The organism is Shinella sp. (assembly GCF_035998705.1).
Classification (GTDB): domain Bacteria; phylum Pseudomonadota; class Alphaproteobacteria; order Rhizobiales; family Rhizobiaceae; genus Shinella.
On record NZ_DASYHH010000005.1, the window covers coordinates 1 to 56,521 of the forward strand.

A 56,521-nucleotide genomic window follows, 5' to 3' on the forward strand; every position below is an offset into this window, starting at 1 on the left:
CGAAAACCACCCGAACCAAATCAGGCTCAATTCTCACCAGCTCCGTCAGGAAACCCTAGAGCGAGTTCGTCGGCCGCCAGAAGCGCCGCCGCTCTCGTTCGATGAGCGGGTTATAAGCCCACCCACATGAACACGTCAACACCACAGAACAAGAAAAATCAAAAAAGTGATAAGGCGTTGAAAAGATAGGGAATTCTTGCTTGGTTAACGTCTCCACGGTCTTGGCGGCACCGAAACACCGGTAAAATCTTGTCCAGATGGTCAAAATGGCATGACAAAACCATGACGGACGTTCCGGCTCCTCGCGCGGGCTTTATGCACCTCTTCTCTCGGCACCGCCGGCGGGCTATTCAGGCGGGGAAACGAGACCGGAGAGACGCATGTCCGCCCTCTATATAGATGCCATTTTCGACGAAGGGGTTCTCTAGGAATGGCGTCGGTCATCGATACGCTGCCGCACCTCCCGGTCACCGAGGCGCTGCCAACGCTCGGCGCAGCCCTTGCCGCGGGGACACGCGCGGTGCTCTCCGCGCCGCCCGGCGCCGGCAAGACGACGCTGGTGCCGCTCTTCCTTCTTGGCGAGGCCTGGCGGGACGACGGGCGGATCATCCTGCTCGAACCGCGCCGGCTGGCGGCGCGCGCGGCGGCGGGCCGCATGGCCGCCCTTCTCGGCGAGCGGGTCGGCGATACCGTCGGTTATCGCATGCGGCTCGACAACCGCGTTTCCGCGAAGACCCGTATAGAGGTGGTGACCGAAGGCGTTTTCGCCCGCATGATCCTCGATGATCCGGAATTGCCCGGTATCGCCGCCGTGCTTTTCGACGAATTCCACGAGCGCTCGCTCGATGCGGATTTCGGTCTGGCGCTGGCGCTCGACGTGCAGGCGGCGCTGCGCGAGGACCTGCGCATCCTCGTCATGTCGGCGACGCTGGATGTTGAGCGCGTGTCGGCGCTGCTCGACCATCCGCCGGCGATCGTCAGCGAGGGGCGCGCGTTTTCGGTGGACGTGCGCTACCAGGACCGGCCGGCCGGCGAGCGCATAGAGGATAGCATGGCGCGCGCCATTATAGAGGCGCATCGCCAGGAGAGCGGGTCGATCCTCGCCTTCCTGCCGGGGCAGGCCGAGATCACCCGCACGGCGGAGCGGCTCGAAGGCCGGTTCGGGGCGGAGACGGTGGTGGTGCCGCTCTTCGGCAATCTGAGCCAGAAGGAACAGGACGCCGCGATCCAGCCCACGTCTGCCGGCATGCGAAAGATCGTGCTGGCAACGTCGATTGCCGAAACCTCGATCACCATCGACGGCGTGCGCATCGTCATCGACAGCGGCCTGCAGCGCCTGCCGGTGTTCGAGGCGGCGACCGGCATCACGCGGCTCGATACGGTGCGCGTGTCGCGCGCCTCCGCCGACCAGCGCGCCGGGCGCGCCGGGCGAACGGAACCGGGCATCGCGATCCGGCTGTGGCATGCCGGGCAGACAGCGGCGCTGCCGGCCTTTACGCCGCCGCAGATCCTGTCGAGCGACCTTTCCGGCTTCATGCTCGATCTCGCCCATTGGGGGGTGAGCGATCCCGCCGCCCTCCGCCTCGTCGACCAGCCCCCGGCGGCGGCGGTGGAAGAGGCGCGCAACCTGCTGCGCCTGCTCGGCGCGCTCGACGCGGCCGGCGCGCTGACGCCGGCCGGCAAACGCATCCGCGAGCTGGCGCTGCCGCCGCGGCTGGCCGCGATGATCCTGCATGCGGCTGAGGATGGCGAACAGGCCGCGGCCGCGCGGCTTGCCGTGCTGCTCACCGAACAGGGGCTTGGCGGTCCGGCCATCGACATCGAGGAGCGCTTGCGGCGTTTTTCCAACGAGCGGGGCGAACGGGCGGAGGCGGCGAGGCGGCTGGCGAGCCGCATGGCGGATGGTTTCGGCAAGGTCGCGGGGAGTGCGGCGAGCATGCCGGGCGCACTGCTGCTGCATGCCTTTCCGGACCGGGTCGCCCTGCAACGGGGCGGCCGGGGGCGGTTCGTCATGGCGAACGGGCGCGGCGCGGAATTGCCGGAGACCGAACGGCTTGCCGGCGCGCAGATGATCGTCGTGGCCGATCTCACCGGCCAGGCCGGGCGCCAGCGCATTCTTGCCGCGGCGGAAATCGACCGCGCCGAGGTGGAAGCCGGGCTTGCGGAGAAGATCGTGCGCGAGGACCAGTGCGTCTTCGATCGCGCCAGCCGGCAGGTGCGGGCGCGAAGAGTCGTTCGCCTCGGCGCGATGATTCTCGAAGAGGCGCCGCTTCCCCGGCCGAGCGGGCCGAAGGCGGCGCTGGCGCTCGCCGACGGTGTTCGCCAGCTCGGCCTTCAGGTCCTGCCGTTTTCCCGCGAGGCGGCGCAGTTGCGCGACCGGATCGGCTTTCTGCATCGCTCGATCGGCGACCCCTGGCCGGATACCAGCGACGACGCGCTACTCGCCGCGCTCGAAACCTGGTTCGTGCCGTTCCAGGAAACGGCGCGCGGCATCGACGACATTTCATCGGCGCGGCTCCAGGAGGGACTGATGGCGCTGGTGCCCTATGAAGTGCAGCGCGATCTCGCGCGGCTGGCGCCCACCCATTTCGAGGCGCCGACCGGTCAGCGCCACCCGATCCGCTATGATGGCGAGGAGCCGGTGCTCGCGATCCGCGTGCAGGAACTGTTCGGGCTGAAGCAGCATCCTTCCGTCGCGGGCGGGCGGCTGCCGCTGCTTCTCGAACTGCAATCGCCGGCGCACCGGCTGATCCAGACGACGCGCGACCTTCCCGGTTTCTGGATGGGCTCCTGGCGCGACGTGCGCGCGGACATGCGCGGGCGTTACCCCAGGCATCCCTGGCCGGAGGACCCGGCCGAGGCCATGCCGACGACGCGCGTCAAGCCGCGCGGCACGTGATAGAGCATTTCCAGCCGAAGCGGCATCGCTTCGGCGTCGGATAATGCGGCAGAACAAAACCTGGAGCATGTCCGGTGAACCGGAATTCACCGGACATGCTCCAGGAAGAGAGCGGAAAGGACGGCGGGATGGCATTCTATCAGGATATCGACTTCGAGGGCTCCGGCCGGCGCCTGCGCCTCGAGACGATCATCCGGCTGCGCTGGCTGGCTGTGGCCGGGCAGTCGATCACGGTCATCGTCGTCGGCCTGTGGCTGGAGTTTCCGCTGCCGCTGCTGCCGGCTTCCGTGCTGATCGCGCTTCTGGCGGCGGTGAACTTCTTCCTGGCGGTGCGCTTTCCGCCGGCGCACCGGCTGACGCCGCTTTCCGCCTTCCTGCTGCTCGCCTTCGACCTCTGCCAGCTGACCGCGCTGCTCTTCATCACCGGCGGGCTTGCCAATCCCTTTGCGCCGCTCGTCTGCGTGCCCGTCATCATCTCGTCCTCGCTCCAGCCGATCCGTTTCAGCCTGCCGCTCGGCCTGCTCTCGGTGTTCGGCATCACGGCGATGGCCTTTACGCCCTTTCCGCTGCCGTGGTTTCCGGGCACGGTGCTGGTCGTTCCACCGATCCTGACGGCCGGCCTGTGGTTCGCCATCGTCTCGACCACCGCCTTCGCCGCCTTCTATTCCTATCGTGTGTCGCGCGAGGCGGCGGAGCTTTCCGATGCGCTGGCGGCGACCGAGCTCATTCTCCAGCGCGAAAAACACCTCTCGCAGCTCGATGGTCTGGCGGCGGCGGCGGCGCATGAACTGGGCACGCCGCTCGCCACGATCAGCGTCGTGGCACGCGAGATGGAGCGCGAGCTCGGCACGGACGACCGGTTTCGCGAGGACGTGCAGCTGCTGCGCAGCCAGAGCGAGCGCTGCCGCGACATTCTCCGCCGGCTCACCACGCTCTCGGCCGAGGACGAGGCACATATGCGGGTGCTGCCGCTCTCCTCGCTTCTGGAAGAGGTGCTGGCGCCGCATCGCGAGTTCGGCATCCGGCTCAACCTGGTGGAAAACGGCGAGCGGGCGAGCGAGCCGGTCGGCAACCGCAACCCCGGTATCCTTTACGGCCTCGGCAACCTTCTCGAAAACGCTGTCGACCATGCGCGCGAGGAGGTGACCGTCACCGTCAGCCATACGGCGGAGCGGGTGACTATTGTCATCGAGGACGACGGCGACGGTTATGCGGCGGATATTCTCCAGCGCATCGGCGACCCCTATGTCACCAAGCGCCAGCGCGACGAGCGGGCGGGCGGGCTGGGCCTCGGCCTGTTCATCGCCAAGACGCTGCTCGAACGTTCCGGCGCCAAATTGACCTTCGGCAACCGCACCGGCGACCGGCCGGGGGCGCGGGTATCGGTCGATTGGCCGCGGGCGCGCATGGAGGCCAAGGGTGCAAAATGACTTTACCCGCCCCATCTTACGGGCGATAAGCTGATCCTGATCAAGAATGGACGAAAATCGGCCTCGGAAGACGAAAAATGGCAGAAAACAGCGATACACCCATCACGGCAACCGACGATATCGGGCCGGACCCTTCGCTTCTCGTCGTCGATGACGACGGCCCGTTCCTGCGTCGGCTCGCGCGCGCCTTGGAGGCGCGCGGCTTCACCGTCGACACCGCCGAATCGGTGGCTGAAGGTATCGCCAAGGCCAAGACGAACCCGCCGAAATATGCGGTCGTCGATCTGAGGCTCGGTGACGGCAGCGGCCTCGACGTGATCGCCGCCATCCGCCAGCGCCGCGACGACACGCGCATCATCATGCTGACCGGCTACGGCAATATCGCCACCGCCGTGAACGCGGTGAAGCTCGGCGCGGTCGACTATCTCGCCAAGCCGGCCGATGCGGACGACATCTTCGCCGCGCTGACGCAGCGCCCCGGCGAGCGGGTGGAACTGCCGGAAAACCCGATGTCGGCGGATCGCGTGCGCTGGGAGCATATCCAGCGCGTCTATGAAATGTGCGACCGCAACGTTTCGGAGACGGCGCGCCGCCTCAACATGCACCGCCGTACCCTCCAGCGCATCCTCGCAAAGCGCGCGCCGAAGTAACCCCTCAAGCGGGTTCGTCGCGCCGTCCCGAGACGATGGCGGACATGTCCGGCCCGTCGCGCCGGGCATCCATGGAAAATTCCGCCAGCAGCAGGCGGCCGGCGGCGACGCGGGCGAAGGCGAAGGTCACGGACTTTCGCGTCGGCGGCGGCAGGCGGTGTTCCGGCGCCTCGCGCAGCATATGCGCGCCGTAGCCGTCCGACAGGATCAGGCCGCAATCCTCCGGGAAGATGTCGAGCGGCACCTCCTTGTGGGTGGCGAAGAACAGCCGGTCGCAATGGCGCCGGTAATCCGGCCATTTGCGGTCCACCTTGAAATCCTCGATCGACGTCTTGATCTCGACGATCCAGATCTCGCCTTTGTCGGACAGGCTGATGAGATCGGCGCGCCGGCCGCTGGCAAGCGTCAGCTCGGGCAGCACCGCGTGGCGCATCTCCGTCAGCATGCGCTGCACGCCGCGGCGCACCATCATGGCGCGGTCGGACTGGCGGCCGTCGAGCAGCGGATTGTCATTGTGAATGGAGACGATCGTCATGGGAGTTCAACCTCGGCGAATCGCATTTTATCGCGAAATGGGGCCGACGGGTTCTGCGGCCGGAGAAAAAGTTAAGTCGGCTTCCCGATTCACCGTCCCGGGAAGACTTCGTTAACTGCGCCCGGCGGTTCCTGTGCGGCTTCGGGCCAGCGGGCGAGAAGACCATTGAACGGACCGCGCGGGCATGCTTGGCATGGCACGGATGTGGCGAAAGCGGCCGATAGACGGGCATTATTGTTGCAAAAAAACAATCACCCGTCTTTTTGCCTTGGCTGGAGCCCGCACCGAAGCGTGCAGACTTGCATTGACAGGTTTAATCGAAAATAAACCATAGTTGATAAAAGCTCCGCGCCTCGGAACTTCTTAATCCCTATTCAAGAGAATCACATGCGCTTCCGCAATGTCCTCCTTCTGTGCGGCCTCGCAGCAGCCGTCACGCTCGCCGGGTGCTCTTCCTCCTCCACGTCCCTTCCGGGCGAAAAGGTGGCAACCAATGCTATCTTTACCGCGGATTATGGCCCTGTTGAGGACAACGGCTATGCTCTGCCGGCGATTCCGATCGCGCGCGTCAATACCAAGTTCCACCGGCAGATCGTCGATTACGCGACGAAGGAAAAGCCCGGCACGATCATCGTCAACACGCCGAACCGCTTCCTGTATTACGTGCTGCCCGGCGGCAAGGCCGTGCGATACGGCATCGGCGTCGGCAAGTCGGGCTTTGCCTGGCAGGGCGAGGCCTACATCGCCTGGAAGCAGGAATGGCCGACCTGGCATCCGCCGCAGGAAATGGCCGACCGTCGCCCGGACGTCGCACGCTACGTCAAGGACGGCATGGGACCGGGTCTGAAGAACCCGCTCGGCGCGCGCGCACTCTATCTCTTCAACGCGAAGGGCCAGGACACGCTGTTCCGCCTGCACGGCACGCCGGAATGGGCGTCCATCGGCACGGCCGCTTCGTCCGGCTGCATTCGCCTGATGAACCAGGACATCATCGACCTCTACAAGCGCGTGCGTCCCGGCCAGGGTGCCCGCGTCGTCGTCCAGCAGTAAGCGGAAAAAATCCGCTTAAGGAAGAAGCCGCCGGAGCGATCCGGCGGCTTCTTTTTTTGTCACATCCATTTTATCAGGCGTTTGCAGCCTTGAGTTCGAGGCGGCGGCGGTGCAGGACCGGCTCGGTATAGCCGTTCGGCTGCTCGCGGCCCTTGAGCACGAGTTCCAGGGCGGCCTGGAAGGCGATCGAGCCGTCGAAATTGCCGGCCATCGGCTGGTACAGCGGGTCGCCTGCATTCTGCCCGTCGACGACCGCGGCCATGCGCTGCATGGTCTCGACGATCTGGGCTTGCGTCACCACGCCGTGGTGCAGCCAGTTCGCCATGTGCTGGGCGGAGATGCGCAGCGTCGCGCGGTCCTCCATCAGGCCGACATCGTTGATATCAGGCACCTTGGAGCAGCCGACGCCCTGGTCGACCCAGCGCACGACGTAACCGAGGATGCCCTGCGCATTGTTGTCGAGCTCGCGCTGGATTTCCTCCGGCGTCCAGTTCGGCCGCACGGCGACCGGCACCGACAGGATATCGGCGAGTTTTGCCCGCGGGCGCGACCGCAACATGGCCTGCACCTCGGCGACATTGACCTTGTGATAATGCGTGGCATGCAGCGTCGCCGCCGTCGGCGACGGCACCCAGGCGGTGTTGGCGCCGGCCTTCGGATGCGCGATCTTCTGTTCCAGCATGGCGGCCATCAGGTCCGGCATGGCCCACATGCCCTTGCCGATCTGCGCATGGCCGGACAGGCCGCATTCGAGCCCGATATCGACGTTCCAGTTCTCATAGGCACCGATCCAGGCGGCCTGCTTCATGTCGCCCTTGCGGATCATCGGACCCGCTTCCATCGAGGTGTGGATCTCGTCGCCGGTGCGGTCGAGGAAGCCGGTATTGATGAAAACCACACGCTCCTTGGCAGCGCGGATCGCCTCCTTGAGGTTGATCGTCGTGCGGCGCTCCTCGTCCATGATGCCCATCTTCATGGTGTTCGGCGCCATGCCGACGGCGGCCTCGACGCGGCCGAACAGTTTTGACGCGAAGGCGACCTCTTCCGGCCCGTGCATCTTCGGCTTGACGACATACATCGAGCCCTCGCGCGAATTCTTGCGGCGGCCGTTCGGGCCGATGTCGTGCAGCGCGATCAGCGCCGTCACCATCGCGTCCATGATGCCTTCCGGCACCTCGTTGCCGTCGCGGTCGCGGATCGCCGGATTGGTCATCAGGTGGCCGACATTGCGCACCAGCATCAGCGAGCGGCATTTTACCTCGAAGGGCGAGCCGTCCGGCGCGGTATAGGTGAAATCGTCGTAGAGCTTGCGCTCGATCGTCTTGTCGCCCTTCCGGACGTTTTCCGTCAGGTCGCCCTTCATCAGGCCGAGCCAGTTGCGATAGACGAGGACCTTGTCCTCGGCATCGACGGCGGCGACCGAATCCTCGCAGTCCATGATCGTCGTCAGCGCGGCCTCGATGTTGACGCCGGCAATGCCGGCCGGATCGGTCTTGCCGATCTCCCAGCCGCGGTTGACGAGGATCTCGATGCCGAGACCATTGTTCTTGAGAAGCACATGGCGCCAGTCCTCGTGCTCCGCATGGCCGGCATATTGTTCCGGCCGCTTCAGCGAGACGGCACGGTCGCCAGCCGTGAGATGCAGTTCCGCGCCGGCCTCGATGCCGGTAATATCGGCCCAGCGGGCGTCGGCGAGCGGTGCGGCCTCGTCGAGAAAAGCCTTGGCCCAGGCGATGACTTTTTCGCCGCGCTTCGGATTGTAGCCTTTGCCCTTTTCCGCGCCGTCCGTTTCGGGGATCACGTCCGTGCCGTAGAGCGCGTCATAGAGCGAACCCCAGCGCGCATTGGCGGCGTTCAGCGCATAGCGCGCATTCATGACGGGCACGACGAGCTGCGGGCCTGCGAGACTGGCGATTTCCGGATCGACGTTTTCCGTCGTCACCTGGAATTCGCCGCCCTCCGGCAGAAGGTAGCCGATCTCACGCAGGAACGCTTCATAGACCGCCATGTCCGACGGCGCGCCGTTTTCGCGATACCAGGCGTCGATCTTCTCCTGAAGCGCGTCGCGTTTGGCGAGCAGCGCGCGGTTTTCCGGCGCAAGGTCATGCACGATCGCGGAGAAGTCGGCAAAGAAGCGTTCTGCGTCCACGCCCGTGCCGGGAAGGGCCTCCGTGACGATGAAGTCGTGAAGGGCGCTGTCGATCGAAAGACCGGCTTTGTCGGTATAAGTCATCTGAAAAGGCTCCGAATGACGGGACGATGGGGGAGTATCCCGAATGCTGCCACTTTCCGGAGCTTTCATTCATAGTCAATTCGGCAATGACATAAAGAATTTATTCCCGAACGGATAAAATCATACATTTAGGCCGTTTCACGCCTCTTCGGCGATACGCGGCCGGCCGCTTGCCGTGGCGGTAAAACGCGCCTCGACGAGCTTGCGGCTGCCCTCGACCTCGGGCGCGTCGATCTCCTCGCCGAGCGTCACCACCGGCTCGTCCGCGCCGTTGGCCCGGGCGGCATGCAGCGCCGCCGTCATCGCCCGTTCCTTGGCAAGCGAAAAGGCGGCGGCCTCGTCGATGAGGCGCACGCTCTCGCCCGCACCATTGACGATGAAAATGCCCTCGTCCGGCATGGTCACGAAGACCGTGACGACGGTGCGCACCTGGCCAACGACGGCGCCCACGGCATTCGCCACGCCGGCATCGGCCGGAATGGAGGACTGCGCGCCGAGCATCTCGGCAATATCGGGATAATAGACCGGCGCGGAAGCGCCGAGGCCGACCAGCGGCCGGTCGAGCGCGATGCGGAATTTCACGATGCCCGGAGCACGATGCAGCGCACGATCGATCGAGATGGAATTGGCCGGATCGATCGCCGCCCCGTCATCGGCAAGGCAGGCGGAGAGAATGACATCCGCCGACTGGCGGGTGAGCCGGTCGACCAGCAGGCGCGCCAGCACTTCCGGGCTTTCGGCGATCGGCCGGCCGGTGCCGTCCTTGGTGCGCGCGGCAAGCTCCAGGCCGAGGCGGGCGGCCACCGCGTCCCATTGGCCCTGGCCGCCGAGCACATGCATGGCATCGGACGGCGTGATGCCGCAGAGATGCACGAGGCCGCGCGCGACCAGCCGGTCGAGCGTCGCCTTTTGCAGCGTGGTGACGAGCAGACCGTCGAGCGGCAGCGGCACCGCACCGATCTTTTCGTAAAGCGCCTGTTCCTGCGGCTGGAGGCCGCTCGCCAGCCGCTCCGGCACGCCGGTGCGCACGGCAAAACGCCCGTCATGGCGGCCCATATGCGGCGTCCGCAGCTGACGCTCCAGCACGGGAATGATCGCGTCGGGATGCAGTGCGGAGGCGAGGCTCAAGGGCAGGAAGCGGCGCGGGCCGAGATCGATCTTCGCCTTCAGGCCGCGATCATTGATGCGCACCTCCGAATCGCCGCCGAGCCCGAAGGTCCGCATGGCGACCGCCTCGACCATGGTGCGATAGCCGCCGACGACGGCGCCCTCCGCATCGAGCTTCGGCCGCCCCTTGTCGAGCACCGCCACATCCGTCGTCGTGCCGCCGATATCCGAGACGACGGCATCGTCCAGCCCCGTCAGGTGCCGCGCACCGACCAGGCTTGCCGCCGGACCGGAGAGGATCGTCTCGATCGGGCGCAGCCGCGCCTCGGCCGCCGAGATCAGCGCGCCGTCACCGCGCACCACCATCATCGGCACATGGATGCCGCGGCGTTCCAGATAATCCTCGCAAGCGCCGATCAGCCGGTCGATCATCGAGACGAGGCGGGCATTGAGCAGGGTCGTCAGCGCACGGCGCGGGCCGCCGAGCTTGGAGGAGAGTTCGTGGCTGCAGGTGACGGGCAGGTGCGACACGGTGCGGATGCGGTCGCGCACCCGCACTTCATGCGCCGGGTTGCGCACGGCGAAATAGCCGGCGACGGCGAAGGAGGAGACATTCTGCGACAGGACCGGCAACGCGTCGTCCAGCGCCGTCATGTCGAGCGGCGTCTCGTTGCCGTGCACATTGTGGCCGCCGGGCAGAAACAGCACCGGATCGTTGCCGAGCGCATCGGCAAGCCCGTCGCGCTTCAGGTCTTCCGGGCCGAAGCCGATCATCACCAGGCCAGCGCGGCCGCCCTGGCCTTCGACCAGCGCATTGGTGGCGAGCGTCGTGGACAGCGACACGAGGCCGATGGCGGAAACCGGGGCCTTCGCCTCGGCCAGCACCGCCTCCACCGCGCCGGAAATGCCGACCGACAGATCGTGACGCGTGGTGAGCGCCTTGGCGCGGGCGATGACGCCCCTTGTTTCGCTGTAGAGCACGGCATCGGTATAGGTGCCGCCGGTATCGATGCCGAGTAACAACTGGTCTGCCACGAGAATTCTTCCGGACTTCCTGACGAGCCTTTTCAAAGCCGGGCCTTTTCAAAGCGGCCTGGAATGGTGTTATTGCATGTCCGAACCAATTGCCACCATTCCACCGGCGACATGCGGTGAAAGAACGGGGAGCTTGCCAGTGATCGATTTCTCCACCCGAAAGCCGCTTGCCGTCGCACTTCTTCTCGGTGCGGCCCTTCTTGCCGGCGGCCTGCCGGCGCTGGCCCAGGAAGAGGACGAAGAGCAATACGAGGCGCAGATCCCGGCCGTTTCGATCTACAAGGCGATGCTGGATGCCAACAAGCAGACGGGCTGGGTGCAGTTCCGCAACTTCGCCGACCAGCAGCTGATCTATTTCACCGCCTTGCAGACCATGCATTGCCGGCTGTCGGAAATCCGCTATTCGATCAATTCCGAGACGCTCGACCAGCGCTTTCCGCTCGCCAAATGCGATCCGGAACTGCCTTTCAACCTGCCGTCGGACGACAGCCAGAACTGGCTCTATCTCGGCCTGAAGCCCGGCGAGGCGCAGACGATCGCCGTGCAGGCCGTCTGGGACGACGGCAGCGGCAGCGAGATCGTCGTCTACCAGCCCTGCAAGAACCCGGAGGCGACCTGCGCCTCGATCAAGACGATCAAGAAGGGGAAGAAGCGGGCCGACGAGCCGTCACCCGCAACGCCAGTCCGTTAGAAGGCTGCGTCGTCAGGCGCTGCACCGGCCAGGGCTTCGTGTCCTCCGTCATGTCGAAGCGGAAGCGGTGCATCAGCACGCCGAGCGCGATGATCGCCTCCTGCATGGCGAAGGTGGCGCCGATGCAGATGCGCGGGCCGGCGCCGAAGGGCAGGTACTGAAAACGGTGGATGCTGTCGCGGTTCTCCGGCAGGAAGCGTTCCGGCATGAAGGCGCGCGGCTTCTGCCAGAGCAGCGAATGGCGATGCAGCGTCCAGGGCATGACGAGGATGGTGACATCCTTGGGGATCTCGACCCGCTCGCCCTTCGGGCTCGTCCAGACGTCGTCGGAAATCGCCTCGCGGTTGATCGAGGGGGCCGGCGGATAGAGCCGCATCGCCTCCTCGAAGGCGGCGCGCGTCCAGGGCATCAGCTCCAGCCATTCCACCGGATCAGCGCCCGTCGCTATTACCTGGTCGATCTCCGCTTCCATGGCGTCACGCACATGCGGGCTGTTGGACACGCAATAGAGCGTCCAGGCAAGTGCGCGCGCCGTCGTCTCATGGCCGGCGCCGATGAAGGTGAGGATATTGTCCTCGATCTCCTCCATGCCGAGCCCATCCGGCCCCGCCGCACGCAAGAGCAGCGTAAGGAAATCGTTCGGCGCCCTGTCCGCATCGCTTTCCATGCGCTTCTGCCGCACCTCCATCGTATCGCGCACGATGCGGCGGAATTTGCCGAGCACCTTCGCGCCGCCGATCCGCGTGATCCGCGGCACCCAGGCGGGGGCGCGCAAGAGGTCCATCGGATCGACGCGGCCCATGGAGTGCAAGAGATCGTCCACGTCGTCGGCGAAATTGTTGGAGGAGGTGACGATCTCGCCGGAAAACAGCGTTTCGGAGAGGATGGCGAAGGCCAGCTCCGTCATGTCGTTGCCGATATCGAAGACCGTGCCGTCCGCGCCCTCGTAGTTTTCGGCATATTTCTCCGACTGCGCCAGCATCTGGCTGGCAAAACCCTTGGCGTGACGCGGCGTGAAGATCGGCGCGACCGCCTTGCGCGAACGACGCCACACGGCACCCTCGGCGGTCAGCAGGCCGTCGCGCAGGATCGGGCGCAGCACGAGCTGGCGCACCACGGCCATCTTGTAGTTCTGGGCATTGTCGACGAGCAGGTATTTGATGAGGCCGGGATCGTTGACGATCAGCGTCTTCTCGCCGAAGAAACTCGTCATGATCCAGGGCAGCGTATAGGAGGGCTCGCCCCAGAGTTCCAGCGGATTGCGGAACACGGTGCGTATGATCTCGAGCTTCGACGGCGGCACCGTGCGCGGAATGGGCGCCGGCGGTTCGAACGGCTCGGGACGCATGTCCATGATCTGCCTCCTTGGGCTCGGCTCGTGCACAGACTGGGCCGACAGGTAGGCGAAAGTTAGAGCAGCGAGCGCAGCTCCGCCAGTTTGTCGTTGATCAGCCAGCCGTAATAGTTCTCTTCCGGCCAGGTCGCCTCACCGCTCGCGCGGCGGGCGGCGAAGGTGGCGGCGCGGGCATCGGGGTTGCCGATATTGTAGAGCGTCGCCGTCAGGCCGGGGTTCTTCGAAATGTCGACGCCGGCGATCTTTTTATACGCATCGATCGAGCGGCGGATCGAGGCCGCCATATAGGCAAGCGAGATATCCGGATCCATGATCGCCTTGTAGACGCCAGCCGCATCCGCCTCGTCGAGCCGCTCGTAGCCGGAAATGCGCGCGACGTCGTCGGTCAGCGTCAGCGCCGTCAGTGGGTTGATCTGGCCGAGGCCAAAGGTCTGGCCGGCATAGAAGGGCTGGAAGAACACCGCGCTGAAGCGGTTGTTCGGGAAGGACGTGCCGCCGACCGTGCGGCCCTTGAAGCTCCGGTTCCACACCGTTTCGCGGCAGGTCCAGAGCGAATAGGAGCCTTTTTTATCGGCGCATTTCGAGAATTCGGGCCGATCGACAAAGTCCGCGACGGATTCGCCGTCATAGGCGAAGCGGAAAGAGCCGGTATAGGACGCCGCCTTCACATAATAGCTCTGCAGCCGGTCATAGGCGTCGACATTGTAGGTGTGCTCGCCGACGATGGCGCCGACCATGTGGATGGGATCGATGCCGTATTTGCCGGCCACCGACCTGATCTTGCCGGTCAGCTCCCCGTCATTGGCAAGAAGATCGCGCACCTTCTCGTATTTCGCGTCGAAGGAGGTCTTTCCCGCCTTGGTGCGGCGCACGGAGGCGCCCGGGATGTTCGGCTGCTCGGCATTGCGGTTGCCGGCCGGCACCACGTCGATCGCCAGCGCCACGGTCTGGCTCTGGACAAAAAGAGCGGCTGCTAGGGCAAGCACAGGGATGAGCTGTCGCACGGTTCCGGTTCCCGTCTGATCACATATCGGCGAATGGCGCGAGACCGATGCAACGCAATGATGTCGGAATGATGCCAAGGCGTGGCATTGACCTAGGCCGCGGCATCGTTGCTGTCGAGGCCCCTTCCCGTCAAAACTCCGGCACCGGTGGCGGCATCTGCCGCCACCGGTGCCGAAACGTCACAGAATGTAGCGCGAGAGGTCCGTATTGGCCGCCAGCGCACCGACATGTTTGCGCACATAGTCCGCGTCGATGACGAGGTTGTTGCCCGGCTTGTCCGGCGCCTCGAAGGAGATCTCGTCGAGCACCCGCTCCATCACCGTCTGGAGACGCCGCGCGCCGATATTCTCGACGCTGGAATTGAGCTGCACGGCGACGTCGGCCAGCGCATCGAGCGCGTCCTCGGTGAAATCCAGCGTGACGCCTTCCGTCTCCATCAGCGCCTTGTACTGGCGGATGAGGCTTGCCTCCGTCTCCGTCAGGATACGGCGGAAGTCCTCCTTCGTCAGCGCCTTGAGCTCGACGCGGATCGGCAGGCGGCCCTGCAGTTCCGGCAGCAGGTCCGAGGGCTTCGAGACATGGAAGGCGCCCGACGCGATGAAGAGGATATGGTCCGTCTTCACCGGCCCGTACTTCGTCGCAACCGTCGTGCCTTCGACGAGCGGCAGCAGGTCGCGCTGCACGCCTTCGCGGGACACACCGGCGCCCATGCCGCCGTCACGCGCGGCGATCTTGTCGATCTCGTCGATGAAGACGATGCCGTCGTTTTCGGCCGAGTGCACCGCCTCGCGCTGGATCTGCTCGTTGTCGAGCAGCTTGTCGGATTCGTCGTCGACCAGGATCTTGTAGCTATCCTTGACCGTCGTCTTGACCTTCTTGGTGCGGCCGCCCATCGCCTTGCCGAACATTTCGGACAGGTTCAAGACGCCGATATTGGCGCCCGGCATGCCGGGGATCTCGAAACCGCCGGGCATGCCGCCCGCGCTATCCGCGACGTCGACCTCGATTTCCTTGTCATCCAGCTCGTTGTTGCGCAGCTTCTTGCGGAAACTGTCGCGCGTCGCCGGCGAGGCGGTGGCGCCGACGAGGGCATCGAGCACCCGTTCCTCGGCATTCATATGGGCTTTTGCCGTCACCTCGGCGCGCTTCTTCTCGCGCACCAGGCCGATGCCGACCTCGACGAGGTCGCGCACGATCTGCTCGACATCGCGGCCGACATAGCCGACCTCGGTGAATTTGGTGGCCTCGACCTTGACGAAGGGCGCGCCGGCAAGCTTCGCCAGGCGCCTCGAAATCTCGGTCTTGCCGACGCCGGTCGGGCCGATCATCAGGATGTTCTTCGGCATCACCTCGTCGCGCAGGTCCGGCTCCAGCTGGTGGCGACGCCAGCGGTTGCGGAGCGCGATGGCCACGGCGCGCTTGGCGTCGTGCTGGCCGATGATGTAGCGGTCGAGTTCGGAGACGATCTCGCGGGGGGAAAAGTTGGTCATGATATCTCGTTCGCTTTCGGGTCGAATTGCATGATCAGCGCCTCGGCGCCGGTGCGGCCTTCCAGTTGCGGAACCGGCCGGAAACCGGCCTTGGCATAGGCACGAACCGCGCGCGCATTGGCGGGATCGGGGTCGATGATGATGGTCTCGTGGCCGAGCCCACGCAGATAGGCGACGAAGGCGGTGAGCGCCGCGGAGCCGATGCCCTGCGAGAGCTTGTCCGCATCGCCGATCGAAAGATCGACGCCGACAGCCTCGGGCGCGAGCTCCAGGAGCCAGGGATTGTCCTTCGTCCATTCCTCGTTCTGGTGGTGGCCGAGAAACCAGACTTGAATATAGCCGACCGGCTCCCCGTCGAGCGTGATGAGGAAGGGACGCGTCGTGTCCCTGCCCTCCACCATCTCGCGGATGAAGCCGATTTCCTCGTCGGGATCGCCCCACCATTCCCGCACATGCGGCTCATTCAGCCACGCGAGAAGCAGCGGGTAATGCTTCTCTCCCACGGGAGAAAAGCCGATCCGGGCGGGATCAAGCGGCATCCAGCGTCTCCACCACGACATTGTGGTTGGTATAGACGCAGATGTCGCCGGCAATCTGCATGGCGCGGCGCGCAATGTCTTCGGCCGACCTGTCCGTGTCCATCAGCGCGCGGGCGGCGGCATAGGCATAGTTGCCGCCGGAGCCGATCGCCATGGTGCCGTGCTCGGGCTCCAGCACGTCGCCGTTGCCGGTCAGCGCCAGCGTGACGGACTTGTCGGCAACCAGCATCATGGCTTCCAGCCGGCGCAGGTAGCGGTCGGTCCGCCAGTCCTTGGCAAGCTCGACGGCAGCGCGCATCAGCTGGTCGGGGTACTGTTCGAGCTTGGATTCGAGCCGTTCGAGCAGCGTGAAGGCGTCAGCGGTGGCGCCGGCAAATCCGGCGATCACATCGCCCTCGCCGAGCCTGCGGACCTTGCGCGCATTGCCCTTCATCACCGTCTGGCCAAGGCTCACCTGGCCGTCGCCCGCCATGACCACCTTGCAGTCCTTGCGGACGGTGATGATCGTCGTGGCGTGCATGGAAGCGTAAGGATTGTGTTCACTCATCGATAGACCTTTGGATGGACCTCAGAAGGCCCGGCATCCCGGGCGTGGCGCCGCCAGCGAGGCGGCCTCGTTGTCCTCTATGTAAGCGGCGTTTGCGCAATTGCAAACGGCAGGGCGTATGGGCGCCAGGTTCGAAAAAAGCCCTTGCTTTCTCCACGCGATGAGCAGGTTATGGGCTCCCATCAACTGGAGGATGAACGGCAATGGCAAAGGGTCAGGTCCGCAGCAACAAGGAAACCCGAAAACCCAAGAAGGACAAGGCCGCCCCAAAGGCCGCGCCGACGCTGGGTTCGCAGGTCAAGAACAGCGAAAGCGCGACAAAAAAGAAATGAATGGTGCCGGCGAAAGCCGGCTTCGTTCTTTCGGGGCCTCTATCGCCTGCCGGGCGACCGGCAGCGCGGTTCTGGTCTGCCTTCTGAAAACCTCAGCAGACTGGCGTTTTGTGAAGAGCCCTGTTAAGGAGCGGCGGTAAAATTACCGGAGACTGCAATGAGCCGCACCGCCAGCGTTTCGCGCAAGACGAACGAGACCTCCGTATCGGTCGCCGTCAATATCGACGGCACCGGCGCATCGACCATTTCGACCGGCGTCGGCTTCTTCGATCATATGCTGGACCAGCTCTCGCGCCATTCGCTGATCGACATGGAGATCAAGACCGAGGGCGACCTGCATGTCGACGATCACCACACGGTGGAAGACACCGGCATCGCCATCGGCCAGGCGATCGCGAAAGCACTCGGCGACCGTCGCGGCATCACCCGATATGCCTCGCTGGATCTCGCCATGGATGAGACGATGACGCGGGCCGCGGTGGATGTCTCCGGCCGCCCCTTCCTCGTCTGGAACGTCAATTTCTCCGCCCCGAAGATCGGCACCTTCGACACCGAGCTGGTGCGCGAATTCTTCAACGCGCTCGCCCAGCATGCCGGCATCACGCTGCATATCCAGAACATCTACGGCGCCAACAACCATCATATCTCGGAGACGTGCTTCAAAGCCGTCGCGCGCGTGCTGCGCACCGCGACCGAGATCGATCCCCGCCAGGCGGGCCGCGTTCCCTCGACGAAGGGTTCGCTGGCCTGATCCAGAGGCATAGCTGGAGGCCGTCGATGGCCGCGTTCCTCGTTCTGATACCGCCGGGCGCCAAGGCAGGCGACGAAAAAGCCCGTTTCCTGCGCGACCGATTTTCCTGGCTCGCCTTGCTGCTGCCGGTGTTCTGGCTGCTCTGGCAGCGCGCCTGGCTGGCGGCGGCCCTCGCCTTTGCCGCACAGTCGCTCGGCTCGGCGGTCATGGAACATCCGCACCTCGGCTTTGCCGGTCTCGGCATTTCGCTTGCCACCGGCGTTCTCGTCGCGCTCGAAGGCCCCTCCATGATCGTGGCCGGCCTGGAGCGGAAGGGCTGGACGCTCGACAGGGTGATTGCCGCCGACGACCTCGCGATGGCGGAAGAGATTTACTACATGGATAACCAGACCGGCGACGCCCCGGCGCGCGAAAGCGCCCGGACCGTGCTGCCGGCATCGGAAACCTCGACGCGCCGGCACGCTCCCATGCTCGGCCTCACCGGTTTCGGGGAAGGACGCTGACATGCGCGTTGCAATCATCGACTACGGATCGGGCAATCTGCGCTCGGCCACCAAGGCTTTCGAACGCGCGGCCCGCGAGGCCGGTATCGATGCCGAGATCGACCTGACGGACAAGGCGGAGCGCGTCGCCGGCGCCGACCGCATCGTGCTGCCCGGCGTGGGCGCCTATGCCGATTGCCGCCGCGGCCTCGATGCCGTGCCCGGCATGGTGGAGGCGCTGCGCGAGACGGTCGAGGCGAAGGCCCGTCCGTTCCTCGGCGTGTGCGTCGGCATGCAGCTGATGTCCTCGCGCGGCCTCGAAAAGACCACGACCGAGGGCCTCGGCTGGATCAAGGGCGACGTCGTGCTGATGACGCCGGACGATGCGGCCCTGAAAATCCCGCAGATCGGCTGGAACACGCTCGACCGCAAGCGCGCGCACCCGTTGTTCGACGGCATACCGGAAACGCTGCACGCCTATTTCGTGCATTCCTATCATCTCGCCGCGGAAAATCCGGACGACGTGGTCGCCACCGTCGATTACGGCGGCCCGATGACCGCCTTCGTCGCCAACGGCAACAAGGCCGGCGCGCAGTTCCATCCGGAAAAGAGCCAGACGCTCGGCCTCGCCCTCATCACCAATTTCCTGCGCTGGAAGCCGTAACATGATCCTCTTTCCCGCCATCGACCTGAAAGACGGCCAGTGCGTGCGCCTCAAGCTCGGCGACATGGACCAGGCCACCGTCTACAATCCCGACCCGGCCGCCCAGGCGAAAGCCTTCGAAGACCAGGGTTTCGAATGGCTGCACGTCGTCGATCTCAACGGCGCCTTCGCCGGCGAGAGCGTGAACGGCGCCGCCGTCGATGCGATCCTCAAGGCGACGAAGAACCCGGTGCAGCTCGGCGGCGGCATCCGCACGCTCGATCATATCGAGAGCTGGCTGGCGCGCGGCCTTTCCCGCGTCATCCTCGGCACCGTTGCCGTGCGCGATCCGGCGCTCGTCATCGAGGCCTGCAAGCAGTTTCCCGGAAAAGTCGCCGTCGGCATCGATGCGAAGGGCGGCAAGGTTGCCGTCGAGGGCTGGGCGGAAGCCTCCGAACTCGGCGTGATCGAGCTCGCGCGGAAATTCGAAGGCGCCGGCGTCGCGGCGATCATCTACACGGATATCGACCGCGACGGCATTCTCGCCGGCATCAACTGGGCGTCCACGCTGGAACTCGCCGACGCCGTTTCCATTCCCGTCATCGCCTCCGGCGGCCTTGCCTCGATGGACGACATCCGCCGCCTTGTCGCGCCGGATGCCCGCAAGCTCGAAGGCGCGATTTCCGGCCGGGCGCTCTATGACGGCCGGATCGACCCGGCCGAAGCGCTTGCCGTGATCCGGGGAGGTGCCGCATGACCCTCAAAGCCCGCGTCATCCCCTGCCTCGACGTCAAGGACGGCCGCGTCGTCAAGGGCGTCAGCTTCGTCAACCTGGTCGATGCCGGCGATCCCGTCGAATCGGCCAAGGCCTATGATGCGGCCGGTGCCGACGAGCTCTGCTTCCTCGACATCACCGCCTCCGCCGACAACCGCGACACGATCTTCGACGTCGTGGCGCGCACGGCGGAACATTGCTTCATGCCGCTCACCGTCGGTGGCGGCGTGCGGGCGGTCGCGGATATCCGCAAGCTGCTGCTGGCAGGCGCCGACAAGGTCTCGATCAATTCGGCCGCCGTCGCCAATCCGGATTTCGTCGCGGAAGCCGCCGACAAGTTCGGCAACCAGTGCATCGTCGTGTCGATCGATTCGAAGAAGGTTTCGGCCGAGGGCGAAGAGGACCGCTGGGAAATCTTCACCCATGGCGGTCGCAAGCCGACCGGCATCGATGCCGTCGCCTTCGCTGAAAAGATGGTGGAGCGCGGCGCCGGCGAATTGTTGCTGACCTCGATGGACCGCGACGGCCAGAAGGGCGGCTACGACATCGCGCTGACCCGCACCATCGCCGACCGGGTTTCGGTGCCGGTCATCGCGTCCGGCGGTGTCGGCAATCTCGACCATCTCGTCGAGGGCGTGCGCGACGGCCATGCGACGGCGGTGCTCGCCGCCTCCATCTTCCACTTCGGCACCTATACCGTCGGCGAAGCCAAGCGCTACATGGCGGAGCATGGCATCGCCATGCGGCTCGACTGAGGAGAGAGCGATGACCGATTTTTCCCTTGCCGATCTGGAGCGCATCGTCGACGCCCGCTCGCAGGCCGATCCGAGCGCTTCCTGGACGGCAAAGCTCGTTGCGGCCGGACAGGCAAAAGCGGCAAAAAAGCTCGGTGAAGAGGCCGTCGAGACCGTTATCGCGGCAATCGAGGGCGAAAAGGCCGCTTTGACGAGCGAAACGGCCGATTTGCTCTATCATCTGATGGTCGTATTGAAAATCGGCGGCGTCCCGTTACAAGATGTCATGGGGGAGCTGGAACGGCGTACAAGCCAGTCCGGCCTAGTGGAGAAGGCCAGCCGGAAAAGTTGATGATCCAGGCAGCGCGCGACAAGGACCAGGCGGATATTCCGGACGATTTCGGCAACCGCGACTATTCTCCCTACCGCTTCTTCTCGGCAGACGAATGGGCGCATTTCCGGGCCGACACGCCTTTGACGCTCACGGGCGACGAGGTGCAGCGGCTGCGTTCGCTGAACGACCCGATCGACCTCGACGAGGTGCGGCGCATCTATCTTTCGCTGTCGCGCCTGCTCTCGGCCCATGTCGAATCCTCGCAGATGCTGTTCGAGCAGCGCAAGCGCTTCCTCAGCCTCTCCGACGAGGCGAAGACGCCCTATGTTATCGGCATTGCGGGCTCGGTCGCCGTCGGCAAATCGACCACGGCGCGTATCTTGGCGGAGCTGCTCGCCCGCTGGCCGTCGAGCCCGAAGGTCGATCTCGTGACGACCGACGGTTTCCTCTATCCGAACGCCGTGCTCCAGCGCGAAGACATGATGGACCGCAAGGGTTTCCCGGAGAGCTACGACATCGGCGCGCTGCTGCGCTTCCTCTCGGCGATCAAGGCCGGCAAGCCGAACGTCAAGGCGCCGACCTATTCGCACCTGACCTACGACGTGCTGCCCAATGCCTTCCGCACCATCGACCGGCCGGATATCCTGATCTTCGAGGGCATCAACGTCCTCCAGTCGCGCAACCTGCCGGCCGACGGCAAGATCGTGCCGATGGTCTCCGACTTCTTCGATTTCTCGATCTATATCGACGCGGAAGAGAGCCTGATTCACACCTGGTACGTGGACCGTTTCATGCGGCTGCGCGACACGGCCTTCAAGAATCCGGATTCCTACTTCCATCGCTACGCGACGATCAGCGAGACGGCCGCGCTGGCGATCGCGGAAGGCCTCTGGCACAATATCAACCTGAAGAACCTGCACCAGAACATCCTGCCGACGCGCCCGCGCGCCGACCTGATCCTGCAGAAGGGCGAGAACCACCTGATCGAAACGGTGGCTTTGCGCAAATTGTAAGCCGGCTTACGGCCAAGGTTACGGATTGACGCGGCGAAGCGTCAGGTTGATGCGCCCGGCGCTCTTCAACAGCGTCGACGTGCCCGGATAGATGCGATCCACCCCGTGGAAAATCAGCCGGTTCTCGCCGCCGAACACAAAGACGTCGCCGCTCGATAGCCGGAAGGAACGGGTCGGATCGCTGCGTGAAACGCCGCCGACGCGAAACAGGCACTGATCCCCCAGCGAGACGGACACGACGGGCGCGCCGAACTCGCTTTCGTCGCGGTCCTGGTGCAGCCCCATCTTGGCATCGGGATCGTAGAAGTTGACGAGGCAGGCTTCCGGCGGTTTTTCGAAGCCGGAAACCGCGTCCCACAAGGCGAGGAGCGCATCGGGAATGGCGGGCCAGGGGCGGCCGGTCTCGGGATGGGTCGGCTGGTAGCGGTAGCCGTTGTCCTTGTCGGTCACCCAGCCGAGCGGCCCGCAATTGGTCATGCGCACCGACATCGGCTTGCCGGTTTTCGGCATGCGCGGCACGAAAAGCGGCGCCTCGGCCACGACCTCTCTTATGGCCGCGACAAGGGCCTCCTGCGCCGGGCGATCAAAATGGTCGGGGAAATAGTGCAGCCCCGCGGCGAGAAGGCTCACGCTTCCGCCAGGTCCGGAATGCGCAGCACCTGGCCGGGATAGATCTTGTCCGGGTGGGAGAGCATGGGGCGGTTGGCGTCGAAGATCAGGGTGTGCTTGGCGCCCTTGCCCTTGCCGTAATAGGCCTCGGCGATCTTCCAGAGGTTGTCGCCCTTCTTGACCGTGTGCAGGGTCGGGTCATTGGCGGGCGCGGAGACCTTCAGCAGTTCCGCCAGATCGATTTTTTCGAGCTTCAGGCCGGAATCGGCCGGCACGACCTTGAGATCGGCGGCTTCGACCTTGGAAATACCCAGCGTGTTGCCGACGGCGATGACCGCCTTTTCGAAGGCCGTCTGGTCGGCGACCACGCCCTTCAGCACACATTTGTCGCCCTCGACGGAGACTTCGACCTTCTGCGTGCCGAGATCGAAGGAATCGAGCTCCTTCTTGACCGCACTTGCTTCCGGCGCTTCGTCGTCGCCGATGCCGAGCTTCTTGCCGGCGTTCTTGATAAAGCTGAAGAGACCCATGACTACCTCCCGATTTTTTTGGTCTGTTTTTTTGAACTAAAGCAGAGCCTTTCCGCGAAGGAAAGGGTTCGTTTCACTCTCATTCATAAACGGCCAAGTTGCGGCAATCATTCGCCGCCGGGCTTCGCTCGATTGCGTTTTACGTCGGAACGGCCGGATTTTTCCTTGAGCCGGCGTTCCACCGAACCCTTCGTCGGCCTGGTCTTCCTGCGCACCGGCGGCGGCGGTTCGGCGGCTTTCACGATCAGTTCCTTCAGCCGCTCGCGCGCATCCTCGCGATTGCGCTCCTGGCTGCGAAAGCGGTTCGCCTCGATCAGCAGCACGCCCTCCTTGGAAAGCCGGCGGCCGGCGAGCTTTTCGGCATTCGCCTTCACTCGATCGTCCAGCGACGGCGAGTTGCGCAGGTCGAAGAACAGCTGCACCGCCGTCGAGACCTTGTTGACGTTCTGGCCGCCCGGACCGCCGGCCAGCACGAACTGTTCGGTCAGCTCCCAACCGGCAATCGTGATGGAGCTTTTGATATAGAGGGGGTCGCTGGCCATGGATGTTCCTTTCCACGCCGTTTTAGAGCAATTCCAGCAAAAGTGCATCGCGGTTTTGCGTGCGGAATTGCGCAGAAACAAAAGGATAGGCGATCGCGGAAACGGGAAGCCGGCGCAGGCAACGAAAAACCCGGCCGCGAGGACCGGGTTTCACGTGAATCATCGGAGAAAAGCTTATTCCGCGGCGATCTTCAGGCCGGGTGCGGCATCGCGCACGCCGCCGTCCACATGGTTTTCGAACTTTTCGAAGTTCGCGATGAACATGTCGACGAGTTTCTGGGCCTGCTTGTCGTAGGCGGCACCGTTTGCCCAGGTCGAGCGCGGGTCGAGGATCTTCGTGTCCACGCCCGGCACCGAGACGGGCACCTGGAAGCCGAAATTGTCGTCGCGGCGGAACAGCGCGTCCTTCAGCGAGCCGTCGAGAGCGCTTGCCAGCAGCGTGCGGGTCGCCTTGATCGGCATGCGGCGGCCTTCGCCATAGGCGCCGCCGGTCCAGCCGGTGTTGACCAGCCAGCAATCGACGCCGTGTTCGGCGATCAGTTCCTTCAGCAGGTTGCCGTAAACCGTCGGGTGGCGCGGCATGAAGGGGGCGCCGAAGCAGGTCGAGAAGGTGGCTTCCGGCTCGGTCACGCCACGCTCCGTGCCGGCGACCTTGGCGGTGTAGCCGGAGAGGAAGTGGTACATGGCCTGGTCGGGCGTGAGCTTCGCGATCGGCGGCATCACGCCGAAGGCATCGGCCGTCAGCATGATGATGGTCTTCGGATGCGGCGCGCGGCCGGTGTCGCTGGCATTCGGGATGAAATCCAGCGGATAGGCGCAGCGGGTGTTTTCCGTCAGCGAACCGTCGTTGAAGTCCGGAACGCCGTTCGCGTCGAGCACGACGTTTTCCAGAACGGAGCCGAAACGCTGCGTCGTCGCATAGATTTCCGGCTCGGCTTCGGCCGAAAGGCGGATCGCCTTGGCGTAGCAGCCGCCTTCGAAGTTGAAGATGCCGTTTTCGCCCCAGCCATGTTCGTCGTCGCCGACCAGCGTACGGCTCGGGTCTGCCGACAGCGTCGTCTTGCCGGTGCCGGACAGGCCGAAGAACACGGCGGCGTCGCCATCCGGGCCGACATTGGCCGAGCAGTGCATCGGCATGACCTTTTCCGACGGCAGCAGCCAGTTCAGAACGGTGAAGACCGACTTCTTCATCTCGCCGGCATAGAAGGTGCCGGCGATCAGCACGATGCCGCGCGTCAGGTCGCAGGCGATCATGGTTTCGGTGCGCGCACCATGGCGCTCCGGATCGGCCTTGAAGGTCGGCAGGTCGATGATGGTGAGTTTTGGCGCGAAACCCGCAAGATCGGACTCGTCCGGGCGGATGAGCAGGTTGCGGATGAACAGCGAATGCCAGGCGAGTTCCGTGACGACGCGGGTCGGCAGCGCATAGGCTGTGTCGGCGCCGCCGATCAGATCCTGCACGAAGAGGTCACGGTCGGCGGCGTGCGCCAGCATGTCGGCATGCAGCGCGTCGAAATGCGCGCGCGACACGGCCTTGTTGTTGTCCCACCAGATGGCGCCTTCGGTGTTTTCGTCGCGCACGACGAACTTGTCCTTCGGCGAGCGGCCGGTGTGCTGGCCGGTGAGCGCACGCAGCGCCCCATGCGCGGTCTTGACAGCTTCGCCGCGGCCGAGCGCCTCTTCGTAAAGAGCCTCTGCTGCAAAGTTGTACCGGACCGTGCCGTTGGTGTGGATACCCATCGCGGTGAGCCCCTGAGCGGGGTTGCGAACGCCAAGTTCCTGCATGGTCCAGTTTTCCTCCAAGGCGACAAGACTGGTGTGGATTTTCCGGGAAGCTAATCCGGGACTGTCACAAAGACAAGAGGAAAGTAGAATTTTTGCAATGATATCAATTATTTAATCGATTTAAATATTTGTCTTACTTTTTTAATCGTTTGAATAATCGATTTAAAAATGACTCGCGCAGTGCGCCCGAAACGTCTCCCTTTATCTTTGCCACAATTTGTTCCACCTTTATCCCCAAGGAGGCGCATCACATCCAGGACAGGAAGACGATCCGAGGTCGGGAAAGACGCCCATGAATATGGAGACTAACAGGATGCAGACGATCGCACTCGTTGACGACGACCGGAATATTCTGACATCCGTGTCGATCGCTCTGGAGGCAGAGGGCTACAAGGTCGAGACCTATACGGACGGCGCCTCGGCGCTCGACGGGCTTCTCGCCCGCCCGCCGCATCTTGCCATCTTCGACATCAAGATGCCGCGCATGGACGGCATGGAGCTGTTGCGGCGGCTGCGCCAGAAGTCGGACATCCCGGTGATCTTCCTCACCTCGAAGGACGAGGAGATCGACGAACTGTTCGGCCTGAAGATGGGCGCCGACGACTTCATCACCAAGCCCTTCTCGCAGCGCCTGCTCGTCGAGCGCGTCAAGGCGATCCTGCGCCGGGCCTCCAGCCGCGAGGCGGCTGCCGCTTCCGGTGGCACCGGCAATGCGGCCAAGGCCGGCGAAATCGCGGCCCGCTCGCTGGAACGCGGCCAGCTCGTCATGGACCAGGAGCGCCACACCTGCACCTGGAAGGGCGAGCCGGTCACGCTGACCGTCACCGAATTCCTTATCCTGCATTCGCTGGCCCAGCGCCCGGGCGTCGTGAAGAGCCGCGATTCGCTGATGGATGCGGCCTATGACGAACAGGTTTATGTCGACGACCGCACCATCGACAGCCACATCAAGCGGCTGCGCAAGAAGTTCAAGATGGTCGATACCGACTTCGACATGATCGAAACGCTCTACGGCGTCGGCTACCGTTTTCGCGAGACCGCCTGAGGCGCGATTTCGCTTGCATGAACCGCGGCAGCGATGGCATGCCGCGGTCGGCGGCCTCGTGCCGTGCGCATGGAAGGTAGACCCGCTTGTTGCAGACGATGTCGGAAAAGGATGGGCCGGAAAGGGATGGGGAAGACGTCGAGGGCCGGCCCGCGCCGCGCTCGCTGCGTCGCCGCTGGACGCATCCCTTCACGCTGGCGCGCCGGATCTTCGGCAATGCGGTCTTTTCCAGTCTCACGCGCCGCATCCTGTTCTTCAACCTCGTCGCGCTCGTCGTGCTGGTCGCCGGCATCCTCTATCTCAACCAGTTTCGCGAGGGGCTGATCGACGCGCGCGTCGAAAGCCTGCTGACCCAGGGCGAGATCATTGCTGGCGCCATCTCCGCCTCCGCCTCGGTCGACACCAATTCGATCACCATCGACCCGGAAAAACTGCTGGAACTGCAGGCCGGCCAGAGCATCACGCCGCTGCCGAATGACGAGGACCTGGAATTCCCGATCAATCCGGAGCGCGTGGCACCCGTTCTCAGACGGCTGATCTCGCCGACGCGCACCCGCGCCCGCATCTACGATACCGACGCCAATCTGCTGCTCGATTCGCGCCATCTCTATACGCAGGGCCAGGTGCTGCGCTTCGACCTGCCGCCGGTCGAACCGGAGAGCACCAGCCTGATCGAGCGCATGAACGTCTGGTTCAACCGCATCCTCCAGCCGAGCAACCTGCCGCAATACAAGGAAGCGCCCGGCGGCGACGGCTCGATCTATCCGGAAGTGATGAACGCACTGACGGGCGTGCGCGGCGCCGTCGTGCGCGTCAACGACAAGGGCGAGCTGATCGTCTCGGTCGCCGTTCCCGTTCAGCGTTTCCGCGCGGTGCTCGGCGTGCTGCTGCTGTCGACGCAGGCGGGCGATATCGACAAGATCGTGCATGCCGAGCGCCTCGCCATCATGCGCGTCGCGGGCGTCGCCGGCCTCGTCAACATCGCGCTGTCGCTGCTTCTGTCCAGCACCATCGCCAATCCGCTGCGCCGGCTTGCGGCAGCGGCGATCCGCGTGCGGCGCGGCGCCAAGGAGCGCGAGGAAATCCCGGATTTCTCCGTGCGCCAGGACGAGATCGGCAACCTTTCCATCGCGCTTCGCCAGATGACGACGGCGCTCTACGACCGCATCGACGCGATCGAGAGTTTTGCCGCGGATGTCAGCCACGAGCTGAAGAACCCCCTCACCTCGCTGCGCAGCGCCGTGGAAACCCTGCCGCTCGCCCGCACGGAGGAGTCCAAGAAGCGCCTGCTCGACATCATCCAGCATGACGTGCGCCGCCTCGACCGGCTGATCAGCGACATTTCCGATGCCTCGCGGCTCGATGCGGAGCTTGCCCGCAGCGATGCGCGCACCGTCGACCTCGAAAAGCTGCTCGGCGACCTCATCGATATTTCCCGCCAGATCTACACGCGCAAGAAGCCGGTCACGCTCGATTTCGTCGTCGACCGCAAGGACAATCCGAAGTCGAAGTTCAATGTCAGCGGCTACGAGCTGCGCATCGGCCAGATCGTCACCAACCTCATCGAGAACGCGCGCTCCTTCGTGCCGGAGCCGGGCGGGCGCATCGTCGTGCGCCTGTCGCGCGGCCGGGGTGACCGCTGCCTCATCCAGGTCGAGGACAACGGCCCCGGCATCCAGGCGGAAGACATCGACCGCATCTTCGAGCGCTTCTACACCGACCGCCCGGCCAGCGAAGGTTTCGGCCAGAATTCCGGCCTCGGCCTGTCCATCTCGCGGCAGATCGCCGAAGCGCATGGCGGAACGCTGAAGGCGGAAAACATCCTCGACAAGGCGACCGGCACCATCAATGGTGCGCGCTTCACGCTGTCGCTGCCGACCGGCAACCAGAAATGACGCCGCCCCCCAACGTGCACGCGACGGCAATCGTCATCGGCACGACGGGACTTCTCTTTCTCGGGCCCTCCGGGGCCGGCAAAAGCGCCGTCGCGCTGCACTGCATCGAAGAGGCGCGCGGCCGCGGCCTCTTCGCAGCGCTCGTCAGCGACGACCAGGTCTTGATCCACCAGGCGGGCGGGCGTATCGTCGCCCGGGCGCCGGCCAGCATTGCCGGGCTTGCGGAAGTGCGGGGCGCCGGCATCGTCAACGTCGCGACGATCGAGGCGGCCGTGCTTTCCCGGGCGATCCGCCCGCTGGCGCCGCCATTCGGCGAGCGTCTGCCGCCGGAGGGGGAAACCGTCGAGCTCGTGGCGTCCGTCTTTCTGCCTGTAACGCGGCTGCCGCTCTTTCCCGGTTGCACGGCCTTCTCGACATTGGCCGCACTGCATCCGGAAATCCTCAAAAGTTGACCGCAAAAGCCCCGTCAAAAACCGAAATCGGGCATTTTGGGCTTGCACTTGGCCTTTTCATTGACATGATGGCCACCCCAACGGTGGACGGAATTGTTGCATTGCGGTATTCGCCGTCCGTTTGAGTTGGGAAACTGGAGCGACTGCTGATGATCGGACTGGTGCTTGTCACCCATGGCAAGCTGGCGGAGGAATTCCGGCACGCCCTTGAACATGTCGTTGGTCCGCAGAAGGCGATCGAGACCGTCTGTATCGGTCCCGAGGACGACATGGATCAGCGCCGCCAGGACATCCTGGAAGCGGTCATGACGGCCGACCAGGGCCATGGCGTCATCATCCTCACCGACATGTTCGGCGGCACGCCCTCGAACCTTGCGATCTCCGTGATGACCGGCGAGGGCATCGAGGTGATCGCCGGCGTCAACCTGCCCATGCTGATCAAGCTTGCCGGCATCCGCGGCGAGAACAACATGGAAAAGGCGCTGATCGACGCGTCGGAGGCCGGCCGCAAATATATCAACGTTGCCAGCCGCGTGCTGAGCGGCAAATAAGGTTTCCCGCCGTCCATGACCGTCTCGAAAGAGCTTCTCATCATCAACAAGCGCGGCCTGCACGCCCGCGCCTCGGCAAAATTCGTCCAGACGGTCGACGGCTTCGACGCGGAGGTGACGGTCTCCAAGGATGGCATGACCGTCGGCGGCACCTCGATCATGGGCCTGATGATGCTCGCCGCCAGCCCCGGCTGCTGCGTGCAGGTGACGGCGACGGGTGCTCAGGCGCAGGAGGTGCTCGATGCGCTCGATGCGCTGATCGCCGACCGATTCGGCGAAGAGATGTAGCTCTTACGTCAATATAAGGATATAAAGACTTCTTTATATCAGGTTGCTCCAGCCGGCGTTTCCTGATAGGAAGCGCCATCGCGCAAAGAACCTTTTCTTATTTCGCAATTCCGAACGCAAAACCGCTCACACTTTTGCTGGAATTGCTCAGAAGGCTGGAGACCTCCATGACCACCACGCAGGACTATCACGTCGCCGACATCGCGCTTGCCGATTTCGGCCGCAAGGAAATTCAGATCGCCGAGACCGAAATGCCGGGCCTGATGGCCTGCCGCGAAGAGTTCGGCACGGCCAAGCCGCTCAAGGGCGCGCGCATCACCGGCTCGCTGCACATGACCATCCAGACCGCCGTTCTCATCGAGACGCTGGTCGAACTCGGCGCCGACGTGCGCTGGGCCTCGTGCAACATCTTCTCCACGCAGGACCATGCCGCCGCCGCGATCGCCGCTGCCGGCATCCCGGTCTATGCCGTGAAGGGTGAAACCCTCACCGAATACTGGGAATACACCGACAAGATCTTCCAGTGGGCCGACGGCGGCCTCACCAACATGATCCTGGACGACGGCGGCGACGCCACCATGTACATCCTGCTCGGCGCCCGTGCGGAAGCCGGGGAGAACATCCTGGTCAATCCGGGCTCGGAAGAAGAGGAAATCCTCTTCGCACAGATCAAGAAGCGCCTTGCTGCAACGCCCGGCTGGTTCACCAGGCAGCGCGATGCCATCCAGGGCGTCACGGAAGAGACCACGACCGGCGTCAACCGTCTCTACCAGCTCCAGCAGAAGGGCCTGCTGCCCTTCCCGGCGATCAACGTCAACGACTCGGTCACCAAGTCGAAATTCGACAACAAGTACGGCTGCAAGGAATCGCTTGTCGACGGCATCCGCCGCGGCACCGACGTGATGATGGCCGGCAAGGTCGCCGTCGTCTGCGGCTATGGCGACGTCGGCAAGGGTTCCGCCGCATCGCTCAAGGGCGCCGGCGCCCGCGTCAAGGTCACGGAAATCGACCCGATCTGCGCGCTGCAGGCCGCCATGGACGGTTTTGAAGTCGTGCAGCTCGAAGATGTCGTGTCCTCGGCCGATATCTTCATCACGACCACCGGCAACAAGGACGTCATCCGCGTCGAGCATATGCGCGAGATGAAGGACATGGCGATCGTCGGCAATATCGGCCACTTCGACAACGAGATCCAGGTCGCGTCGCTGCGCAATTTCAAGTGGACGAACATCAAGCCGCAGGTCGACATGATCGAGTTCCCGAAGGGCAACCGCATGATCCTGCTGTCGGAAGGCCGCCTGCTCAACCTCGGCAACGCCACCGGCCACCCGTCCTTCGTGATGTCCGCCTCGTTCTCGAACCAGGTGCTCGCCCAGATCGAACTCTTCACCAAGGGCGACGCCTACCAGAACGAAGTCTACGTGCTGCCGAAGCAGCTCGACGAGAAGGTCGCGCGCCTTCACCTCGCCAAGCTCGGCGCCAAGCTTACCGAGCTCTCCGATGAGCAGGCCGGCTATATCGGCGTGACGACGACGGGTCCGTTCAAGGCTGAGCACTACAGGTACTGATCCTTACCCGGATTATCCACAACATCTAGAGGCGGCGCGCTTGACAAGGCGCGCCGCCTCTTTTTTGGGCGCGTCCCTTCCCGACGATTCGGGAAACAAGTATCCTTAAGCAATTGATTCGGCGTGAAGATGCGGACCTTACGCGCCGGATGGGATGTCTTGTCGATCAGGCGGCAAACGGACGGAGACATACCGGGGATGATGTCGGAAATGAAACGAGGCCGTTCCGGGCAGGCTTTTGCCGTACCGGAACGGGGCATGGCGCATTCCTTCGCGCCTGCCGGAACGAACAAAATCGAAACATGGTTAACGGCCCGCGGCGCGCGCCGCCTCGCAGGCGTGCTGGCTGCCGGCTCGGCGCTGAGCGCGCTTGCCGGCCCGGCGCATGCCGCCGGCCCCTATCTCGCCACGACGGAAATCGTCACCGTTTCCATGCTGCTCGGCGTGATGTCGGCGGCGATGGTCTCCGCCATCTGGATGATCCGCCAGCGCGGCCGCATGGAAGCGGAAAACCGCGAGCTGAAGGTGCATCTTGCCGATTCGCGCCACAACGTTTCGCGCCTCCAGGCGCTGATCGGCGACAAGAACCGCCGCATCGTCGTGTGGGACGGCCTTTCCGACAAGCCGGAATTCCTCGGCCAGCTGCCGGCCGAAACCGGCGCCCCGCAGGCCGACCGCGACTTCCTCGCCTTCGGCCGCTGGTTGAAATCCGGTTCCGCCGTCGAGATCGAGCGCGCCGTCGAGCGGCTGCGTTCGCAGGCGCAGAGTTTCGACCTCATCATCGAGACCAGCCGCGAGGAGGTCATCGAGGCGCAGGGCCGCGTGTCCGGCGGACAGGCCTTCGTGCGCTTCGTCGCCCTCAACAACCTGCGCGCCGAAGCGGCCGAGCTGAAGCTCGAGCGCGACCGGCTGGTGCAGGCGCTGACCACGCTGCAGGGCCTGCTCGACCAGATCGATCTCCCCGTCTGGCAGCGCGCCGCCGACGGGTCGCTCGCCTGGGTGAACGAGGCCTATGCCGAGGCCGTCGAGGCGAAGGATGCGGCGAGTGCCGTGCGCGAAGGACGCGAACTGCTGCCGACCATCGCGCGCGAAAAGATCCGTGCGTCGAGCACCTACGATACGCCCTTCCACGACAAGGTCTCGACCGTCGTCAGCGGCAACCGCAGCTTCTTCGACGTCGTCGATGCGCGCAGCGCCAGCGGCTCTGCCGGCATCGCGATCAATGTCTCGGACGTCGAGGCCGTACGCGAAGAGCTTGTCCGCACGCTGAAGAGCCATGCCGAGACGCTCGACCATCTCGCCACCCCCGTCGCCATCTTCGACGGCGAACAGCGCCTGCAATTCTACAACCAGGCCTTCCAGCGCATGTGGGACATCGAGACGGCCTTCCTGGAACGCAAGCCCGGCAATGGCGAGTTGCTCGACCGCCTGCGCGCCGCCGGCAAACTGCCGGAACAGCTGAACTGGAAACAATGGAAGGACGCGGCGCTCGCCGTCTACCGCGCCATCGACACCCAGACCGACCTCTGGCACCTGCCGAACGGCCAGACGCTGCGCGTCTTCGCCACGGCCCGCCCGCAGGGCGGCGCCACCTGGGTCTTCGAGAACCTGACGGAAAAGGTCGATCTCGAAACCCGCTACAACACGCTGGTGCAGGTGCAGGACGAGACGATCGACCACCTTGCCGAGGGCGTCGCCGTATTCAGCCCCGACGGCCGCATCCGTCTCTCCAACCCCGCCTTCCGGGCGCTCTGGGGCATCAGCGAGGCGGAAGCGAAATCCGGGACGCATATCCGCGCCATCGAGCAGGCCTGCGCGCCCTCCTACGACAGGCCGGACGGCTGGAAGCGCTTTGCGCATATCATCACCAGCTTCGACGACGAGCGGCCGTCCTGCCAGGGTGTCTTGGAGCTGCGCACCGGGCTGGTGCTCGACTTCGCGGTGATCCCGCTCTCCAACGCCCAGACGATGCTGACCTTCGTCAACATCACCGACAGCGTGCGCGTCAGCCGGGCGCTCACGGAAAAGAACGATGCACTGCGCAAGGCCGACGCGCTGAAGAACGATTTCGTCCAGCACGTCTCCTACGAGCTGCGCTCGCCGCTCACCAACATCATCGGCTTCGCCGACCTGCTGAAGACGCCGAGCATGGGCGAACTCAGCGACCGGCAGTCCGAATATGTCGATCACATCGCCACATCCTCGGCGGTGCTGCTCACCATCGTCAACGACATTCTCGACCTCGCCACCGTCGATGCCGGCATCATGGAGCTCGACTATAGCGAGATCAACCTGACGGACCTGCTCGACGACGTGTCGATGCAGTTCGCCGACCGCCTGCACGAGGCGCAGGTGACGCTGGAAATCATCGCGCCGGACAATCTCGGTACGATCGTCGCCGACCAGCAGCGGCTGAAGCAGATCCTCATCAAGCTGCTCAGCAATGCCGCGAATTTCGCGCCTGCCGGCAGCGCCATCGGGTTGAAATGCTGGCGCGACGGCAACGACCTCCTCTTCACCGTCTCCGATCGCGGACCGGGCATTCCGCAGGACGTGCTGAAGACCGTGTTCAACCGCTTCGAAAGCCACGGCCGCCACGGCGGTGCCGGTCTCGGCCTTTCCATCGTCGAAAGCTTCGTCAGCCTGCATCATGGCAGCGTCACGATCGACAGCCACGAGGGCCGCGGCACGGTCGTCACCTGCCGCCTGCCTTCCGCGACGATGACGTCGTTCGCCGCCGCGGAATAGGTCCATGGCGCTCGACCTTTTTCTCGCCGACGAAGCCGCCACCATCCGCTTCGGCGAGGACCTTGCCCTGGCGCTGAGGCGCGGCGACTATGTGGCGCTCAACGGCGATCTCGGTGCCGGCAAATCGACGCTTGCCCGCGCGATCATCCGCGCCATCGCAGACGACGCGATGCTGGAGGTGCCGAGCCCAACCTTCACGCTGGTCCAGATCTACGACCTGCGCGTTCCCGTCGCGCATTTCGACCTCTACCGCATCGCGGATGCCGCCGAGATCGACGAACTCGGCTTCGACGAAGCGCTCTCCGACGGCATCTGCCTGGTGGAATGGCCGGAAAAAGGTTTTGGCGCGCTGCCGGCGGAGGGCATCACGCTGCACTTCCTGCACGAAGGCGACGGCCGGCGGGTGGAGATCGACGGTCCTGCACCGGTCCTTGCCCGGATTCAGCGCTCGCTCGCAATCCGCAGCTTCCTCGACGAAGCCGGCTACCCAAATGCGACCCGGCGCCACCTGACCGGCGACGCCTCCGTTCGCGCCTATGAGCACATCCATACCGGCGACAAGCGTCTCGTGCTGATGGATTCGCCGCGGCACACGCCCGGCCCGATCCTCGCCCACGGCAAATATTACCAGCAGATCGCCCATATCGCCGAAGACGTGCGGCCCTTCATCGCGATTGCGCGTTCCCTCGTCGAAAAAGGTCTTCGCGCGCCGGCCATCTACGAAATGGATATCGAGCAAGGCATCCTGCTGATCGAGGACCTCGGCAGCGCCGGCGTGCTCGATGAGGACGGCGTGCCCATTGCGGAACGCTATCGCGAAAGTGCCGCCTGCCTGGCGCATATGCATGGACAGGCCTTCGATCGCGACCTTCCGGTGGCGGATGGAATCGTTCATACGGTGCCGGATTTCGACCGTGATGCCATGCAGATCGAGGTGAGCCTGCTCACCGACTGGTATCTGCCCTGGAAACGCGGCACGCCGGCGAGCGACGACGAACGCCGCGATTATATCGCGATCTGGGATGCCCTGATCGAAAGCCTTTCCGCCGCGGAGCACAATCTGCTGCTGCGCGACTTCCATTCGCCGAACATCATCTGGCGGCCGGAGGCGGCCGGCACCGACCGGGTCGGCATCATCGACTTCCAGGATGCGATGATCGGCCCCTCGGCCTATGACGTCGCCTCGCTGGTGCAGGATGCCCGCGTCGACATGCCGGAGGGCGTGGCCGACGACGTGCTCCACCACTATCTGACACTGCGCGGGAAGGACGCCGGCTTCGACCGCGAACGGTTCCTGCGCGACTGGCATGTCATGGCGGCGCAGCGCAATTGCAAGCTCGTCGGCCTCTGGGTGCGCCTCATGCAGCGCGACGGCAAGCCCTCCTATATGCGCCACATGCCGCGAACCTTCCGCAATCTGGAGCGCGCGCTCAGCCATCGCGATCTCGCCCCCTTGCGCGACTGGTGCAGAAAGGCTGGAATCCTCGCGACCGAATCATAAGCGCGGGATTGAGATGAAGATCGAAGACGCCATGGTGCTGGCCGCCGGCCTCGGAACGCGCCTGCGCCCCATCACCGACACGATGCCGAAGCCGCTGGTGCCGATCGCCGGAAAGCCGATGATCGACTACGGGCTCGACGCGCTGGCGCAGGCCGGCGTCAAACGCGCCGTCGTCAACGTGCACCACTTTGCCGACCAGATGATCGCCCATCTCGCGACCCGCAAGGAGCCCGAGATCATCCTCTCCGACGAGACGGACCGGCTGATGAATTCCGGCGGCGGCCTTGCCAAGGGCCTGAAACTGCTCGGTCGCGGCCCCGTGCTCGTGATGAATGCCGACCTGTTCTGGATCGGCGAGACGCCCGGCAGGCCGAGCAATCTCGACCGGCTGGTGGAGGCGTTCGACCCGGAGCGCATGGACATGCTGATGCTCTGCGTGAAGCTGGAGGACACGACCGGCCACAACGGCAAGAAGGATTTTTCCATGGACGCGGCGGGGCGGCTGGCGCGTTACAAGGTGGGCGACGGCACGCCGTTCGTCTATGCCGGCGCCATCGCCATGATGCCGGCGCTGCTCGACGATGCGCCCGACGACGCCTTCAACCTCAACATCTATTTCGACCGCGCGATCGAAAAGGGGCGCCTCTACGGCATCGTGCTCGAAGGCCACTGGATCACCGTGGGTACGCCGGAGGCGATCGGCCAGGCGGAGGCCGTGATCGGCGCCCACCGCGAGGCGTCGGCATGACACCCCCCCGGGGCGGCCGCGTCTATTCCATCCCGGCGAGCCTGCCCTTCCTGAAAACGGTGGCAGCAGCCCTCCTCGACGGCCGGCTGGTGCCCGGCTTCACCTATGATCCGGCCGATCCGCTGGCGCTGGCCGATGTCACGGTCTACGTGCCGACGCGCCGTTCCGCCCGCGTGCTGCGCTCGGAATTCGTCGACCTGCTCGGCGGCCGATCGGCCATCCTGCCAGTCATCCGCGCGCTCGGCGAGACCGATGACGACAGCGGCTTCTTCGATGAGGTGGCGCCGGCGCTGCTCGACATGGCCGAGCCGCTTTCCGGCCCGACGCGCCTTATCGAACTCGCCCGCCTCGTGCTCGCCTGGCGCAACCGCCTGCCCGCCGCCGTCACCTCCGTGCATGCCGAAAGCCCGTTGGTGGCGCCCGCAAGCCCGGCTGATGCCGTCTGGCTCGCCCGCAACCTTGCCGAGATCATCGACGCGATGGAAACGGAAGAGCTCGACTGGTCGGCGCTCGACACTCTCGACGTCTCCAACCATGCGCTGTGGTGGCAGCTCACCGCCGAATTCCTGAAGATCGCCAGCGAATACTGGCCGGCACGGCTGACCGAACTCAACCGCTCCTCGCCCTCGCTGCGGCGCAATGCGACGCTGCATGCCGAGACCGAGCGCTATCGCACCATGCCACCCGCCGGCCCCGTCATCATCGCCGGCTCGACGGGCTCCATTCCCGCGACGGCCGGGCTGATCGCCGCGGTGGCAAACCTGCCGAACGGCGTCGTCATCCTGCCGGGGCTCGATCGTTTCATGTCCGATACGGAATGGCTGCTCGTCGGCCATCAGCCAGGCAGCGCGGGCGCACAAAAACCCGACGCGGCCGCCCGCAGCCATCCGCAATACGGCCTCCACCGCCTGCTCGCCCGCATGGGCTGCACCCGCAACGATGTCGAGCCGCTCGGAATCCCGCCTGCTGCCCTCGAATACCGGACGCAAATCCTCTCCAGCGCCTTCCTGCCGACGCAGGCGACATCAAGCTGGGGCGACATCCGCGGCACGATCGACGCCGGCCGTATGGCGGAGGCGTTTCGCGACGTTTCGCTCGTCGAAGCGGCCAATGAACGGGAGGAAGCGCTCGCCATCGCCATCGCGCTGCGCCTCGCATTGGAGGACGGCGAAGACGCGCAGGCGGCGCTGATCACGCCGGATCGCAAGCTTGGACGGCGCGTGGCGGCGGAGCTTGCCCGCTTCGGCATCGAGGCGGACGATTCGGCCGGCACGCCGCTGCTCTCCACGCCGCAGGGCACGCTTCTGCGGCTGCTCGTCGAGGCAGCGCTGCGGCCCGGCGATCCGGTGCCGCTCGTCGCCCTGCTCAAACATCCCCTCGCCCGCTTTGGCCTCTCCGCCACGGATCTGCGCGATGCCGTGACGGCGCTGGAGCTGACGGCATTGCGCGGCGGCACGGCCGAAATCGATATTTCGACGCTAGAACCTTTGCTTGATGTCGCGCTGGAGCGTCAGGCGACGGACCGTCATCCGCCCGTCTGGCGCGCCGCCCTGCCGGAGCATGCGATCCCGCTTGCCCGCGATCTCGCACAGCGCGTCGCCGCCGCCGTCGAGCCGCTGGCCGGCGTACTCTTTCACGAAAGCCGCACGGGGCGGCGCCTTTCCTCCAGGCTGGCGCTGTCCGACTGGTCGGAGCGAACCGGCCGCGCGCTGGAGGCGGTGGCGGTGGACGAGCGCGGCGACCTTGCGGCGCTGTGGTCCGGCGAAGCGGGCGACAGCCTCGCCAACCTGCTCAAGAGCGTCATCGAGACGGATGGGCAGGTCGAGGCCGACGGGCCGCAATGGTGCGATATCATCGAGGCGCTGGCGGCGAGCGAAAGCGTCAAGCCGCGCTCCATGCGCCATCCGCGCGTCTTCATTTTCGGCGCGCTCGAATCGCGCCTCCAGAGCGTCGATACGGTGGTGATCGGCGGGCTGAACGAGGGCACCTGGCCGGGACAGGCGACGAACGACGCCTTCCTCTCGCGCATCATGAAGGTGGAAATCGGCCTGGAGCCGCCCGAGCGGCGCATCGGCCAGCTTGGCCACGACCTGCAAATGGCCGCCGCCGCGCCAACACTCGTGCTGACGCGGGCACTGCGCAACGGTACCGCGCCAACCGTCGCCTCGCGCTGGCTGCAACGGCTCATCGCCGTCGGCGGGCCGGGGCTCGCGGCCGACCTGCGCAGGCGCGGCAAGGACTTCATCGACTGGGCGAATGCCATCGACAAGAGCCCCTCCGTGCCGACGGCCGCCCGCCCGGCGCCGCGCCCGCCGGCCGAGCTTCAGCCGCGCAAATATTCCTTCAGCCAGATCGGCCGCCTGCGGCGCGATCCCTACGCGATCTATGCAAGGCATATCCTGCGCCTCGATCCGATCGCGCCCTTCAATCTCGATCCGGGGCCGGCCGAGCGCGGCTCGCTCTACCACCGCATCGTCGACCGCTTCGTGCGCGAGGAAAAGACCGGCGAACCGCTCTCCCTCGTCACCCGCATCCTGAACGAGGAATTCGACATCGTCGCCCTGCCGCCGCATATCGACGCCGTCTGGCGCCCGCGTTTTGCCGCCGTCGCCCGCGCCTTCGTCAAATGGCACCTCGAACGGGCCGGCGACGTGCGCGAAAGCCTGACGGAGGTTCCGGCCTCGCTCGACCTTTCGGTGGCCGGCATCCGGCTCACGGGTGTCGCCGACCGGATCGACATCCTGCCGGACGGCAGAGCCGATATCCTGGATTACAAGACGGGCAGCATGCCCTCGCAAAAAGTCGCCCGTGCGCTGCTCGATCCGCAGCTTGCGCTGGAAGCGGCGGCGATCCGGCGGGGTGCATTCCGCGGGCCGGGTTTACGTGAGCCGGCGAACCTTCTCTATGTGCGCCTCAAACCCGGCGAACGCTTCAAGGCCGAGCAGGTCAACAATGAACACGCCAAATCCGCCAATGCGACGCCGAAATCGGCTTCCGACCTGGCGGAAGACTCGCTCAAGGAGCTGGAGAAGCTGCTGACCGGGCTGATCGAAGGGCGTTACGGCTTCGCCTCCCGGCTCATTCCCGAGCAGGAACGCGATTATGGCGGGGAGTACGACCATCTGGCGCGCGTCGCCGAATGGTCGTCGGCCGAAAACGGAGAGGAGGGCGACGATGCTTGAGGAAGATCGCCCCGCCTCCGCCGATCCCGCGGCCTGGCTGAGCTGGACATCGCAGAAGCAGGCGACGGCGTCCGATCCCGGCCGTTCGGCCTGGGTGTCGGCCAATGCCGGCTCGGGCAAGACGCATGTGCTGACACAACGCGTCATCCGGCTGCTGCTGGCCGGCTGCCGGCCCTCCGCCATCCTCTGCCTCACTTATACCAAGGCGGCGGCCTCGGAAATGTCGAACCGCGTCTTCGAGCGGCTCGCCGATTGGGCGACACTCTCCGACGCAGAGCTGTCCGACCGCGTCGCCACCATCGAGGGCGAGCGGCCCGATCTCTTCAAGCTCGCGGAAGCGCGGCGCCTCTTCGCGCGGGCGCTTGAAACGCCGGGCGGCCTGAAGATCCAGACGATCCACGCCTTCTGCGAGGCGCTGCTGCACCAGTTTCCGCTGGAGGCCAATGTCGCCGGCCACTTTTCCGTGCTCGACGACCGGGCGGCGGCCGTGCTGCTCGCCGATGCGCGCCGCACGCTGCTGACGGCGACGACCAGCGAGGACGACCGGGCGCTTGCCGGCGCCTTCGCCACCGTGCTCGACATCGCCGACGATACCGGTCTCGAACGGCTGATTTCCGATATCGTGGCGAGCCGCGGGCCGATCCGCATATTTCTCGACATGGCGGCACGGGCAGACGGCGTGGAGGCGGTGCTGCGTCGGGAGATCGGGATCGCGCCGCACGAGACGGCAGAGGACGTTCTCGCCGCCTTCTGGCCGCTCGATGGTTTGCAGGGCGCGGTGCTCGACAGCTACCTCGCCGCAGCGGAAAGTCTTGGCAGCGAGACGGTGAAGACCTCGGCAGCCAGCTTGCGCGGGGTGGCGCGAATCAGCGATGCGGAGGCGCGGCGGGCCGCACTTTATGATCTTTTCTTCACGACGACGGGCTCGCCGCGCAGTCTGGAGCGCTCTTTCTTCTCGAAAAAGGTTCGCGAAAGCGCGCCCCATCTCGAAGAGGCGCTTCTGGCCGCACAGGCCCATGTAATCGCCTGCGACGACCGGCTCAGGCGGTTCCGCATGTACGAGGCGACGCTTGCGGCGCTCACCATCGCCGAACGGTTGATCGGCGACTACGAGGACCTGAAGCGGGCGCGCAGCCTGCTGGACTTCGACGACCTGATCGACCGCACGGCCACACTTCTCACGCGCGACAAGGTGAGCGCCTGGGTGCATTACAAGCTCGATCAGGGCATCGATCATATCCTCGTCGACGAGGCGCAGGACACGAGCCCGCGGCAATGGCAGATCGTCAAGGCGCTGACGGACGAGTTCTTTGCCGGCGAAACAGCGCGTGGGACCCGGCGCACGATCTTCGCCGTGGGCGATGAAAAACAGTCGATCTATTCCTTCCAGGGCGCGCGCCCGGAACGCTTCGCCGAAGAGGGCCGCGAAGTTTCGCGGCGGACGGTGGCCGCCGACACGGCCTTCAGCCCGATCCGACTGCTGCTGTCCTTCCGCTCGACGCGCGACGTGCTGTCGGCGGTCGACCGGGTCTTCCTCGACCCCGCCAATGCGCGCGGTCTGACGCCGGACGGCAGCGACATCGTGCACGCCTCCAACCGCGGGCGGGAGCCCGGTGCGGTGGATATCTGGGAGGTGATCGCCGCGCCGCCGGGCCTTGACGAGGAGGACTGGACCGCGCCCTTCGACGCTGTGGCCGAGGAAGCGCCGATCAATGTGCTGGCACGGCGCATTGCCGATACGCTGGCATCCTGGATCGGCCGCGAGACGGTGACGGAGAAGGGCAAGGCGCGGCCGATGGCGGCCGGTGACGTCATCGTTCTGGTGCGCAAGCGCGACGCCTTCGTCAACGCGCTGACCCGCACGCTGAAACAGCGGCACGGCCTGCCCGTGGCCGGCGCGGACCGGCTGGTGCTGACGAAACATATCGCCGTGCAGGACCTGATGGCGCTTGGCCGCTTCGCCGTGCTGCCGGAGGACGATCTTTCGCTGGCGGCCCTTTTGAAAAGCCCGCTGTTCGGCCTTGGCGAGGAGGCGCTGTTTGCGCTGGCCGCACGCCGCGGCGAGAAACAGACCCTCTGGGCGCGGCTCAGCGAGGCGGCGGAGGCGGACGAGACCCTCGGTCGTATCGTCCGGCGGCTCGACGGCGTGCTTCGCGATGCGCGCAGCCAGGCGGTGCACGATTTCTATGCCCGCATTCTCGGTGCCGGCGGCGGACGACGGGCGTTTCTCGCGCGGCTCGGCGCGGAAGCCGGCGAAATCATCGACGAATTCCTGACCTTCGCACTGGAGCAGGAGGAAAACGGCCTGCCCGGCCTCCAGGCCTTCGTCTCGACGCTGGAACTGGAAGCGCCAACGGTGAAGCGCGAGCAGGACAAGGCACGCGGCGAAATCCGCATCATGACCGTGCATGCCGCCAAGGGCCTGGAGGCGCCGGTGGTCTTTCTCGTCGATGGCGGCTCGAAACCCTTCAATGCCAACCATATGCCGAAGCTGCGGTTCCTCGCCGCGGAGCACCGTGCCGCCGGCCTGCCGATCTGGCTGCCGCTGACGGATTTCGGCAATGAGCTGACGAAAACCGATGCCGACCGCATCAAGGCGGGTGCCGAGGAAGAATATCGCCGCCTGCTCTACGTCGCGATGACGCGGGCCGCCGACCGGCTGGTGGTCTGCGGCTATCGCGGCCGGCAGGAGAACAAGGACACCTGGCACCAGATGATCGCCGGCGCGTTGTCCGCCGATGGCGATCGCTGCGTGGAAACGACTTTTTCGACGGCAGGCGAAAGCTGGCAGGGGTTTGCCTGGCGCGAGGCGGGTGCGGCAGCGGTCGGCGAGGTCGCGACGGCAGGCGTCGAGGAGAAGGCGAAGGCGGCCTTGCCGGAAGCGCTCGGAAAGCCTCTGCCGCCGCAGAAATCGCTGCCGCGGCCGCTGAGCCCCTCGGGTGCGGCGGCGGTGATCGAGACGGATGCGGCGGACCTTCTGGTTCCCTCGGCGCTGTTCGGCCGGAAGGGCGGCGCTCCGGGTGCCGGCCTCGCGCTGGAGCGCGGGCGCATCCTGCACCGGTTCCTGCAGGTCCTGCCCGCCTTCGAGCCTGCGGACCGGAAGGCTGCGGCTCGGCGCTATCTTGAGCGTGCTGCCGCCAACTGGCCGGAGAGTGCGCGCAATGCCCTCGTCGATGCCGCGCTGGCGGTGATCGACGACGAGAGCCTTGCCACGATCTTTTCCCCGGCGGCGCGGGCGGAAGTGTCGATCATGGGCACGCTGACGCTGGGCAGCCGGGACTTTGCCGTGTCCGGGCGGATCGACCGCATGGCGGTCACCGAAACGGCGGTCGAGATCGTCGATTTCAAGACGAACCGCGTGCCGCCGGGCTCGCTTCAGGACATTCCGTTCGAGCACCGGGCGCAGCTCGCGATCTACCGCGCGATCCTCGGCCCGCTCTATCCGGGGCGCGAGATCCGCTGCGGCCTGATCTATACGGAAGCGGCGAAAACCTATTGGCTGGATGCCGGCCTGATGGACGCGAGCCTTGCCGAACTGCGCTCAAAGTGAGATACCGGACGCGACGATCCATTGCCCCGAAGGGCGATGCCGGCCCTTGAAACGGGAGGCCGGCGGCATCACATCTTGTACAACAATCACCGTTCAAGGAGAGCCTCATGGCTACCGTTAAAGTCGACCAGTCCAATTTCCAGGCCGAAGTTCTGAATTCCGCAGAGCCGGTCGTCGTCGATTTCTGGGCTGAATGGTGCGGTCCGTGCAAGATGATTGCGCCTGCGCTCGAAGAAATCGCCACCGAACTCGCCGGCAAGGTCAAGGTCGCCAAGCTCAACATCGACGAGAACCCGGAACTGGCCGCCCAGTTCGGCGTGCGCTCCATCCCGACGCTCGCCATGTTCAAGGGCGGCGAAGTGGCCGACATCAAGGTCGGTGCCGCCCCCAAGACGGCGCTTTCCTCCTGGATTTCCAGCGCCGCCTGATCGGCCGCGACGGATTACCCTTCAAGCCCGGCCTCGCGCCGGGCTTTTTCGTTTCAGGTCGTTTTCCGTTTCAGGTGGGGGGCGTGCCGTTGTCGGCGAGCACATCGCCGACAAGATAGAGCGAGCCGCCGATCAGGATGCGCGGCGGCACCTGGTCTTCCTCGGTGATGCGGCCGATTTCGGCAAGCGCCTCGGCGACCGTCGAGAGCGGCTCGACTTCCAGGCCGGCGCGGGCCGCGTCATCGGCCAGCGACACCGGGTCGAGGCCGGCATCCGAGCCGCGGATCGGCACGGTGAAGACCCGCTCGGCAAGGCCGCGGAACGGCTCGAAATAGCCGACCGGATCCTTCGTGTTGATCATGCCGGTGACAAGGAAGAGCGGGCGGGGATCGCGCTCCTCGAAATTCGCCATCGTCTCGGCGATGACCTGGCCGGCGCCGGGATTGTGCCCGCCATCGACCCAGATCTCGCTGCCGCGCGGTGCCAGCCGCAGGAGCGCGCCGTCCGTCACGCGTTGCAGGCGGCCCGGCCATTCGACGCGGGCAAGGCCGAGTTCCAGCGCGTGGTCGGAAACGGTGAAGCCGGCGGCCTTGACGGCGCGGATCGCGGCGGCGGCATTGCCATATTGGTGGCGGCCCGGCAGGCGCGGCAGCGGCAGGTCGGCAAGGCCGAACTCGTCCTGGTAGACGAGGCGGCCATATTCCTCATGCGCCATGAAATCCTGGCCGTAGACGGCGTGCGGGCAGCCGAGGCGCTCGGCCGTCTCGATCAACACGTCGCGGGCGGCCTCTTCCGACTGGTAGCCGATGACGACGGGCACGCCGCGCTTCATGATGCCGGCTTTTTCCGCGGCGATCAGTTCGACGCGGTCGCCGAGATAGGCCTGGTGATCGAGCGAGATCGGCATGATGACGCAAACGGCGGGGCGCGGCATGACATTGGTCGCGTCGAAACGACCGCCGAGACCGACCTCGATGATCGCCACATCCGCCGGGTGCTCGGAAAACAGCACGAAGGTGACGGCCGTCAGGATTTCGAAGACGGTGATCTTCTGCCCGCCATTCGCCTCCGCCACGCGGCGCACGGCATCGGCCAGCACGGCGTCTTCCACCAGCTGGCCGCGGCCGCCCTTAACGCCCAGACGATAGCGTTCATGCCAGTTGACGAGATGCGGAGAGGTGTGGACGTGGACGCTGAGGCCCTGCGCCTCCAGGATCGAGCGGCAGAAGGCGGTGACGGAGCCCTTGCCGTTGGTGCCGGCCACATGGATGACCGGCGGCAGTTTCAGATGCGGATCGCCGAGCGCGGACAAGAGCCGCGTGATCCGGTCCAGCGAAAGATCGAACCCCTTGGGATGGAGACCGAGAAGTTTTTCGATCTCCGCTGCCGCTTCGCTGACCGTGACCATCGACATGCTACCCTCGCGCGGTGCGGCTTTTACTGCGCCGCGATGGCGACGACGCCGTTCGCGACGACGGGCGAGGACACCGTTGCGGGCTTCTTCATCAGGATCTTCAGAAGGCGGGCCAGCGTGTCGGGAATGTCGTGGCGCTTGACGACGAGGTCGACCATGCCGTGTTCCAGCAGGTATTCCGACGTCTGGAAGCCCTCCGGCAGCTTTTCGCGGATCGTCTGCTCGATGACGCGTTTGCCGGCAAAGCAGATTTCGGCACCCGGCTCAGCAAGGTGGATATCGCCCAGCATGGCATAGGAGGCCGTGACACCGCCGGTGGTCGGGTTGGTGAGCACGACGATATAGGGCAGGCCGGCTTCCTTGAGCATTTCCACGGCGACCGTGGTGCGCGGCAGCTGCATCAGCGAGAGAATGCCCTCCTGCATGCGCGCGCCGCCGGAGGCGGGGAACATCACGAGCGGGCACTTTTCGGCGATCGCACGCTCGAAAGCCTTGATGATCGCCTCGCCGGCGGCGATGCCGAGCGAGCCGCCCATGAAGGCGAATTCGTGCACGACGGCGACGATCTTGACGCCGCGCATCTTTCCGACGCCGGCAAGAATCGTATCCTCGAGGTCGGTCTTGGTGCGGCTGTCGCGCAGGCGATCCGTGTATTTCTTCGAATCACGGAATTTCAGCGGGTCCTGCGCCACTTTCGGCTGCTGCAGGGATTCGTAGACGCCGTCATCGAAAAGATCCTTCAGGCGCGCCTTCGCCGGCATCTTCATGTGGTAGCCCGAAGCCGGGATGACCCACTTGTTTTCCTCGAGATCGCGATGAAACACCATTTCGCCGGTTTCCGGGCACTTGATCCAGAGATTTTCCGGAACATCGCGGTTGGGGCGGCCAAGCATCGAGTTGATCTTCGGCCGAACGTAGTTCGTGATCCAGTTCACGGTCTAGACTCCCGTTATAATGGTGGCTCCCATGTGGGAACTTTATTCCGCCGCCGCAAGGCGCGCACCACGCACGCCGGAAGCAAGACTCATCACCAGCGTCTCGACACCGGCAACGGTGGCGGCACTGGCCTTGCCGTCCGCGGTGAGGCTGGAGGCGATCTGGTTGACGATGGCCGTGCCGACGACGACGCCATCCGCGGCAGCGCCGATGGCGCGCGCATGCTCCGCCGTCTTCACGCCGAAGCCGACGCAGACCGGCAGCGCCGTATGCGCCTTGATGCGGCCGACGGCACCGCCGATCAGCGACGGATCCGGCAGGGCCGACCCGGTGATGCCGTTCATCGAGACGTAATAGACGAAGCCGGAGGTGTTTTTCAGCACGGTCGGCAGGCGCTTTTCGTCCGTCGTCGGCGTTGCGAGACGGATGAAGTTGATGCCCTTGGCGACGGCCGGAATGCACAGCTCGTCGTCCATTTCCGGCGGCAGGTCGACCACAATGAGGCCGTCGATGCCGGCGTCCAGCGCCTCGTCGAGGAAACGCTCGACGCCGTAGATATAGATCGGGTTGTAATAGCCCATCAGCACGATCGGCGTCGCATCGTCCGACTTGCGGAAGTCGCGGGCCATTTGAAGGGTCTTGGCAAGCGTCTGGCCGGCCTTCAGCGCGCGCTGGCCGGCGAGCTGGATGGCGGGACCATCGGCCATCGGGTCGGAAAAGGCCATGCCGAGCTCGATGACGTCGGAGCCTGCCTTCGGCAGCGCCTTCATGATCTCCAGCGAACTCGCATAGTCCGGATCGCCACCCATGAAATAGGTGACGAGGGCCGGGCGGCCGACGGCCGCGAGATCCGCAAAACGTTTGTCCATGCGTGCGGTCATCTTACAGCTCCATGCCGAGGATCTTGCCGACGGTGAAGATATCCTTGTCGCCGCGGCCGGAGAGGTTCATCAGGATGATCTGGTCCTTGCCCATTTTCGGGGCGCGCTTGATGACTTCGGCAATCGCGTGGCTCGGCTCCAGTGCGGGAATGATGCCTTCGAGCCTGGTCAATAGCTGGAAGGCTTCCAGCGCCTCGTCGTCCATGATCGGCACATATTCGGCGCGGCCGATCTCGTGCAGCCAGGCATGTTCGGGGCCGATGCCCGGATAGTCGAGGCCGGCGGAGATCGAATGACCTTCCTTGATCTGGCCGTCGGTATCCTGAAGCAGGTAGGTGCGGTTGCCATGCAGCACGCCCGGCGAACCGGCGGTGAGCGAGGCACAGTGCAGGTCACCGTCAAGGCCCTTGCCGCCGGCTTCGACGCCGACGATCTGGACGCTCTTGTCGTCGAGGAAGGGATGGAAGATGCCGATGGCGTTGGAGCCGCCGCCGACGGCCGCGATGACCATATCCGGCAGGCGGCCTTCGGCTTCGAGAAGCTGTTCGCGGGCTTCCGTGCCGATCACCGCCTGGAAATCGCGCACCATCTCGGGATAGGGATGCGGGCCGGCGGCGGTGCCGATCAGGTAATAGGTGTCCTCGACATTGGTGACCCAGTCACGCAACGCCTCGTTCATGGCGTCCTTCAGCGTGCCGCTGCCGGCGGTAACGGGGCGAACCTCCGCACCGAGCAGCTTCATGCGGAAGACGTTCGGCGCCTGACGCTCGACATCCGTCGCGCCCATATAGACGACGCAGGGGAAGCCGAAGCGCGCGGCGACGGTGGCAGACGCCACGCCGTGCTGGCCGGCACCGGTTTCCGCGATGATGCGCGTCTTGCCCATGCGCTTGGCGAGCAGGATCTGGCCGATGCAATTGTTGATCTTGTGCGAACCGGTGTGGTTCAGCTCTTCGCGCTTGAAATAGATTTTGGCGCCGCCGAGATGCTGCGTCAGGCGTTCGGCGAAATAGAGCGGGCTGGGGCGGCCGATATAATGGGCGCCGAGGTCCTTCAGTTCCGCCTGGAAGGCGGGGTCGGTCTTCGCCTTGTCCCATTCTTCCTGAAGCTCGAGGATCAGCGGCATCAGGGTTTCGGCAACGAAACGACCGCCGAAAATGCCGAAACGGCCGTCCTCGTCCGGACCCTCGCGGTACGAATTCAGGTTGGGTGACTGGTTCACTTGCCTCTCCCTGCGACGGCGGTCTCGCGCTCCGCTTTTCGTGCCGCTTCAAAAAACGCTTCGATCAGGCCGAGATCCTTGACACCCGGTGCGCTCTCGACGCCGGAACTGGTGTCGATGCCCGGCGCGCCGGTCAGTTGGATGGCCTCGGCGAGGTTATCCTTGTTCAGCCCACCGGAAAGCATGTAATCGACGCTTCCGTCAAGCAAATGCATCAGCGTCCAGTCGAAGGAGACGCCATTGCCGCCCGGAAGCTCCGAGCCCGCGGGGGGCTTCGCATCGAACAGGAAGCGGTCGGCAATGCCGATATAGGGCTCGACCTTCTTCAGATCGTCCGCATCGCGCACCGACAGGGCCTTCATGACCGGCAGGCCATAGACCGCCTTGACGTTCAGCACGCGCTCCGGGGTTTCGCTGCCGTGCAGCTGGAGAATGTCCGGCGAAAGCTGGTCGACGATCTCGTCGAGCGTATCATTGTCGGCATTCACCGTGACGGCGACGATTTTCACGCGGCCACGCACGCGGTCTGCCAGGCGCCCGGCATCGGACGGCTCGATGTTGCGCGGGCTCTTGGGAAAGAAGATGAAGCCGATATGCGTGGCGCCAAGCGAAACCGCCTTGTCGACGGCCTCCTCGGTCTTCAGCCCGCAGATTTTAATGTCGCGTTTCATGGGGAGGGAAGTCGCACGATTTTCCCGAAGAGTCGAGCCGAAAGACGGCGGTGGATCGCCCGAAACCGGCAACCGAACCGGCACCCTTGCATGGGCGGCGGATGGTCCCATATTCATAAAAGACATCGACCGGAGACCTCCATGCGGCTCATCATCGCCATCCTTCTGCCCTTCCTCGCATTTTTCACCATCGGACGGCCGATCGCGGGCATTATCTGCCTCATCTTGCAGATCACGCTGATCGGCTGGCTGCCGGCCGCCATCTGGGCCGTCTATGCGCTCGGGCAGTACAATACGGACCGGAAAATCCGCGACGCGATCGCCGATCGCCGCTGACTTCTGAATTGCGTCAACCGAAGTCGACCGCATGCAGCAGGCTGCCATTGCGCTTCAGCCAGCGCTTGGCGTCTTCCATCGCCGGGCAGAGCTGTTCGCAGAGCGTCCAGAAGGCGGGGCTGTGGTTCATCTCGCGCAGATGCGCCACCTCGTGGGCGGCGAGATAATCGATCACATGCGGCGGCGCCATGGCGATGCGCCAGGAAAAACTGAGCGCGCCATCCGCCGAGCAGGAGCCCCAGCGGCTGCGGGTGTCGCGCAGCGTCAGCGACTTGACCCGCTTGCCGACGCGGCCGGCGTGAACGGCGACGAGCCGGTCGAGTTCCAGCCGCGCTTCCTTCTTCAGAAAATCGCTGATGCGGCGCGGGATGCTTTCTTCCATGCCGCCGACGCGCAGCAAGGCCTCGTCATCGATGATAAGGGCTTCCGTCAGGCCGCGCAGCCGGCCCGTCGCCTCAATGCGGTGGGAGACGCCGCGGATCATGACATAACCGCCGTCGGCCAGCTCGTTGGTCGTGCGGAACTTGGCGAGCTTCGTCATCAGCCAGCCCTGATGACGATCGAGGAAATCGCGGATATCGCGCTCCGGCACGCCGTTCGGCACCGTCATCCGCAGCGCCCGGCCGCCGGGCTCTATGCGCAGCGTCAGCCGGGTCGCGCGCAGGTCGCGCCGGATGGTCAGCGGCAGGCGCCGGCCATTGACGTCGAGTTCACGCATCTCCGGCGGAGGCGGCGTCTTCAGGGCCTTGCGGGGCTTGCGAAGCGAGGAAAACATGGCACCTTTCATAGCCGATTCGGCCCCGACTGAAACGCCTTAACGAAAAACCGGCGCACGAGGCGCCGGTCGGTCGTCACGAAGAAGCCGGAGGCCGGCTTCACGTCGCCGGGAAGCCCGGGACGTCGCCGTGGCCGGAGGCGCGGCGTTCGCGCATGAAGCGGTCGAACTCCTCCTGGTCCTTGGCGCGGCGAAGCTCGCGGACATAGGAATCGAACTCTTCGCGCATCTCGTTGAGCTTGCGGCGCTCCTCGTCGAGGCGGGCGAGTTCGGCATCGCGCCAGTCGTCGAAGGCGACATTGCCGGTGGCGCTGCGGAAGGTCGAGCCGCCGCGGCGGCCGCCCCATTTGCTGCGGCAGGAGGCGAACACGCCGTCAACGGTGTCGTTGGCGTCTTTCTTGAAGGATTTCAGGCGATCGCCGAAGATGATGTAGGCAAGCATGGCTAGGCCGAGGGGCCAGAACACCACGAAGCCGAGCACCATCAGGGCGATGGTCGCAGGCGTCCAGTCCGGACGGATAAGCGCTGACTGGTTCATGTGCAATCTTCCTCACGATCGGCGGAAACCACCCTGGTTTCCGATGATTCCGATGTGGGCAGAGCGCGGATCGCGTTCAAGACAATGCCCGCTAAATTCGGGCAAGTGCCTGAAAGCGGCCCAGAAAATCAGGCGGCAGCGCCCGATTTCCCACCCTTGATGACGCGCGGCACCGGTTTTGCCTTCTCGCTGCGCGCATGCTCGGCGATGAAGGACAGGATGCGCGGCGCGATCTCCTTGCGGAAACGCGAGCCGTTGAAGACGCCGTAATGGCCGACATCCGGCTGCATGTAGTGCATGCGCATGTCGTCGGGAATGTTGGTGCAGATGGTCTGCGCCGCCTGGGTCTGGCCGACGCCGGAAATGTCGTCGTTCTCGCCTTCGACGGTCAGCAGCGCCACCTTGCGGATCGCCGTCGTGTCGACGGGCCGCGTGCGGTGCATCATCTCGCCCTTCGGCAGAGAATGCTTCATGAACACCGTTTCGACTGTCTGGAGGTAGAATTCCGCCGTCAGGTCCATGACCGCCAGATATTCGTCGTAGAAATCGCGGTGCTTTTCCGCCGCGTCGCCGTCGTTCTTCACGAGATGGGCGAAGAACTCCTTGTGGGCGACGACGTGGCGGTCGAGGTTCATCGACATGAAGCCGGACAATTGCAGGAAGCCCGGATAGACCATGCGCATGAAGCCCGGCTGCGGCCACGGCACCGGCATGATGACATTGTCGCGGAACCAGTCGATCGGCTTTTCTTCCGCCAGCTTGTTGACGGCGGTCGGGTTGATGCGCGTGTCGATCGGCCCGCCCATCAGCGTCATGGTCGAGGGCGACAGCGGATCGTCGTCGGCTTCCATGACGGCGACGGCGGCCAGCACCGGCACGGCCGGCTGGCAGACGGCGATGACATGGGTATCGGGCCCCAGCGCATGCAGCATCTGGATAATATAGTCGATATAATCGTCGAGATCGAAGGTGCCGTCGGAGAGCGGCACCATGCGCGCGTCGATCCAATCGGTGATGTGCACTTCCGCATGCGGCAGCAGCGCTTCGACGGTGCCGCGCAGGAGCGTGGCATAATGGCCGGACATCGGCGCGACGATCAGCACTTTCGGATCGCGGCGGTGGCCGGCCGGCAGACAGCGCTCGAAATGCACGAGATTGCAGAAGGGCTGCTTCCAGACGACCTTCTCATGCACGGAAATGCTCTTGCCGTCGATGAGCGTGGTGGGGAGGTCGAATTCGGGCTTGCCGTAGCGCCGGGTCGAGCGTTCGAGGACCTCGAAGCCCGCGGCCATGGTGCGGCCGAAATAGGTGTGCGAGATGGGATTGAGCGGGTTGCGATAGGCCATCCGCATCTGGTCCGCGACCGCGCGCCAGGGCGCCATCATCGCATGGTTCATTTCGTAAAGCTGATAATACATTGAACGCGACACCCCGTCTTGGACAGTGCAGGCCGGAATGGCCGCCTCGTCCGGATCATCCCGGTTTCCGCAGGTGCGAAAGACTAACACGTTTTCGCTGCGGAGCAACAGACCGGAACCGACCGGTCCGAGGGCATGGTAGGCCGCAGACCTTTCGCGGACATGAACGGCCGTTCAGTCCGATGCGATGCGCACGATCGCCTTGATAAGGCCCGCTTTTTCCGTCGCCCAGCGGGCGAGGTCCACGGGGACGCGGTCGAGCGTGGTGCGGTGCGTGACGAGCGCCTCGACCGGCACCTGGCCGGCACGGATATTCGCCATCACATGCTCGAAATCGGCCCGCGTGGCATTGCGGCTGCCGACCAGCGTCATCTCCCGCTTGTGGAATTCCGGATCGGAAAAGCGGATCTCGTCCTTGACCACGCTGACCAGCACCAGCGCCCCGCCATGGGCGACATGGGCAAAGGCTGCCTCGATCGATTTTGCATAACCCGTCGCGTCGAAGACCACATCGAAACCATCGCCGCCGGTTGCGGCGGATACCGCCTCGGGGGCGGTGTCTCCTGCAAGAATGCCGCCGGCAAAACCGAACCGCTCCGCCGCCATGGCGAGGCGTTCGGGGGATGTGTCCATCAGCGTCACCGCATGGCCGGCGATACGCGAGAAGAGCGCGGCGCCGAGCCCGATCGGCCCGGCGCCGATGACCAGCGCGCGAGACCCGGCAGCCGCCTGCGAACGGCGGACCGCGTGAGCACCGATCGCCAGGAATTCCACGGTCGCGGCCGCTTCCAGCGAAAGACCGTCAGCCGGATAAAGATTGCCCGCCGGCAGCACGATTTCCTCGCAGAAGGCACCATCCATGTGCACGCCGAGCACGCGGATCGCCACGCAGCAGTTCGGCTTGCCCTGCCGGCAGGCGACACAGGTGCCACACGAGAGGTAGGGGTTGACGACGACGGGGGCGCCAACGGGGAACGCGCTCGTGCCGGAATCCAGGACGGTGGCGGAAACTTCGTGGCCCATCACCCGCGGGTATTCGAGGAACGGATGTTTGCCCTCGAAAATATGGTAGTCGGTGCCGCAGATGCCGACATGGCTGACGGCGAGGCGCACCCAGCCTTCCGGAAGGGTAGCCGGATTCTGACGCTCGACCACCTCCAGTCGGCCGGGTTCGACGCAAACGATGGTTTTCATCTCAACGGCTTCCGCGGCGGCGCAGCTGGTCGAAATAGACGATGACGATGATCAGCAGGCCGGTGATGATGCGCTGCCAGAACGAGTTGACGTTCAGGAGGTTGGCGCCGTTGTTGATGGTCGCCAGGATGAAGGCGCCGAGCAGCGGCCCGTGCACGGAGCCGACCGCGCCGAACAGGCTGGTACCGCCGATGACCGAGGAGGCGATCGCCTGCAATTCCCAGCCTTCCGCCTGCGTGGCGTTGCCGATGCCGATGCGCGAGGCGAGCAGCAGGCCGACGAAGGCGGCGCAGGTGGCCGACAGGATATAGGCGAGATAGATCGTGCGGTTGACATTGACGCCGGAAAGCCGCGCCGCCTCGGCATTCGAGCCGACCGCGAAGAGATAGCGCCCCCAACGGGAAAGGTGCAGGAAGACGAAAGCCGGGATCGCCACCAGGATGACCATCCAGAACAGGCTCGGCACGCCGAGGAAATCGGTGCGCGAGAAGTTGGTGAAGCCCTCGTGGTTGATCGAGATCGTCGAGCCATTGGTGATGAGCAGGCCGATGCCGCGCAGCGAGGTGAGCGTGGCGAGCGTGATGATGAAGGGCGGCAGGCCCATGCGCACGATGCCGAAACCATGGAAGGCGCCGATCGCCACGCCCATCAGCAACGTCAGGATGATCGCCGCCCAGAGCGGCACGCCCGCCTGGAGCAGCCAGGCGACGATGACGCTGGTGAAGCCGACGATGGCGCCGACCGAGAGGTCGATGCCGGCGGTGATGATCACGAAGGTCTGGCCGACCGCGAGGATCGCCGTCATGGCGCCCTGGCGCAGCAGGTTGCTGATATTGTTCGGCGACCAGAAGGCATTGGTCGACAGGCCGAGCAGCAGCCAGAGGAAAAGAAGCAGGCCGAGCAGCGTCAGGCCGAGCAGGATGTTCGTGCCCTTCTTCGGTGCCGGTGCACTTTCCGTCGTCGTCTCCACGCTCATGTTTCTTCTCCTTTATCGCGCGGCGATCAGATGCCGATGGCCTGGGTCAGGACGTCCTCGTGCGAGGCCGCCCGGTGGTCGTGGCTGGCGACGAGCCGGCCGCCGCGGAAGACGTGCAGCCGGTCGGACAGTTCGTAGACTTCCGGCAGGTAGGACGAGATGAGGATGATGCCAGCGCCCTTTTTCAGGAGTTCGCCGAACAGGCGGTAGATTTCCGCCTTTGTGCCGACATCGACGCCGACCGTCGGCTCGTCGAAGATGAACAGCCGGGCGCCATGGCTCAGCCACTTGCCGATGACGATTTTCTGCTGGTTGCCGCCGGACATGGCGGAGGCGAGCACGCGGCGCGACGGCGTCTTGATGCTGAGGTTGCGGATCTGCTGGTCGGCATTCGCCGCCTCATCGCCCTTGCGGATCACGAGCCCCGAGCTCAACCGCTTGAAGATCGGCAGGTTGATGTTGAGGCCGATCGGCAGGTTGAGGCAGAGGCCCTGGTCGCGCCGGCTTTCCGGCGCCAGCGCGATGCCGAGCTCCATCGCATCGCGTTCGTTGCGGATACCGACTTTCTTGCCGTCCCAGAAAACTTCGCCGGCCGAAAGCGGCTGGCGACCATAGAGACCGAGCGCGAATTCGCTGCGGCCGGCACCGATCAAACCATAGAGACCGACGATTTCACCCGAACGCACCGTCAGCGACACATCCTCGAAGCCGGGTCCCGAAAGCCCCTTCGTCTCGACGATGGTCTTGCCGATCGGCACCTTCTCCTTGTGGTAGATCTGCTCGATCGTGCGGTTGATCATCAGCGCGATCAGTTCGTTGTCATTGGTCTCGCTGATGAGGCGCGTGCCGACATGGGTGCCGTCGCGCAGGACCGAGACACGGTCGGCGAGTTCGAAAACTTCCTCCATGCGGTGGCTGATATAGACGATCGTCACGCCCTGATCGCGTAGCCGGCGAATGAGCCGGAAAAGCTGGGCGGATTCCTGGCGCGTCAGGTAGGCGGTCGGCTCGTCGAAGATGAGGAAGCGGATGCCGCGCATGGCGGCCTTGGCGGTGGCGACGAGCTGCTGCTGGCCGATGGTGAGGCTGCCGAGCAGGGCGCCCGCCGGCAGCAGGAAACCGAGATCGTCGAGCACGGCCTGGGCCGCGCGCTCCATGGCGCCCTTTCGCATCAGGCCGTAACGATCCATCTCGTCGCCGAGGAACATGTTGGCGGCGACGGAGAGATGCGCGCAAAGCAAGACCTCCTGGTGCACGGCATTGATGCCGCGCTTGATGGCTTCGGTGGGCGTTGCGAGCTGCACCGGCTTGCCGCACCAGAAAACCTCGCCGGCCGTGCGCCGGATAACCCCGGTCAGCAGTTTGATCAGCGTCGACTTGCCGGCGCCGTTTTCGCCGACGATGGCGTGGATTTCGCCCGCCAGGAACGTCACCGTCGCCGGCTTCAGCGCTTCGACGAGGCCGTATTTCTTTTGAAGCCCGCGCAGTTCAAGGATCGGCGCGCCGCGCGGCACCGTTTCGGATTCGGCGAGTTTCGCCTCGTCTTCGTGCCGATGGCTGAGCTCTTCAAGGCTGCTCATCGCTGTCTCCTCCCGACTGCGTGGAAAGCGTCCCGCCCGGATCATGCGGCCCGGGCGGGAGATCGTCAAACGCGCTGCGTGAACCCGATCAGATCTTCGGGTTCAGCAGGGCGTCGATCTTCGGATCGGCCATGTTTTCCTTGGTCACCAGGTTGGCGCCGGTATCGACGAAGGTTTCCACCTTCTCGCCCTTGGAGACGGCGAGCGCCGTCTTCACGCCGTCATAGCCCATGCGGTACGGATCCTGCACGACGAGGCCGGCGAGCACGCCTTCCTTGAGGAAGCCGACCGTCTTTTCGTCGCTGTCGAAGCCGATGACCTTGATCTTGTCGCCGAGCTTGTTTTCCGCGATCGCCTGGCCCACGCCCTGCGCCATGATGAGGTTGGAGGCGAAGACGCCGACGAGGTTGGGGTTGGCAGTGATGAGGTCGGTCATCATGTTGAGGCCGGTGGTCGCCTGGCCGTCCGCATATTTGTCGGCAACGACGCTGAGGCCCGGATACTTGGTCTTGATCTGATCCAGGAAGCCTTCGCGGCGCTGGTCGAGCGAGCCGACGCCCGGCAGGCTGGTGATGATGGCGATCTCGCCCTCTTCCTTGCCGGTCGCGGCCTTGACCGCCGCGGCGAGGCCATCGGCGGCGATGCGGCCGCCCTGTACGTTGTCCGTGGTCAGGAACGAGGTGAAGGCCTTGGAATCCGCGCCGGAATCGATGCCGATGATCGGCACGGACTTCGCCGCTTCGTCGACCGGCTTGCCGAGTGCCTTGAATTCCGTCGGCGAGATGACGACGGCGGCAGGACCGCCGGCGACGGCATTTTCCAGGATGCTGATCTGGCCGTTGATGTCGGATTCCGACTGCGCACCGAGTTCCGGCACGTTGACGCCGAGATCCTTGCCGGCGGCGCGTGCACCTGCAAGCACGATCTGCCAGTAGAAGGACGTGGTGTCCTTGACGATGATCGGGATGGTGACGTCCTGCGCGAAGGACGCCGCAGGGGCCATGGTGGCGAGGACTGCGGCACCCGCCAGCGCCGTAAAGGCGCGGCGAGACAGAAGCGATCTTACAATGCTCATCGGTTTCTCCTCTCTAGTGCTTCCTGTTGCTTTTGGGATCGCGTCGCAGGAAGCGAACAACTCGATCTTTTATCGATAAAAAACATTTATACGGGCAAGCTACACCCACTTATCCCGCCTGGCAAGCGGGCAATTTTCAACGGAAAAGCTGGTATTCCAAGCGTTCCAGTCCATGCCACCCGTCCTCCCAAACGGTGGCCGCCGAGCCTCTCAGACCCGGAAGACCTCATGCGGGTGCACGACACCCTTCTTCAGAATGATATTGCCATAAAGCCGGAATTCCGTCGTGGCGACAATATAGGCGGCCTTTTTCGCCATCTCGTAGAAGGCGAAACGTTCCACCGCATGCACCGTAAAATCGCCGGCCAGCCGATGCACGAGGTCCTGGAAGGTCACGCAGACATCCGGCACCGCCGCCGGATCGCCGACGACCTCCATGCGCCATGCGGCCTCG

51 protein-coding genes (1 of these 51 cut by a window edge) are annotated in these 56,521 nt (G+C 64.9%); 26 read left to right on the forward strand and 25 right to left on the reverse strand.

All coding sequences use genetic code 11. The features are described from left to right. Positions 1 to 430: 430 nt before the first annotated feature. The 3 genes from hrpB (at position 431) to VGN93_RS00680 (ending at position 4,979) form a co-directional block, all read left to right on the forward strand. Complete coding sequence (gene hrpB, locus VGN93_RS00670; protein WP_327505923.1) at positions 431 to 2,899, forward strand: ATP-dependent helicase HrpB; 2,469 nt, start codon at positions 431 to 433, stop codon at positions 2,897 to 2,899. A gap of 128 nt (positions 2,900 to 3,027) precedes the next feature. After that, on the forward strand, positions 3,028 to 4,329 hold the full coding sequence (locus VGN93_RS00675) for an ActS/PrrB/RegB family redox-sensitive histidine kinase (protein ID WP_319323660.1): 1,302 nt from the start codon (positions 3,028 to 3,030) through the stop codon (positions 4,327 to 4,329). A 77-nt stretch (positions 4,330 to 4,406) separates the two neighbouring features. Further along, a complete protein-coding gene (locus tag VGN93_RS00680; RefSeq protein WP_319323659.1) occupies positions 4,407 to 4,979 on the forward strand; it encodes an ActR/PrrA/RegA family redox response regulator transcription factor in 573 nt (190 codons plus the stop codon). Between the two features lie 4 nt (positions 4,980 to 4,983). Here the strand turns inward: VGN93_RS00680 and VGN93_RS00685 are convergent, their stop codons facing one another. Next, positions 4,984 to 5,514 carry an MmcB family DNA repair protein gene (locus VGN93_RS00685; RefSeq protein WP_327505924.1) on the reverse strand — a complete coding sequence of 177 codons (531 nt, stop codon included), beginning with the start codon at positions 5,512 to 5,514 and terminating at the stop codon, positions 4,984 to 4,986. Positions 5,515 to 5,901: 387 nt separating this feature from the next. On the opposite strand from VGN93_RS00685, the gene VGN93_RS00690 reads away from it, so the two are divergent. Further along, entirely contained in the window at positions 5,902 to 6,564 is a 663-nt protein-coding gene (locus tag VGN93_RS00690) for a L,D-transpeptidase (RefSeq protein WP_319323657.1), read from the forward strand. Between the two features lie 73 nt (positions 6,565 to 6,637). Here the strand turns inward: VGN93_RS00690 and VGN93_RS00695 are convergent, their stop codons facing one another. Together VGN93_RS00695 and VGN93_RS00700 are read right to left on the reverse strand one after the other, a co-directional pair. Beyond that, positions 6,638 to 8,797, reverse strand: coding sequence for a malate synthase G (locus tag VGN93_RS00695; protein WP_327505925.1), 2,160 nt, complete (start codon positions 8,795 to 8,797; stop codon positions 6,638 to 6,640). Between the two features lie 138 nt (positions 8,798 to 8,935). Then, entirely contained in the window at positions 8,936 to 10,939 is a 2,004-nt protein-coding gene (locus VGN93_RS00700; RefSeq protein WP_327505926.1) for a hydantoinase/oxoprolinase family protein, read from the reverse strand. Between the two features lie 139 nt (positions 10,940 to 11,078). On the opposite strand from VGN93_RS00700, the gene VGN93_RS00705 reads away from it, so the two are divergent. Further along, positions 11,079 to 11,630 carry a hypothetical protein gene (locus VGN93_RS00705; protein WP_327505927.1) on the forward strand — a complete coding sequence of 184 codons (552 nt, stop codon included), beginning with the start codon at positions 11,079 to 11,081 and terminating at the stop codon, positions 11,628 to 11,630. Here VGN93_RS00705 and VGN93_RS00710 read toward each other — a convergent pair. The 5 genes from VGN93_RS00710 to hslV form a co-directional block, all read right to left on the reverse strand. Further along, on the reverse strand, positions 11,575 to 12,984 hold the full coding sequence (locus VGN93_RS00710) for a cytochrome P450 (RefSeq protein WP_327505928.1): 1,410 nt from the start codon (positions 12,982 to 12,984) through the stop codon (positions 11,575 to 11,577). The two genes, VGN93_RS00705 and VGN93_RS00710, sit on opposite strands and share 56 nt — an antisense overlap. Positions 12,985 to 13,040: 56 nt before the next feature. Further along, positions 13,041 to 13,976 carry a DUF1402 family protein gene (locus VGN93_RS00715; RefSeq protein ID WP_414713975.1) on the reverse strand — a complete coding sequence of 312 codons (936 nt, stop codon included), beginning with the start codon at positions 13,974 to 13,976 and terminating at the stop codon, positions 13,041 to 13,043. A gap of 192 nt (positions 13,977 to 14,168) precedes the next feature. After that, positions 14,169 to 15,479, reverse strand: coding sequence for an ATP-dependent protease ATPase subunit HslU (hslU, locus tag VGN93_RS00720; protein ID WP_327505929.1), 1,311 nt, complete (start codon positions 15,477 to 15,479; stop codon positions 14,169 to 14,171). Beyond that, positions 15,476 to 16,018 carry a GNAT family N-acetyltransferase gene (locus VGN93_RS00725; RefSeq protein WP_327505930.1) on the reverse strand — a complete coding sequence of 181 codons (543 nt, stop codon included), beginning with the start codon at positions 16,016 to 16,018 and terminating at the stop codon, positions 15,476 to 15,478. Before VGN93_RS00725 ends, hslU begins: the two co-directional genes overlap by 4 nt. Beyond that, complete coding sequence (gene hslV, locus VGN93_RS00730; protein ID WP_327505931.1) at positions 16,008 to 16,565, reverse strand: ATP-dependent protease subunit HslV; 558 nt, start codon at positions 16,563 to 16,565, stop codon at positions 16,008 to 16,010. Before hslV ends, VGN93_RS00725 begins: the two co-directional genes overlap by 11 nt. Before the next feature lie 193 nt (positions 16,566 to 16,758). Between hslV and VGN93_RS00735 the strand changes: the two genes are divergently transcribed. Genes VGN93_RS00735 through coaA form a run of 8 tightly spaced genes read left to right on the forward strand, consistent with a single transcriptional unit; the run spans position 16,759 to position 21,629 of the window. Next, positions 16,759 to 17,037 (forward strand): hypothetical protein, encoded by a 279-nt coding sequence (locus tag VGN93_RS00735; protein WP_327505999.1) that lies wholly within the window; start codon positions 16,759 to 16,761, stop codon positions 17,035 to 17,037. Between the two features lie 17 nt (positions 17,038 to 17,054). Continuing rightward, on the forward strand, positions 17,055 to 17,648 hold the full coding sequence (gene hisB / locus VGN93_RS00740) for an imidazoleglycerol-phosphate dehydratase HisB (protein WP_327505932.1): 594 nt from the start codon (positions 17,055 to 17,057) through the stop codon (positions 17,646 to 17,648). A gap of 26 nt (positions 17,649 to 17,674) precedes the next feature. Continuing rightward, complete coding sequence (locus VGN93_RS00745; RefSeq protein ID WP_327505933.1) at positions 17,675 to 18,151, forward strand: DUF2628 domain-containing protein; 477 nt, start codon at positions 17,675 to 17,677, stop codon at positions 18,149 to 18,151. Position 18,152: 1 nt separating this feature from the next. Next, positions 18,153 to 18,794 (forward strand): imidazole glycerol phosphate synthase subunit HisH, encoded by a 642-nt coding sequence (hisH, locus tag VGN93_RS00750; RefSeq protein ID WP_327505934.1) that lies wholly within the window; start codon positions 18,153 to 18,155, stop codon positions 18,792 to 18,794. Position 18,795: 1 nt separating this feature from the next. Next, complete coding sequence (gene hisA / locus VGN93_RS00755) at positions 18,796 to 19,530, forward strand: 1-(5-phosphoribosyl)-5-[(5-phosphoribosylamino)methylideneamino]imidazole-4-carboxamide isomerase (protein ID WP_327505935.1); 735 nt, start codon at positions 18,796 to 18,798, stop codon at positions 19,528 to 19,530. Further along, on the forward strand, positions 19,527 to 20,303 hold the full coding sequence (hisF, locus tag VGN93_RS00760) for an imidazole glycerol phosphate synthase subunit HisF (protein ID WP_319323646.1): 777 nt from the start codon (positions 19,527 to 19,529) through the stop codon (positions 20,301 to 20,303). Before hisA ends, hisF begins: the two co-directional genes overlap by 4 nt. A 10-nt stretch (positions 20,304 to 20,313) precedes the next feature. After that, positions 20,314 to 20,634 (forward strand): phosphoribosyl-ATP diphosphatase, encoded by a 321-nt coding sequence (locus VGN93_RS00765; protein WP_327505936.1) that lies wholly within the window; start codon positions 20,314 to 20,316, stop codon positions 20,632 to 20,634. Then, a complete protein-coding gene (gene coaA / locus VGN93_RS00770; RefSeq protein ID WP_327505937.1) occupies positions 20,634 to 21,629 on the forward strand; it encodes a type I pantothenate kinase in 996 nt (331 codons plus the stop codon). The genes VGN93_RS00765 and coaA overlap by 1 nt, the downstream gene beginning before the upstream one ends. 18 nt (positions 21,630 to 21,647) lie before the next feature. On the opposite strand, the gene VGN93_RS00775 is transcribed toward coaA, so the two are convergent. From VGN93_RS00775 to VGN93_RS00790, 4 genes are all read right to left on the reverse strand, one after another. Then, the gene (locus tag VGN93_RS00775; RefSeq protein WP_327505938.1) at positions 21,648 to 22,259 is read right to left on the reverse strand and encodes an alpha-ketoglutarate-dependent dioxygenase AlkB; all 612 of its coding nucleotides are present in this window, start codon (positions 22,257 to 22,259) and stop codon (positions 21,648 to 21,650) included. After that, entirely contained in the window at positions 22,256 to 22,768 is a 513-nt protein-coding gene (gene lysM / locus VGN93_RS00780; protein ID WP_256120416.1) for a peptidoglycan-binding protein LysM, read from the reverse strand. The genes VGN93_RS00775 and lysM overlap by 4 nt, the downstream gene beginning before the upstream one ends. A 107-nt stretch (positions 22,769 to 22,875) precedes the next feature. Next, positions 22,876 to 23,310 (reverse strand): alternative ribosome rescue aminoacyl-tRNA hydrolase ArfB, encoded by a 435-nt coding sequence (gene arfB, locus VGN93_RS00785; protein ID WP_327505939.1) that lies wholly within the window; start codon positions 23,308 to 23,310, stop codon positions 22,876 to 22,878. Positions 23,311 to 23,484: 174 nt separating this feature from the next. Continuing rightward, positions 23,485 to 25,095, reverse strand: coding sequence for a phosphoenolpyruvate carboxykinase (locus VGN93_RS00790; protein ID WP_327505940.1), 1,611 nt, complete (start codon positions 25,093 to 25,095; stop codon positions 23,485 to 23,487). A gap of 313 nt (positions 25,096 to 25,408) precedes the next feature. Between VGN93_RS00790 and VGN93_RS00795 the strand changes: the two genes are divergently transcribed. The 12 genes from VGN93_RS00795 to trxA all read left to right on the forward strand — a co-directional run bounded on the left by VGN93_RS00795 (position 25,409) and on the right by trxA (position 43,051). Next, the gene (locus VGN93_RS00795) at positions 25,409 to 26,140 is read left to right on the forward strand and encodes a response regulator transcription factor (RefSeq protein ID WP_256120419.1); all 732 of its coding nucleotides are present in this window, start codon (positions 25,409 to 25,411) and stop codon (positions 26,138 to 26,140) included. Between the two features lie 98 nt (positions 26,141 to 26,238). Beyond that, positions 26,239 to 28,035 carry a sensor histidine kinase gene (locus VGN93_RS00800; protein ID WP_327505997.1) on the forward strand — a complete coding sequence of 599 codons (1,797 nt, stop codon included), beginning with the start codon at positions 26,239 to 26,241 and terminating at the stop codon, positions 28,033 to 28,035. Then, a complete protein-coding gene (locus VGN93_RS00805; RefSeq protein WP_327505941.1) occupies positions 28,032 to 28,487 on the forward strand; it encodes an HPr kinase/phosphorylase in 456 nt (151 codons plus the stop codon). The genes VGN93_RS00800 and VGN93_RS00805 overlap by 4 nt, the downstream gene beginning before the upstream one ends. A 149-nt stretch (positions 28,488 to 28,636) precedes the next feature. Further along, entirely contained in the window at positions 28,637 to 29,038 is a 402-nt protein-coding gene (locus tag VGN93_RS00810) for a PTS sugar transporter subunit IIA (RefSeq protein WP_319323638.1), read from the forward strand. A 15-nt stretch (positions 29,039 to 29,053) separates the two neighbouring features. Then, positions 29,054 to 29,326, forward strand: coding sequence for an HPr family phosphocarrier protein (locus tag VGN93_RS00815; RefSeq protein ID WP_319323637.1), 273 nt, complete (start codon positions 29,054 to 29,056; stop codon positions 29,324 to 29,326). A 167-nt stretch (positions 29,327 to 29,493) separates the two neighbouring features. Further along, positions 29,494 to 30,894, forward strand: a complete 1,401-nt coding sequence (gene ahcY, locus VGN93_RS00820; RefSeq protein ID WP_327505942.1) for an adenosylhomocysteinase — start codon at positions 29,494 to 29,496, stop codon at positions 30,892 to 30,894. A 201-nt stretch (positions 30,895 to 31,095) separates the two neighbouring features. Then, positions 31,096 to 33,642 carry a sensor histidine kinase gene (locus VGN93_RS00825; RefSeq protein WP_414713976.1) on the forward strand — a complete coding sequence of 849 codons (2,547 nt, stop codon included), beginning with the start codon at positions 31,096 to 31,098 and terminating at the stop codon, positions 33,640 to 33,642. 4 nt (positions 33,643 to 33,646) lie between these two features. Next, positions 33,647 to 35,143: a tRNA (adenosine(37)-N6)-threonylcarbamoyltransferase complex ATPase subunit type 1 TsaE gene (gene tsaE, locus VGN93_RS00830; protein WP_327505944.1), complete on the forward strand. Its 1,497-nt coding sequence runs from the start codon at positions 33,647 to 33,649 to the stop codon at positions 35,141 to 35,143. Between the two features lie 13 nt (positions 35,144 to 35,156). Beyond that, on the forward strand, positions 35,157 to 35,891 hold the full coding sequence (locus VGN93_RS00835) for a nucleotidyltransferase family protein (protein ID WP_327505945.1): 735 nt from the start codon (positions 35,157 to 35,159) through the stop codon (positions 35,889 to 35,891). Then, positions 35,888 to 39,073 carry a double-strand break repair protein AddB gene (gene addB / locus VGN93_RS00840; protein WP_327505946.1) on the forward strand — a complete coding sequence of 1,062 codons (3,186 nt, stop codon included), beginning with the start codon at positions 35,888 to 35,890 and terminating at the stop codon, positions 39,071 to 39,073. Before VGN93_RS00835 ends, addB begins: the two co-directional genes overlap by 4 nt. Beyond that, positions 39,066 to 42,623 carry a double-strand break repair helicase AddA gene (gene addA, locus VGN93_RS00845; protein ID WP_327505947.1) on the forward strand — a complete coding sequence of 1,186 codons (3,558 nt, stop codon included), beginning with the start codon at positions 39,066 to 39,068 and terminating at the stop codon, positions 42,621 to 42,623. The genes addB and addA overlap by 8 nt, the downstream gene beginning before the upstream one ends. A gap of 107 nt (positions 42,624 to 42,730) precedes the next feature. Then, a complete protein-coding gene (trxA, locus tag VGN93_RS00850; RefSeq protein WP_160861395.1) occupies positions 42,731 to 43,051 on the forward strand; it encodes a thioredoxin in 321 nt (106 codons plus the stop codon). 70 nt (positions 43,052 to 43,121) lie between these two features. Here trxA and VGN93_RS00855 read toward each other — a convergent pair whose 3' ends face one another. Genes VGN93_RS00855 through VGN93_RS00875 form a run of 5 tightly spaced genes read right to left on the reverse strand, consistent with a single transcriptional unit; the run spans position 43,122 to position 48,175 of the window. Continuing rightward, positions 43,122 to 44,465, reverse strand: a complete 1,344-nt coding sequence (locus VGN93_RS00855; RefSeq protein ID WP_327505948.1) for a folylpolyglutamate synthase/dihydrofolate synthase family protein — start codon at positions 44,463 to 44,465, stop codon at positions 43,122 to 43,124. 23 nt (positions 44,466 to 44,488) lie between these two features. Beyond that, on the reverse strand, positions 44,489 to 45,400 hold the full coding sequence (gene accD / locus VGN93_RS00860; RefSeq protein WP_319323628.1) for an acetyl-CoA carboxylase, carboxyltransferase subunit beta: 912 nt from the start codon (positions 45,398 to 45,400) through the stop codon (positions 44,489 to 44,491). 42 nt (positions 45,401 to 45,442) lie between these two features. Continuing rightward, on the reverse strand, positions 45,443 to 46,282 hold the full coding sequence (trpA, locus tag VGN93_RS00865) for a tryptophan synthase subunit alpha (protein WP_319323627.1): 840 nt from the start codon (positions 46,280 to 46,282) through the stop codon (positions 45,443 to 45,445). A 1-nt stretch (position 46,283) separates the two neighbouring features. Beyond that, positions 46,284 to 47,504, reverse strand: coding sequence for a tryptophan synthase subunit beta (gene trpB / locus VGN93_RS00870; RefSeq protein ID WP_327505949.1), 1,221 nt, complete (start codon positions 47,502 to 47,504; stop codon positions 46,284 to 46,286). Then, positions 47,501 to 48,175, reverse strand: a complete 675-nt coding sequence (locus VGN93_RS00875; RefSeq protein WP_319323625.1) for a phosphoribosylanthranilate isomerase — start codon at positions 48,173 to 48,175, stop codon at positions 47,501 to 47,503. The genes trpB and VGN93_RS00875 overlap by 4 nt, the downstream gene beginning before the upstream one ends. Before the next feature lie 141 nt (positions 48,176 to 48,316). On the opposite strand from VGN93_RS00875, the gene VGN93_RS00880 reads away from it, so the two are divergent. After that, the gene (locus VGN93_RS00880) at positions 48,317 to 48,511 is read left to right on the forward strand and encodes a YqaE/Pmp3 family membrane protein (RefSeq protein WP_327505950.1); all 195 of its coding nucleotides are present in this window, start codon (positions 48,317 to 48,319) and stop codon (positions 48,509 to 48,511) included. A gap of 13 nt (positions 48,512 to 48,524) precedes the next feature. Here VGN93_RS00880 and VGN93_RS00885 read toward each other — a convergent pair whose 3' ends face one another. From VGN93_RS00885 to VGN93_RS00920, 8 genes are all read right to left on the reverse strand, one after another. Beyond that, entirely contained in the window at positions 48,525 to 49,286 is a 762-nt protein-coding gene (locus VGN93_RS00885) for a SprT family zinc-dependent metalloprotease (protein WP_327505951.1), read from the reverse strand. A gap of 100 nt (positions 49,287 to 49,386) precedes the next feature. Beyond that, positions 49,387 to 49,824, reverse strand: coding sequence for a DUF2852 domain-containing protein (locus tag VGN93_RS00890; protein ID WP_327505952.1), 438 nt, complete (start codon positions 49,822 to 49,824; stop codon positions 49,387 to 49,389). A 128-nt stretch (positions 49,825 to 49,952) separates the two neighbouring features. After that, complete coding sequence (gene phaZ / locus VGN93_RS00895; protein ID WP_319323621.1) at positions 49,953 to 51,242, reverse strand: polyhydroxyalkanoate depolymerase; 1,290 nt, start codon at positions 51,240 to 51,242, stop codon at positions 49,953 to 49,955. Positions 51,243 to 51,416: 174 nt separating this feature from the next. After that, the gene (locus VGN93_RS00900) at positions 51,417 to 52,436 is read right to left on the reverse strand and encodes a zinc-binding alcohol dehydrogenase family protein (protein WP_327505953.1); all 1,020 of its coding nucleotides are present in this window, start codon (positions 52,434 to 52,436) and stop codon (positions 51,417 to 51,419) included. 1 nt (position 52,437) lies between these two features. Next, positions 52,438 to 53,412, reverse strand: coding sequence for an ABC transporter permease (locus VGN93_RS00905; RefSeq protein ID WP_256120439.1), 975 nt, complete (start codon positions 53,410 to 53,412; stop codon positions 52,438 to 52,440). Between the two features lie 26 nt (positions 53,413 to 53,438). Next, on the reverse strand, positions 53,439 to 54,992 hold the full coding sequence (locus VGN93_RS00910; protein WP_327505954.1) for a sugar ABC transporter ATP-binding protein: 1,554 nt from the start codon (positions 54,990 to 54,992) through the stop codon (positions 53,439 to 53,441). An 88-nt stretch (positions 54,993 to 55,080) separates the two neighbouring features. Further along, positions 55,081 to 56,067 carry an ABC transporter substrate-binding protein gene (locus VGN93_RS00915; protein ID WP_319323617.1) on the reverse strand — a complete coding sequence of 329 codons (987 nt, stop codon included), beginning with the start codon at positions 56,065 to 56,067 and terminating at the stop codon, positions 55,081 to 55,083. 210 nt (positions 56,068 to 56,277) lie between these two features. After that, a protein-coding gene (locus VGN93_RS00920; RefSeq protein WP_319323616.1) for an RbsD/FucU family protein crosses the window boundary here: on the reverse strand, positions 56,278 to 56,521 show its 3' portion. The gene runs 203 nt beyond the window's last position; the window shows 244 of its 447 coding nt (coding positions 204–447); its start codon lies off the right edge, out of view; it ends in the stop codon at positions 56,278 to 56,280.

Excerpts from the sequence above, each read along its gene's own strand:
- hrpB (WP_327505923.1), top strand. The coding sequence starts at position 431 with ATGGCGTCGGTCATCGATACGCTGCCGCACCTCCCGGTCACCGAGGCG.
- VGN93_RS00675 (WP_319323660.1), top strand. The coding sequence starts at position 3,028 with ATGGCATTCTATCAGGATATCGACTTCGAGGGCTCCGGCCGGCGCCTG.
- VGN93_RS00680 (WP_319323659.1), top strand. The coding sequence starts at position 4,407 with ATGGCAGAAAACAGCGATACACCCATCACGGCAACCGACGATATCGGG.
- VGN93_RS00685 (WP_327505924.1), bottom strand. The coding sequence starts at position 5,514 with ATGACGATCGTCTCCATTCACAATGACAATCCGCTGCTCGACGGCCGC.
- VGN93_RS00690 (WP_319323657.1), top strand. The coding sequence starts at position 5,902 with ATGCGCTTCCGCAATGTCCTCCTTCTGTGCGGCCTCGCAGCAGCCGTC.
- VGN93_RS00695 (WP_327505925.1), bottom strand. The coding sequence starts at position 8,797 with ATGACTTATACCGACAAAGCCGGTCTTTCGATCGACAGCGCCCTTCAC.
- VGN93_RS00710 (WP_327505928.1), bottom strand. The coding sequence starts at position 12,984 with ATGGACATGCGTCCCGAGCCGTTCGAACCGCCGGCGCCCATTCCGCGC.
- hslU (WP_327505929.1), bottom strand. The coding sequence starts at position 15,479 with ATGACCAACTTTTCCCCCCGCGAGATCGTCTCCGAACTCGACCGCTAC.
- VGN93_RS00725 (WP_327505930.1), bottom strand. The coding sequence starts at position 16,018 with ATGCCGCTTGATCCCGCCCGGATCGGCTTTTCTCCCGTGGGAGAGAAG.
- hslV (WP_327505931.1), bottom strand. The coding sequence starts at position 16,565 with ATGAGTGAACACAATCCTTACGCTTCCATGCACGCCACGACGATCATC.
- VGN93_RS00735 (WP_327505999.1), top strand. The coding sequence starts at position 16,759 with ATGAACGGCAATGGCAAAGGGTCAGGTCCGCAGCAACAAGGAAACCCG.
- hisB (WP_327505932.1), top strand. The coding sequence starts at position 17,055 with ATGAGCCGCACCGCCAGCGTTTCGCGCAAGACGAACGAGACCTCCGTA.
- VGN93_RS00745 (WP_327505933.1), top strand. The coding sequence starts at position 17,675 with ATGGCCGCGTTCCTCGTTCTGATACCGCCGGGCGCCAAGGCAGGCGAC.
- hisH (WP_327505934.1), top strand. The coding sequence starts at position 18,153 with ATGCGCGTTGCAATCATCGACTACGGATCGGGCAATCTGCGCTCGGCC.
- hisA (WP_327505935.1), top strand. The coding sequence starts at position 18,796 with ATGATCCTCTTTCCCGCCATCGACCTGAAAGACGGCCAGTGCGTGCGC.
- hisF (WP_319323646.1), top strand. The coding sequence starts at position 19,527 with ATGACCCTCAAAGCCCGCGTCATCCCCTGCCTCGACGTCAAGGACGGC.
- VGN93_RS00765 (WP_327505936.1), top strand. The coding sequence starts at position 20,314 with ATGACCGATTTTTCCCTTGCCGATCTGGAGCGCATCGTCGACGCCCGC.
- coaA (WP_327505937.1), top strand. The coding sequence starts at position 20,634 with ATGATCCAGGCAGCGCGCGACAAGGACCAGGCGGATATTCCGGACGAT.
- lysM (WP_256120416.1), bottom strand. The coding sequence starts at position 22,768 with ATGGGTCTCTTCAGCTTTATCAAGAACGCCGGCAAGAAGCTCGGCATC.
- arfB (WP_327505939.1), bottom strand. The coding sequence starts at position 23,310 with ATGGCCAGCGACCCCCTCTATATCAAAAGCTCCATCACGATTGCCGGT.
- VGN93_RS00790 (WP_327505940.1), bottom strand. The coding sequence starts at position 25,095 with ATGCAGGAACTTGGCGTTCGCAACCCCGCTCAGGGGCTCACCGCGATG.
- VGN93_RS00795 (WP_256120419.1), top strand. The coding sequence starts at position 25,409 with ATGCAGACGATCGCACTCGTTGACGACGACCGGAATATTCTGACATCC.
- VGN93_RS00800 (WP_327505997.1), top strand. The coding sequence starts at position 26,239 with ATGTCGGAAAAGGATGGGCCGGAAAGGGATGGGGAAGACGTCGAGGGC.
- VGN93_RS00805 (WP_327505941.1), top strand. The coding sequence starts at position 28,032 with ATGACGCCGCCCCCCAACGTGCACGCGACGGCAATCGTCATCGGCACG.
- VGN93_RS00810 (WP_319323638.1), top strand. The coding sequence starts at position 28,637 with ATGATCGGACTGGTGCTTGTCACCCATGGCAAGCTGGCGGAGGAATTC.
- VGN93_RS00815 (WP_319323637.1), top strand. The coding sequence starts at position 29,054 with ATGACCGTCTCGAAAGAGCTTCTCATCATCAACAAGCGCGGCCTGCAC.
- ahcY (WP_327505942.1), top strand. The coding sequence starts at position 29,494 with ATGACCACCACGCAGGACTATCACGTCGCCGACATCGCGCTTGCCGAT.
- VGN93_RS00825 (WP_414713976.1), top strand. The coding sequence starts at position 31,096 with ATGTCGGAAATGAAACGAGGCCGTTCCGGGCAGGCTTTTGCCGTACCG.
- tsaE (WP_327505944.1), top strand. The coding sequence starts at position 33,647 with ATGGCGCTCGACCTTTTTCTCGCCGACGAAGCCGCCACCATCCGCTTC.
- VGN93_RS00835 (WP_327505945.1), top strand. The coding sequence starts at position 35,157 with ATGAAGATCGAAGACGCCATGGTGCTGGCCGCCGGCCTCGGAACGCGC.
- addB (WP_327505946.1), top strand. The coding sequence starts at position 35,888 with ATGACACCCCCCCGGGGCGGCCGCGTCTATTCCATCCCGGCGAGCCTG.
- addA (WP_327505947.1), top strand. The coding sequence starts at position 39,066 with ATGCTTGAGGAAGATCGCCCCGCCTCCGCCGATCCCGCGGCCTGGCTG.
- trxA (WP_160861395.1), top strand. The coding sequence starts at position 42,731 with ATGGCTACCGTTAAAGTCGACCAGTCCAATTTCCAGGCCGAAGTTCTG.
- VGN93_RS00855 (WP_327505948.1), bottom strand. The coding sequence starts at position 44,465 with ATGTCGATGGTCACGGTCAGCGAAGCGGCAGCGGAGATCGAAAAACTT.
- trpA (WP_319323627.1), bottom strand. The coding sequence starts at position 46,282 with ATGACCGCACGCATGGACAAACGTTTTGCGGATCTCGCGGCCGTCGGC.
- VGN93_RS00875 (WP_319323625.1), bottom strand. The coding sequence starts at position 48,175 with ATGAAACGCGACATTAAAATCTGCGGGCTGAAGACCGAGGAGGCCGTC.
- VGN93_RS00880 (WP_327505950.1), top strand. The coding sequence starts at position 48,317 with ATGCGGCTCATCATCGCCATCCTTCTGCCCTTCCTCGCATTTTTCACC.
- VGN93_RS00885 (WP_327505951.1), bottom strand. The coding sequence starts at position 49,286 with ATGTTTTCCTCGCTTCGCAAGCCCCGCAAGGCCCTGAAGACGCCGCCT.
- VGN93_RS00890 (WP_327505952.1), bottom strand. The coding sequence starts at position 49,824 with ATGAACCAGTCAGCGCTTATCCGTCCGGACTGGACGCCTGCGACCATC.
- phaZ (WP_319323621.1), bottom strand. The coding sequence starts at position 51,242 with ATGTATTATCAGCTTTACGAAATGAACCATGCGATGATGGCGCCCTGG.
- VGN93_RS00900 (WP_327505953.1), bottom strand. The coding sequence starts at position 52,436 with ATGAAAACCATCGTTTGCGTCGAACCCGGCCGACTGGAGGTGGTCGAG.
- VGN93_RS00905 (WP_256120439.1), bottom strand. The coding sequence starts at position 53,412 with ATGAGCGTGGAGACGACGACGGAAAGTGCACCGGCACCGAAGAAGGGC.
- VGN93_RS00910 (WP_327505954.1), bottom strand. The coding sequence starts at position 54,992 with ATGAGCAGCCTTGAAGAGCTCAGCCATCGGCACGAAGACGAGGCGAAA.
- VGN93_RS00915 (WP_319323617.1), bottom strand. The coding sequence starts at position 56,067 with ATGAGCATTGTAAGATCGCTTCTGTCTCGCCGCGCCTTTACGGCGCTG.